Below are 57,671 nucleotides of genomic sequence, written 5' to 3'. Positions count from 1 at the left end.
AACTATTGGTGTTTTACTTAGAGATACAGTCATGGCCAAAGATTTAAAAGCAACCATCCACAACCTGAGAGTTACCAGTGAAAAAACGAGTCAAACCATGGACCATTTGAACAAACAAATTGCAGCTTTAGACAATAAAGACAACGTGATTGGCGTTTTAAAAGACACGGTTGTTGGTAATAAAATCAGAAAAGTAGTCACCAATTTGGATGCTTCCAGTCAGGAAATCAATAAAGTTGTCAGCAATCTCAATGCTACAATTTTGAATATCAAAGAAGGAAAAGGTGCTATAAACTATTTGTCAAATGACCCGAAACTGGTAAAAAAAATCGATTCGACTATGACCAATATCAACGAAGCCAGTAAAAAACTCAATGAAAATTTAGAAGCCTTAAAAAGCAATTTCTTGTTTAGAGGTTACTTTAAAAAACAAGCCAAAGCCAAAAAGAAAGCGGAAGCAAAAAAATAAGTCCCAAAAAAAAAATCTGCTTTCGGGCAGATTTTTTTTTTCATTTACCAATATCTATTTCATCAAAAAATTCAGTCCAACGTTAAAACTTGTTCTGCTATTCGTAACTGCTGAATAATTATTCTGCTGAAAAATATCGGTCAAACCGCCTTGTCCGTCAAGCTCAAAAAATAACTTCAATTTATTGGAAACCGGAATTTTAACTCCAATACCCAAATCAAAACCAAAATCATTCCCATTAAAACCATCAGTAATATCTTGACTAAATCTGGTTTCTTCGGCATTCAAAAGAAATCCGAAATAGGGACCAAAATGCAAATACCAATTCCTATTATTCCCAAAATGCCAACTGGCTGTAACAGGAATAGTAATATAATTCAATCTGAAATCAGTTATATAAGAACCCACGCCATTTTCAATGTAGCCGTTATCCCAACCTTTTTGATCATAGATTAATTTTCCCTTAATACTCCAAGTATTAGATACATAATAATCAATAGAACCACCAAGATTAAATCCGCTTCCGGTATCCGAAGATTCATGCGCATCAGAAACCGAAAAATTATTGTATCCTATATTCACTCCAAACTCAACATCACCTTTTTTCTGGGCAGAAATTGGTTGGGTTAATCCTAATGCAATTAACGTTGCTATTACAATCTTTTTCATATTATTTTTTTTGATTACTCAAAATTACTCTTTTTAGAGAAAAATATAAAGCCTTTTAAATTTCTTTTAAAACTTTAACCAAATAGTCAATTTCAGCTTTAGTATTGTAATGACTGAAAGAAATACGCAAACTCGGTTTTAACAAATCTTCATCCGAAAGCATTTCCGCCAAAACATGTGAAGGTTTAATACTGCCGCTTTGACAAGCACTGCCACGAGAAACCGCAATGCCTTTCATATCAAGATTGAATAAAATCATCGTGGTCTTTTCAGGCGACAAAGGGAGCACTACATTCAGTATGTTATAAAGCGTATTTTTACCGTTTTGTTTCAGGGTTGGAAAAGCAAGCTGCAACTCATCAAAGCAATATTGCTTTAAGTTAGCTATATAATTTCTCTCGGTTTCCAAATGGTCATACGATAACTGTAAAGCTTTGGCCATTCCGGCAATTTGATGCACCGATTCCGTTCCGGCACGCCAACCTTTTTCTTGTTCGCCACCAAATAACATGGGTTGCAAAACCAAATTTTTACGAACAAAAGCAAACCCAATTCCTTTCGGGCCATGAAATTTATGCGCAGCGGCTACCAAAAAATCTACAGGTAACTGTTGCAAATCCAATTCGGTTTTGCCTATTGATTGCACAGTGTCACAATGAAATAAAGCTTTATTTTGTTGGCACAACAATCCTATTTTGACAATATCATGAATGACTCCGGTTTCGTTATTGACATGCATTAAAGTGACTAAAGTTTTTACTTCAGTTGAAAGTAAATCGGTTAGCTGTTCGTAATCTAAGCTTCCGTCTTGCAATACTTTTACAAATTCAACAGTGATACCGAATTCAGTTTGTAAAGCTTGCACAGTGTACAAAGTAGCATGGTGTTCAACTTTGGAAGTAATGATTCTTTTGACACCAAAGTCTTTAACCGAACTTCTCAAAATCCAGTTGGTAGCTTCCGTTGCGCTGGAAGTAAAAATGATTTCCTGAGCATTACAATGCAAATATTTGGCTATTGTTTTTCGGGAAGTTTCTATGACGGCTTTAGCACTTCTCCCGATACTGTGAGTGGAAGAAGGATTGCCAAAATCAGTTTGCATAACGTTCACCATTTCGTCGATAACTTCTTGACGAATGGGCGTTGTAGCGGCATTATCTAGATATACTTTTTGCATATTGCAAATATAAAACGACTATCCTAATTAAATGATAAAAGATAAATTTAATAGTATAAAAAACTTATTTTTGCTAAAAATTTCCAAACCAATGAAACGAATTTTAGGGTTATTAGCCGTAGTTTTATTTATCAATGCCTGCGATGATGGTGATTTGACTGTTGACACCATTGACTTCGTCGATGTAGCGGTTCAAAAATGTCCTCAAAAAGACATTCTCTATAAAATCAGCGACAACAAAATGTTAATCTTAGCTATTCCGGCAACGACTTTTGTTAATGATGAAACCCCTGATAACAATCCTATTGAAGTACAAATCAGCGGCAACATCGATGTGGTTTACAGACAATATAACGGAACACCGACCGATGCTAATATTTGTGATATTATAACCGATGCAACGCCCAATCTGACTGAGGAATGGACAGCCACTTCGGGAACCATACAAATTACTTCTACTGCCATAAAGACCGTAAATGCAACCACCGGAATTACCCAAATTACGGGTTACAGACATTACATAGTTTTTGAAGATATCGTCTTTTTAAAACCCGACGGTACGACACAAACTTATGCCGGAAACTCTTTTGTATTTGGAAATTACAACGCTACTCAAAGTCCGTTAGCCTTTGGTTTCAATGATGAAGCAGCCAAAAGCACTTGTGCCGGTGACAACAGAATTTTTAACTTCAGCAGTAGCGAAGCTTTTGTTTTGGATTTAGCCGATTTTGCGACTTTATTCCAAGAGGAAGTAACAACTACGCCCAGAACGGCATTCATCAGTACTAGTAATAAAGTTACCTATAAGCTGTTTTCTTCTACAATAGACAATGACTATTTTTGTACCACTCCGATACCAACAACCCCGGTTTTAAATCAAGAATGGACCGCTAACAACGGTGATTCCGCTTTGGGAACCGGTATTATTGAAGTGACTACAACTACCTCTACCCCCGGATTTTTTCAGCATACTATTCGATTGAAAAAAGTAACAATGAGCCGAGGAAACAGCGATTTTTACTTGGGTGATGATTATTTATACGGAACCATAATCACTCCTTAATTGAAAGTTAAAACACTTTTCAAGGGTTTCAATTTTCTTATTTTTACACAAAAACTACTATGCCAAACGACTGTATCAGTTATCAAAAATCGGGTTATTTCTCTAAGCTAATCGTTGATTATTTAGAGGAAAAATCAGAATTGAAAAACTTGTACAATCGGTTTCCCAGTATTGAAAACTTTCAATTACAAATAGAAGAAAAAGGAAAAAATAACAATAGCAACAGAAAAGTTTTAGTCTCTGCTTTAGAAAAACAATACCAAGGTCTTGAAGCTTCAGAATTTACTAAATCTAATATCTCACTTCTATCTGACGATAAAACCTTTACTGTTACTACCGGTCATCAGTTGAATTTGTTTACAGGACCATTGTATTTTTTGTATAAAATTGTTTCTACTATTAACCTTTGTAACGAACTTAAACAAGCTTATCCTGAATACAATTTCGTTCCAATTTATTGGATGGCAACAGAAGACCACGATTTTGAGGAAATCAATTACTTTCATTTCAAACACACCAAAATCCAATGGAATCATGAAAGTCAAGGACCGGTTGGCCGATTGTCAACAGCTGGTTTGACTGAAGTTTATGAAGTTTTTGCCAAAGAACTAGGCTTGGGTGATAACGCAACATATTTAAAATCTTTATTTGACAACAGCTACCTGAAACATTCCAATTTGGCTGATGCTACAAGATATTTGGCCAACGAATTGTTTGGCAATAAAGGTTTGGTTGTTTTAGATGGTGACGATAAAGCGCTCAAAGACTTGTTTGTTCCCTATGTGAAGCAAGAATTGTTACACCAAACGGCTTTTCAAAAAGTCATGGAAACCAACGAGCTTTTAAAAGATTATACCATACAGGTTAATCCGCGAGAGATTAATTTATTTTATATAGAAGATAATATCCGAGAGCGTATTGTCTTGGAGAACAATATTTACAAAGTTAACCACACCGATTTGGTTTTTACCGAAACCGAAATCTTATCGCTTTTAGCTTCAAATCCTGAAAAATTCAGTCCTAATGTCATTTTGCGACCGCTATATCAAGAAGTTATTTTGCCCAATCTTTGTTACATTGGCGGCGGCGGTGAGATTGCTTATTGGTTACAATTAAAATCAAATTTTGAAGCCAATCAGGTTAGCTTTCCCCTACTTTTGGTTAGAAACTCTGCTGTTTTGGTCACCCAAAAGCAATCGAAAAAAGCGGATAAACTAGGCCTATCTTGGGCTGATTTATTCAGCAACCAACAAGTGTTATTCAATCAGAAAACACAAGAACTGTCGCAATTCAACTTGGATTTTAGTGTACAAAAAGAACACCTCAAACAACAGTTTGCTGCTTTACACAATATGGCGGTGCAAACCGATAAGTCATTTGGCAACGCCGTAAAAGCTCAAGAAGTTAAGCAAATTAAAGGCTTAGAAAATCTTGAGAAGCGTTTGCTAAAAGCCGAAAAACGACAACATGCCGATATATTAGAGCGCATGATTCAATTGCAAAACGAAATCTTTCCAAACCAATCCTTGCAAGAAAGACGCAACAATTTCTCGGAATTTTATTTAGAATACGGTGAGGAACTACTCAACAAAATCTTTAATGAATTAAAACCGCTACAAACCAATTTTACTACTATCTGTCTGTAAATAAGCAGAAGTTTTTAACACGAAAACGTTTTCGTAAACTATCTTTTCTTTTCGTAAACAAACATTGATTAATTTTAGTTTCTAATAACTCTAAAACCTTTAAATATGAAAAGAAAGCTACTCTATTTATTCTGTATGTTTTTGGGATGGCAAACCAACGCGCAAACCATCTCAATTGTAGGAACGGGTGTTAATGGCTGGCCACCTACTAATGGTCCGGAAATAACACTTTCAACCACCGACAATATTACTTACACCATTACAAATTTAACAGTTACGAGTGGTGCGGTGAAGTTTCGTCAAGATTACAATTGGACTACCAATTGGGGTGGCAGCACATTTCCCAACGGTCAAGGGGTGCAAAACGGACCGGATATTCCAACGGTTGCCGGTACTTACGATGTGACTTTTAATCGTCTTAACGGAACTTATACCTTTATTGGCACTGCAGCTTTTCCGAGTATCGGAATTTGGGGACCGGCAGTTGATTCACAAAATGGTTATGCCGGACCCGATGTGGATATGATTACTAGCGATGGGATCACTTATACCCTATCGGGCTTTAATTTTAGCAGCGGTAATGCTTATTTTCGTCAGGACAATGCCACCAACTTTGTTTGGGGAAGTAATGCTTTTCCGAGCGGTGTAGCAGTTTTGAGCGGACCGTCAATTCCGGTGAATGGTGGTGAATTTTTTGTAACTTTTAATCGAAACTCCGGTGCTTATAGTTTTGATTATCCGAGTATCGGTATCTTGGGCGATGCTTTAAATGGTTGGAACGATGATATTGACTTGGCAACTACCAATGGCTTTACTTATGTCATTTCAAATTTAACACTGTCTAACGGTTCGGTAAAATTCAGAAAAGACAACAGTTGGACAGTCAATTGGGGTAGCACCGATTTTCCTACCGGAACAGGAACACAAGGTGGCCCAGATATACCGGTGACTGCCGGAAACTATGATATTACTTTTGAACGCACTTCAGGGAACTATGTTTTTACTTCAACCTTAACCGCACCGGAAAACCGATTGACCAATTTAAAAATATATCCGAATCCAACGTCAAACGATTGGACATTCTCTCACTCTGCACCAATCGAATCGATTGAATTGTTTGATATCAACGGAAAAAAATTGCAAACAATTGTGCCAAACGCTACGGAATTTAAGATGTCGGGCATTGAATTACCAAGCGGAGTGTACTTTGTAAAAGTAAAATCGGGAGCCGATTTTGGTTGGCAGAAAATTATCAAAAATTGATAACAGTTGTTTTTATATAATGATTTAAAAACGTTACTTTTGCACGCGAATTTAAAATCATTTATATCAAAATGGCAACAAACAGAACTTTTACCATGATTAAACCGGATGCTGTGGAAAACGGACACATCGGTGGAATATTAAATATGATTACTGAAGGTGGTTTCAGAATTGTAGCAATGAAATTAACACAGTTGACTGTAGCTGACGCTCAGAAATTCTATGCAGTTCACTCGGCTCGTCCGTTCTTTGGTGAATTGGTTGAATTTATGACTCGCGGACCAATCGTAGCGGCTATCTTAGAAAAAGACAATGCTGTAGAAGATTTCAGAACTTTAATTGGTGCTACCAATCCGGCTGAAGCTGCAGAAGGAACTATCCGTAAAAAATATGCTACTTCTATCGGAGAAAACGCTGTTCACGGTTCAGACTCTGACGAGAATGCCGCTATCGAAGGTGCTTTCCACTTTGCCGGAAGAGAGCAATTCTAGTAGCAAGTACTCAGTGTTCAGTGGGCACTTTATAATATTAAAAATCCCGTTTCTTTTGGAAGCGGGATTTTTTGTTGACAATTGTTTGTTGTCTAACTAAAGACAACAGTAAACATATAACGATGAACTTACAACCAGCTCGAAAACTCCGGAGGATTATAGTTTTACGGATAAGTGGTTTTTGATTGAGTTAAGGGTTATGTAATGAATTTTTATATTTTAGTTAGACAATCAGACTACAGGATATTTTAGCAGTAATTTTTTGAAAAATATTCAAAATAATTTTAATTTTAATGTTATTTTTTTAATATTTTTTATTTTTTATTAAAAATTCAATAATAAAGAGTATCTTTACACTTTATTAATACAATATTTATCATGAACGAAGGAACAATTAAATTTTTCAATGAAGCAAAAGGCTTCGGTTTTATCACACCTAACAACGGTAGTCAAGATGTTTTTGTTCACGTTACTGGCCTAAATGGTCCGGTACGCGAAAATGACGCAGTGACTTTCTCTGTTGAAAATGGTCAGAAAGGCCCACACGCAGTTAATGTAAACGTTATCTAAGATATATTTACCTTTACCAACTAAGCCGGTCTTTTGAAGATCGGCTTTTTTATTGACCAAAAGCTATTGTCATAAAAAAGCCCCAAAACGGGGCTTTTCTTATTTTAAACTAGCTAAACTCTGCTCTATTGTGGCAATCTTCGCCAAAGCATCAGCTTCTTTTTTACGTTCGTTGTCGATGACTTGTGGCGGTGCTCCGGAGACGAATTTTTCGTTAGCCAGCTTGCCTTGTACACTACGCAAGAAACCTTGGGTGTATTTCAACTCTTCGGTCAGCTTAGCAATCTCAGCCTCAATATCAATATTTCCGGAAACAGGAATAAAGTATTCGTTTGACTTTACACGGTAAGTCAGTGCTCCGTCAACTTTATCCGCAATATATTCTAAGGATGTAATATTTCCTAATTTAGTAATCACGCTATCAAAATAAGTCGAAGCTTTTTCGTTGTTTACTACTTTCAAATCGACTGCATCTTTCATAGCGATGTTTTTATCTTTACGAATGGTTCTAACACCGGCAATAACTTCGGCTGCAAAATCAAAATCGACAATTAGTTTTTCATTAAACGAAGTCATTTTCGGATATTCCGCTATAATTAACGCTTGTTCCGGAGTTCTTTCAGCGATGTGCTGCCAAATTTCCTCTGTTAAGAACGGCATAAACGGATGCAACAGCTTTAAGTTGGCTTCTAACATCTCGATGGCTTTGTCAAACGTAGCACGATCGATAGGTTGTTGGTAAGCCGGTTTAATCATTTCTAAGAACCACGAACAGAAATCGTCCCAAACCAATTTATAAATACTCATCAAAGCATCAGATAAACGGTATTTTTCAAAATGGTCTTCAATTTCAACTAAAGTTTGTTGCAACTTGGCTTCGTACCATTCGATGGCCACTTTAGAACTCTCCGGTTGTGCTATATCAACCACTTCCCAACCTTTAATCAATCGGAACGCGTTCCAAATTTTATTGGCAAAGGCTTTACCGTTGTTGCACAATTCTTCGTCAAACAAAATATCATTTCCGGCTGAAGCACTCAACAACAATCCTACCCTAACGCCATCGGCCCCGAATTTTTCAATTAATTCCAAAGGTTCAGGCGAATTTCCTAACGACTTCGACATTTTGCGACGTTGCTTATCACGAACCAATCCCGTTAAATAAACATTGGTGAATGGTTTTTCGCCGGCATATTCGTAACCAGCAATAATCATTCGCGCTACCCAAAAGAACAAAATGTCCGGACCGGTTACCAAGTCGTTAGTTGGATAGTAATATTTGAAGTCTTCATTTTCAGGTTCCATAATCCCCCCAAATACAGCCATTGGCCATAACCATGAGGAGAACCAAGTGTCTAGAGCATCGGCGTCCTGACGCAAGTGTTCAGTGGTCAGAGATGAGTTGGCCGTTTTAACTTTCGCAAGCTCTAGTGCCGTTTCAATATTTTCCGCTACCACAAAATCCTCTTTTCCATCCCCGTAATAATAAGCCGGAATTTGTTGTCCCCACCACAATTGACGTGAAATATTCCAGTCACGGATGTTTTCCAACCAATGACGGTATGTATTGTTGAAACGCGACGGATACAATTTTATTTCTTCGGTTTCCAATACCGCTTTGATGGCCGGTTTTACCAATTCTTCCATGCTTAGGAACCATTGGTCAGACAAGCGTGGTTCAATTACGGCTTTGGTACGTTCTGATGTACCTACTTTATTCAAGTGGTTTTCTGTTTTGGCCAAAGCGCCTATTTTCTCTAACTCAACTGCGATTTCTTCACGTACTACGAAACGGTCTTTGCCTTGATAGTGCAAGCCATAAGAATTCAACGTGGCATCTTCATTAAAGATATCGATGATTTCCAGATTGTGTTTTTCGCCAAGAGTTTTATCGTTTATATCGTGTGCCGGTGTTACTTTTAAACAACCGGTTCCGAATTCCATATCAACATATTCGTCGAAAATAATCGGAATCACTCGGTTGCATATTGGCACGATGGCTTTTTTGCCTTTTAAGTGTGAATAACGCTCATCTTCGGGGTGAATACAAATGGCAGTATCTCCCAAAATAGTTTCCGGACGCGTGGTCGCTATGGTTACAAATTCATTAGAACCCTCGATAGCGTATTTTAAATGATAGAGTTTACCCTGTCTTTCTTCATAAATTACTTCTTCGTCAGATAAGGTAGTTTTGGCTTCCGGATCCCAGTTGACCATACGGTAACCGCGGTATATAAGTCCCTTATTGTACAAATCTACAAACGAACGAATTACAGAAGCCGACATGTCCGGATCCATGGTAAACTTAGTTCGGTCCCAATCACAAGAACAGCCTAATTGTTTTAACTGTTCTAAGATAGTACCGCCATATTTGTTAGTCCAATCCCAAGCGTGTTTGAGGAATTCTTCTCGGGTTAAGTCGTTTTTATTGATGCCTTCGCTTTTCAACTTAGCCACGACCTTTGCTTCAGTTGCTATCGAGGCGTGGTCAGTTCCCGGTACCCAACAAGCATTAAAACCTTTTAAACGCGCACGACGGATTAATACATCTTGAATAGTGTTGTTCAACATGTGTCCCATGTGCAACACTCCGGTCACGTTGGGTGGCGGAATGGTTATCGTATAAGGCGTTCTATGATCGGGTTTGGAATGAAAATAGTTGTTTTTCATCCAGTAGTCGTACCATTTTTTTTCTACTTCTTTGGCGTTGAATTGAGCTGGAATCATATATTAGGTAATTCGTTGATTTGTTAATTTGGTTATTTGTTTACAAATGTGCAGTACGAAACCCTTTTAGCCCCGATTGAAGAAGTTACCTCCGACACTTCGGAGTAACTCGTAAAGCGGGAATATGGATGGCTGATAATCACTGACCATCCGCTCCTACACATAATGGCACGCCTTTTGTAAACTGAACTGCAAAAGTAATTAATAAAGACTTTAGAAAAAATTAAGAATTAAATTTTTGTGTATTAATTTAAACGAAGTATTTTTACTAACCAAATATCAAATTTTGACCTATGAAAAAATTTATACTTATCGCGACTATCCTTGTAAATGCTGTGATTTTTGCCCAAACGGGTCCAAAAATTGAGTTCAAGGACAAAGACAATACTATAGACTACGGTAAAGTAAACAAGGAGGATGACAATGGAATTCGCGTTTTTGAATTTACCAATACGGGCGATGCGCCGTTAATCATTACCAATGTTCAATCGAGCTGCGGTTGTACGGTGCCGTCAAAGCCAACTGAGCCGATTGCGCCAGGAAAAACCGGTAAAATTGAGGTAAAGTACAATATGAATACCGGTCCTATTCGAAAAACCATTACGGTTGAAACCAATGCAGTAAATGCGGAAGAAGGTCGAGTGGTATTAAAAATTAAAGGAGAAGTGGTTGTAAAACCGGTAGAAAATCTCTTAGAAAAGAAAATTAAAAGTCCAATGATGCAATAAAAAAAACGTCCCGAAATTTCGGGACGTTTTTTTATAAAATACTTTTGAGTTTGAATTTATAGGTATGAAGTACGCCTTTGCGTTCTATCTCTATTTCAATAGTTCTTCCTTCTTCCGACTTAAGCAGTTCATTAATCCTTTCGATAGTCAAATTGTGCGCATTTCTGCCGTTGATACTAATAATACGGTCGTCTTTTTGTAGTCCGGCATCAGCTGCGGTTGATCCTTCTCTTACATTGAATATTCTGAACACCGGTTTTAGTTCAAACTTCACTTTCATATTGTCTTGTACTCTGCCGTCGCTACCTTGTGTAGCTTTGAAAACAGCTGCTGTACTACTTCGGTCTTGGTAGGTTTGGGTTACCCATTCTAAACCATCGTGTTGGACTTCGAGTCCGCTCATATTAAAATTAAAAGGATTATCTATTTTAGAACCGGGTTTTGAATAAAGACAATTGTTTGGGTAATCAAAAAAAACGGAAAACCTGGAAAGCACTTCTCCTCCTAAGGAACCTACTCGGTCTTTGACAAAGTTGACACTTTTTATGGAAGTTGAATCAGGGAAAGTACTGATGGGATTTTGAAATGTTTTTTCGCCAAAAGTGAAGCTGATAATTCGGGCTCTTTTTCCATAAACATTACCACTGAAACCCCTTCCTAAAAAACATTGAATAGTTTTAGAGGGTAATTTTATATCTTCCGCTTCGGTCAAAAATAACCAAATAGCATCGCTGTTACCGGTATCTATGAGCATTTTGGACGGACGTGGTTCTTCTGCCGTTAGAACATTGGTGAAATAATAGGGTTTATTATTTTCAATAGTTATGGGCGATTTATGATAATTTTTGCGGAGACGCTTTCTTATTTTTTGATAGGTACTATCATAAACAATGACCTTTTTTCGGTCGTAGTCAATCTCCACCAAATGATCCTTAAAAAAATGATACCCTATAATACCGTTTACCGGTATACCAACTTGAGAAGAAAAATTAAACTCTTGGTCGAGAACCAAATAGATTTCATGTTCTAAATCAACAAAACCATTAGCATTCAACTTATTTTTAGACGACTTATAAGCGGCTACCGCTTCGTTGCTGCCCAAACCTTTAAGCATAATTTTTTCTAAATGAAAAAATTCCACTTGTTCCTTTTCGTCTAAACTAAAAAGTACGGTTTCCTCGACACCGGTATCCAATAAAAAAGTCAGTGTTTCTCCATTAACATCAATGGGAATAAAAATCAAATTATTAATCAATTGGAAAGGAATTACCGCTTTTTTTTTAAGCTTTTCAAATTGAAAACCCGACTGGCAAAAACAAGGGACAACGGTAGTGAAAAAAAATAGTAAAGTGCAAAGAAATCGCATCAAGCATGAATTTTTATAAATTTAGTAAAATTAGGTTGTCAAAAAATATTTTTTAACAATTTTTAATGCAAAAAATGAATTGTTTTCAAGCTAAAAAAGTCGCAAATTTGCACCACTAAATTCAACAACATGCCTAAGATATCTTTAAAAGGTCAGCAAATGCCTGAATCGCCCATCAGAAAGTTGGTGCCGTATTCCGAAATTGCTAAGAAAAAAGGACATAAAGTATACCATTTAAATATTGGTCAACCCGACATCAAAACTCCGGAGGTAGCACTCAATGCCGTAAAAAATGCCGACATCAGCGTACTGGAATACAGCCACTCTGCCGGATTTGAAAGCTACAGAACCAAGTTATCCGCTTACTACAAATCACACGGCTTGCCCATTGAAGTAGCCGATATCATTATCACCACCGGTGGTTCAGAAGCTTTGCTTTTTGCTATGGGAAGTACTATGGATTCGGGTGATGAAATTATTATTCCCGAACCGTTTTATGCTAACTACAATGGGTTTTCAACTGCATCAGGTGTAAAAGTGGTTCCTGTAATCTCAACCATCGATGAAGGTTTTGCCTTACCGCCGATTGCCGCTTTTGAAAAACTGATTACGCCAAAAACCAAAGCCATTTTGATTTGTAATCCTGGTAATCCAACTGGTTATTTATATTCTAAAGAAGAAATCATGCAATTGGCGGAAATCGTTAAAAAACATGATTTGTTCCTAATTGCCGATGAAGTTTACAGAGAGTTTATTTATGATGAAAACGAAAAACACTTCTCTGTAATGAACGTTCCGGGCTTGGAAGAACACGCCATCATGATTGATTCGGTTTCTAAAAGATACAGTATGTGTGGCGCTCGCATCGGTTGTATCGTGTCCAAAAACAAAGAAGTGATGGCCACAGCTATGAAGTTTGCCCAAGCGCGTTTGAGTCCACCAACTTATGCCCAAATCGCCAGCGAAGCCGCTTTAGAAACCCCGCAAAGCTATTTCAATGATGTGATTTCTGAGTACAAAGACCGTAGAGATACATTAATCGCAGAACTCCAAAAAATTGATGGCGTAAAGGTGGCTACCCCAAAAGGTGCTTTCTATTGCATCGCCCAATTGCCGGTAAAAAATGCCGACGATTTTGCCCAATGGTTGTTAGAATCCTATGACAACAACGGCGAAACAGTCATGGTCGCTCCGGCCGCAGGTTTCTACTCAACTCCGGGTGTTGGTTTAAATGAAGTGCGCATTGCTTACGTACTCAAAAAAGAAGATTTAGTCCGCTCTGTAGCCATCCTAAAAGAGGCTTTAAAAGTGTATAACTCATAAATTACAACTTCGCAATCAATACAAACGCTTCAATTTATTGAGGCGTTTTTTTTTATTATCAGGAGCACACCTATACTGCTTTCTTACACTCCTGCTCCCGCTTTCCGCTCTACAAGGTGCCACTGCAATCGGGGCTAATTAGACGCATTGATTTTCTATCATAAAAAAAGCCACTCGTTTAAGTGGCTTATATATCTGTTGGTCTATCGTTTCAATGTGAAATGCGCTTTAAACTGCTTCATCTTGCCTTGTTCAGGGAAATCTACCGTGAACCAATAATCATCCGAAGGCAATAACTTTCCATTGTAAGTTCCGTCCCATCCTTCGCTTTGGTCACTCGCACTCAATTGTTTCAACAACTTACCGTAACGGTCAAAGATGTATATCGTGGTTTGTTCCGCAAAATTAGACAACCCAACAATATTCCATGTATCATGGAATCCATCCGCGTTTGGTGTAAAGTAACGAGGATAATCTATCACCATCACTTCATATATTGTTAATTCTTCACAACTAAACGCTACGCCGCCTTCGGTATCCCAAACATGAATTGTGTGTGTTCCCAGTGACACTCCTTCAAAAATGTTACTCGCTTGTCTTGGTCCGTCATCCAAACTGTATTCATACGTTCCCCATCCTTCTACAGTCACCGTAATAATTTGACTATCCGTAAAGGCATTGGTTACTGTATAACCTGCTGTGCCTGCTGCTATAACCGCCTGACCTGATTGTATCACCGCAAAATCTGCCGAGGTAGTCTCACACAACAAATCACTATTGCTTATCACTCTTACATGGTAGTTTCTGGTTGCACCCGTTGGTGATGAAGTGTTCACCGTATACGTTGAACCCGTTGCATCTGTTATTAAGTTGCCGTCTTCATACCACTCAAAGGTATAATCCGAAGCATTGGTGATGCCACTATCTAAAACTAATGGTCTAACTACTTCTCCTGTTGCAAAGTTAACACATATCGTTGTGACATCATTCTGGGTATCAATAACCGGATTAGGATAACGCTCTATCTCTATATCAATAGTCGTCAGCGCATAACAGAATGGTACAATGCTGTTGCTGCTGTTCTCTACCTTAACCCAAATCTGATCTGTATCGGGTTGGGTAATGTAAGCTTGTGCTTCCGCTAGTGGAATAGCATTAATCCCTGCCTCTGCATCTGCCTGACTGTGGTAGTAACTAATCAAGAAAACATTAGGGTCTTGTCCGTTTAAAATGTCCGTGTTGAACTGCGTTAAATCCAATTGGAATACCCCATCATACGGGTCATTGTAATCATCACAACTTGAAAACTCTTGCGCTCCTGTTGCCGTAGCATATTCCTCTACTGCCAAAGTCAGTACTCCCGTTGCATTAACACAACCTGTAGCATTGTTCACTACTCTGATGTAAATATCCTGTGCATCAGGGGTAACATTAGTATACGGAGATACCAGTGGTGTCTCGCCTGTATTGGTAAACGGATTGGCTCCTGCTGCCGTTAAGTAATACGTAATGGTAAAATCAGCAGGGCTTTGGTTTGCGCCCAAGATAGCAGTGGCCAAGATTGGATTGTTCAAATCAAACTGGGCAATACCATCGGTATTGTCATCACACATTCTGTATGGCGCCAAAGGTTGGATAACTTCCGGTAGCGGATTAACCGTTAAGGGTTGTTCCACCAGTACATAACAGTTATTACCCAAATAATCCACTTGGTTGTTCTCTACTCTAATCCATACATTATCTCCTACCAAAGCCTGTGTCGGGTCGGCTATCGGGAACTGAGCAGCATGGGCATCGGCCTCATTGGTATAGTAAGTCAAGGTAACATTCGTGGCGCCGTTAATGATATAAGCCGCATTGACCGTTACATCAAAAACTTCAACCATGTCTCCCGGATTGTTGTCATCACATAGTGGTGCTAACGGGCTTGGATTAGTGTTTGGTGTTGGTACCGGCAATACTCTAATATCTAAAGTCGTAATACTTTGACATCCCGCTGCGCTGGTTACCACAACCCCTAAGGTTTGAACCGCCGGATATATATTGGTATAAGCCGTAAAATCAGTTATGGTGGTTGCGCCTCCGGCTTGGGCTTCTGATAATGATGGGTAATAAGTCACTGTATAACCTGCTAGGTTTTGAGTAATCTCGGCATCTTTTACCGTTAAATCAAAACTGTGGTATTGATTATTCGGAGTGGTATCATTATCACAAACACTTAGTGGTGCCGGTGTGATTAGTAACAATGGGATATTGATGATAACATCAAATGAACCTATATTGAAACAACCTGTGGTATTATCTTCGACTCTAACCCAAATCGTTTGGTTGTTCATAGCCGTATAATTGGTCACATTGATAATCGGAGCAATGCCGTCTTGAGCAGCCGTTTGAGAGGTGTAATACTCAACGGTATAATTACTTGCAGCCAAGGGTTGTTGCGCCAAGACACTAGCTGTGTTGACTGTCAAATCAATGCTGGTAATGGCATTTTGGGTGTTGTTATCATCATCACAAACCACGATATCATCTAAATCAATCGGTGCTATTGGGCTTGGATTAACGTTTAGTTCTATCGGAATAACGCTCCAACATCCCGTTAATGGGTCAACGGCTCTTACGTACAATATTTGTACAAAAGGATTGATGTTGTAATAAAGAACACTCGTATCAATTGGGGTATTACCTTGTTGCGCATCGGTTAAGGTCTCATGGAAACTCAAAATATAAGGTGCGCCTTGTAAAATGTCCGTTGTTAAGCTCGTTAAATCAAATCCGGAAAAGCCATCTTGGTTCTCATCACAAATCGTGAAAGGCTCTGTTGGTGGAATTGGTGAAGGTAATGGAACTACTCTGATATCCATCGTTGAGATGCTGTAACATCCCGTTATGCTATTGGTGATTCGAATTCCTAAAGTCTGTACATAAATAATTTGGTTCGGATACTGTAAATCAGCATGAGAAACATTAATGGCATTAGTATCATTCTGCGCATCTGTCAAACTCGGATAGAAAGTTACCGCCATTCCGGTCTGACCTAATAAAACAGAAGCTACTTGCGAGGCTAAATCAAAGGTCTCAAATCCTACGGCACCATTGTAATCACACAAAGTGTATTGAGCATAATTAGGCTGGGTAGCATTCGGTAGCGGATTCACTATCAAGTCTAACTCCACTATGTCATAACAACCTGTGGTATTAAATTCTACTCTAACATACACTGTTTGGTTCCACTGCGTTTGGTTGATGTAATTCGTCACACCGCCAATAGCATTAGCATCGTCTTGCGCATTGGCAAAAGTCGTATGGAAAGTAACCGTAACCGTAGTAGGATCAATAGACCCTAAAACCTGTGGTATCGTTGTAGTTAAATCAAAACTCTCAAAACCAGTCTGGCCTGTGTAATCACAAAGCGCATAATCATCCGGCTCAGTCGCCTCAGGGGTTGGGTCAACTATTAATTGAAGAGGGACTATTTCAAAACAACTTGACATATTTGATTCAACTCTAATATAAATAAGTTGCGTCCACGGATTAATGTTATCATAATTAACAATATCCGGAATAGCAGTTCCACCAATATTGGCATCGGTTAAAGTCTCATGAAAAGTAACCGAATACAAATTACCGCCGGTTACCGAATTGATAATTTGTGACAAATTAAAAGTAACAAACCCATCATTACTTGGGTCACAATAATGCAAAGGTTGGGGAATAGTAACAACTACATCATTAGTAATTGTGTTAATTGTAAAGCTAGTTGCATTAGAAATACAATTAGCTAAAGTCTGCTGGGCAACTATGGAGTGATTTCCTGCCGATAAATTATAAAAAATAGGATTTGATTGAAAGGCACCTCCGTCTAATGAATATTGGTAATTAAGTCCGATTGGATTGGTTACCGTAACCGAATTTGAATTACAAGATTCAACTATCGAAACAACAGGGTCAAACTGAGGAACAACTTGAATTTGAAAAGTCACTGAAACCGGACAAGGAACAGCAACACCGGCCACAGGTGTGAAAGTATAAGTTGTAGTTGCGGTGTTATTCAAAGCAGGCGACCAAGATCCCGAAATTCCATTTAAGGAAGTTGTTGGTAAAGGTGCAATGGTTGCCCCTGAACAAACAACTGATTGAGATATATTGAATGTTGGTGTTACCGTTGGGTTTATAGTTACCGTTACCGGCTCAATGTCAGAACAGGAACCAAGCGTACTTTTGATATAGTAAGTTCCACTGGTTGCTACCGCTGTAGGATTTGCCAATGCAATGGTAGCTGCGGAATTGGTCCAATAACTTAAAGTTCCTCCTCCTGTACTTCCGGCTGTAACTGCTGGCAAAGTTAAATTTACTGTAGCAGGAGCACAAACCGCTGCTGGATTGGTAATACTTAAAACCGGTGATGGATTTATGGTGACCGTTACCGGCTCAATGTCAATACACGAACCGAGCGTGATTTTGATATAATAAGTTCCACTGGTTGCTACCGCTGTTGGATTTGCTAATGCTGTGGTAGCTGCGGCATTGGTCCAATAAGTTAATATTCCTCCGCCCGTACTTCCCGCTGTGACTGCCGGTAAAGTTAAATTTACTGTAGCAGGAGCGCAAACCGCTGCTGGATTGGTAATACTTAAAACCGGTGATGGATTTATGGTGACCGTTACCGGCTCTATGTCAGAACACGAACCGAGCGTACTTTTGATATAATAAGTTCCACTGGTTGCTACCGCTGTTGGATTTGCCAATGCTGTAGTAGCTGCGGCATTGGTCCAATAACTTAAAGTTCCTCCACCTGTACTTCCGGCTGTGACTGCTGGCAAAGTCAAATTTACCGTGGAAGGGGAACAAACCGCTGCTGGATTGGTAATACTTAAAACCGGTGATGGATTTATGGTGACTGTTACCGGCTCAATGTCAGTACACGAACCGACGGTACTTTTGATATAATAAGTTCCGCTAACTGCTACTGCTGTTGGATTTGCTAATGCTGTGGTAGCTGCGGCATTGGTCCAATAAGTTAAAGTTCCTCCGCCCGTACTTCCCGCAGTGACCGCCGGTAAAGTTAAATTTACTGTAGCAGGAGCACATGCTGCCGGAGGATTGGTAATACTTAAAACCGGTGATGGATTTATGGTGACCGTTACCGGCTCTATGTCAGAACACGAACCGAGCGTACTTTTGATATAGTAAGTTCCACTCGTTGCTACCGCTGTTGGATTTGCCAATGCTGTAGTAGCTGCGGCATTGGTCCAATAACTTAAAGTTCCTCCACCTGTACTTCCGGCTGTGACTGCTGGCAAAGTTAAATTTACTGTAGCAGGAGCACAAACCGCTGCTGGATTGGTAATACTTAAAACCGGTGATGGATTTATGGTGACTGTTACCGGCTCAATGTCAGTACACGAACCGACGGTACTTTTGATATAATAAGTTCCGCTAACTGACACTGCTGTAGGATTTGCTAATGCTGTGGTAGCTGAAGCATCAGTCCAATAAGTTAAAGTTCCTCCGCCCGTACTTCCGGCTGTGACTGCCGGTAAAGTTAAATTTACTGTAGCAGGAGCACATGCTGCCGGAGGATTGGTTATATTTAAAACCGGAGCATTAACTACGATGGTCATTGTGGTGGTGGTGCCACACTCACCCGGATCTATTGGAGTAAAAGTGTAAGTTGTAGTGGCGGTGTTATTTAAAGCCGGAGACCAAGTACCCGTCACGCCGTTTAACGAGGTTGTTGGCAAAGCAGCTAAGGAAGCTCCTGAACAAATAGGTGCAACTTGGGTAAATGTTGGCGTTACCGGTGTTACACAATCCGGATAACAAGTAAGAGTCATTGGAGGTGTACAAACCCCATTCCAATTTATTGTTAAAGTAACAGCCTGTCCTTGGGTAACACCTGTTACAAAATAACTGGAAGGAGAGAATGGAATTGTCCCGCTTACCGGTGTTCCTCCATCAATGGTGTAAGTAAAATCAAAACTATTTTGCCCGATACTATTGAAATCAAAACCTACTTGAGTGGGAGTGGTATTAGCCGCATCACAAAATAAAATGGAAGGCGAAGATGGTGGAACCTGAACCGGATTTACTGTTAAAGTAATTGGTGTTGAAATACAACCTGATACTAAATCTCTGATAGTAACATTATATGTTCCCGGTGCCAAACCAGTAAAAACAGGACTCGATTGGTAATTCACTCCATTAACACTATACTGATAATTAGTCGACGCATAAGAATAAGAACCAATGTTGGTATAATCTTGTGGATCCAAAGCTGTCCAATCTGTAGGATTCCAAGTCATTGTCGGATGTGGTGCAGTGGCAAGTCTTCTATAGGTATATCCCGGTTGATTTAAGGGTGTAAAAGGAACTCCATTTGTTCCCCATAAATCAAACTCAACATCTCCGCTTGTGGCCAAGCGTACGGTATCATCAATATTAAAACCGGCACACGAAGCAACAACAAGATTTGGCACTACACTACCCTGATTGGTAACACTTCCTAAAGAGACCACATAGACCGAATTATTATTCAATATTCCTGAGAGTGGTATATCACAATTTGGAGAGGTGAATGTATTTCCGTTATTATAGATCTTCAATTTATAATTGGCTAAATTCTTAGGTGCTCCTGTTCCATTAAAGATTTCTACATATGATAGAGCACCTGTACTCTCATCAGTTACTTCAGAAATAAATAAATCTGAAGGAATTGGTAATGGTCCTGTATTTAATGGGCTTGTAAAAACTATCGTTCCGGTATTGATTGTACAAGTTGGTTGTTGCGTTACAGAAACTGTAGGTGTCGGACAGACAACCGCTGCTGTGGCAACACAAGTTTGAGTGGAAGCTGTAAAACAAGCACTACCACTAGCGCCTCCGGGAATAACATTTATACTAACAGAGTCACCCGGACTTAATGCGTTTACAGTAAAAGAAGTTAAATTTATAGTACCCGCATTAACATTTGGACCACTATTAATGGAGTATAATATTGAATAATTTGTTGCTCCTGTTACCGCACCCCAATTAAAAGTAACCGAACTCGAAGTCGGAGTACCACAAGAAATAGTTGGTGCAAGTGATGGATTAACAGTTATTGTAACACTAGACGATAAATTACAAACATTGGTAGTTGTGAAGGCAATATCATCTAAAGCAAAATCATTTCCGCCGGCATTAGTATTAGTATCAAATAACTCTATTTGAGCCAGAGTACTTGCCCCTGAATTCCATACATAAGTGTATTGTGTCCAACCACAAACTGTAGCAGAAGCTGTAGCAGTTCCAATTAAAACACCATTGATTAACGTTCTCAAAACGGCAGGGCTACCAGCTGACACCGTTTGTAACCAATAAGAAAATGTATAATTCTGCCCCGGGTTTACAACTATATTTTGTCCCCAAACTAAATCGTTCCCTGCGTTGTATATTGATCCGTCAACTACCATCATAAGACCGGTGCCTGTTGTATGATCAACACAAGCAGCTGAAAATCCTACTTCCCAAGTATTTGGATTAGTCACTATACCATATGCCCGCTGAACAAACGTTGTATTGGCAGGAGAATAATAAGTATAGTCAGTTAAGAACCCAACATTCCCCGAAGAGAAACTTCCGTTAGTAACTAAATTAATGGAAGAAGTACTGGTTGAATTGACGGTATATGTTGTTGTTTGAGTTGGACTCACAACAGGATTTGGAATATTTGGTGTGGTCAAACTTGTATCGGCCGGACTGGCTGTCCAAGTGTAACCGGATGAACTTCCCGAAACTGATAAGGTAGTTGTGGCTCCTGAACAGATAGAGGTATTGGCACTGGTAATCAAACCGGTTGGATTAGTAAGAACAATATTTGTTTGTGTTGCGGTAGCACCACTACTATCTGTAACGCTTACCGAATAGGTTCCTGCCGGAAGCCCGGTGAAAACTCCGGTAGTATTCGTTTGAGTTATCGCTCCGGTCAAATTATAGATTGTGTAGGGAACAACACCATCATTACCGGTGGCTACTATTGATCCGGTTGCTGTATTCGGGCAATTAGGATTACTAGCTGAGTAACTTATGGTCAAAGCCAATGGTGCTGCTGTAACCGAAAGATCATCAATGGCAAAATCATTACCCACTGCATTAGTGTTATTGTTAGATAACTTAATGTTAACACAAGCGCTTGTCGGAACAAAGGTATAAACCACTTGTTGCCATCCGTTGGCAGTAAGAGGTGCAACGGTATTTCCCGAAACCAAAGTTACAGCAGTTGCATTTAAGATTTGAGTATTAATGTTCGCTGGAGTTGGTGAACCGGCTACAGCACCATAAACTGATCTAATCCAATAACTGAAAGTATAAGTGGCACCAATGGTTAAGCTACATACACCTCCTCCTCCATTTCCGGCTTCCCAAAAATTTTGTTGTCCTCCGGTTGTATTACCATCAATTATCATCATAAAGCCTGACCCCGTGGTGTGATCTCCGGACGTTACAAAAGATGCCGTATTCATCGGCTGCGGATTGGTGGTTAATGCCCAATTCCCGGTGTTTGTGGTACCAGAAAATGGCGGGAATATTCTAACATATCCGGCACCGTTACAAAAAAAGCCTACTACACTTCCTGTCTCAAAATCTCCATTATTGAGTAAATTTTGAGAAAATCCCTGAAACGTAAATAAAGCTAGGACAACTAATAATGTATTTTTAATACGAGTAATAATCTTCATACACAACAACTTTAAAGTAGATTTGGCTTATTTATTGCTTATAAACAATATTCAAATATATTGATTTTTAATCTTTTAATAAAAAAACCTCACGCTAATGAGGTGTTTTTTCTATTTTTCAATCTTTCTTCGATCTCTTTCAGTCTTTAACAAATTCAGTTCCCTACTGGTTTGACCGGCTACTGAGGTATTCTCTTCCGCTCTGCGAATTAAATAAGGCATCACGTCTCGAACAGGTCCGAAAGGCAAATATTTGGCTACATTATAACCGTGTTCGGCCAAATTATAGCTGATATTATCACTCATTCCATATAACTGACCGAACCAAATTCTGGGATCACTTTTCAAAACGCCTTTAGCCTCCATCAATTCGATCAACTTGTATGAACTTAATTCATTGTGCGTTCCTGCAAATATGGACATTCTGTCTAGATGTTCCATCATGTAAACTACCGTTGTATCGTAATTGATATCGGTTGCCTCTTTACTTTCACAAATAGGCGTTGGATAACCCTTTTCTTCCGCTCGTTTGTTTTCTTTTTCCATGTAAGCGCCGCGAACCAATTTCATTCCGATATAAAACCCTTCAGCATTGGCTTGCTGGTGCAATTTTTTCAAATAATCCAATCGATCGTGACGGTACAATTGTAATGTATTAAAAACAATCGCTTTCTCCTTGTTGTATTTGCGCATCATATCAGTCACAATTGCATCTGCGGCGTCTTGCATCCAGCTTTCTTCACCGTCAATCAACAAAGCCACATCTTTTTCATGGGCTGCTTTGCAAACCAGATCAAAACGTTCTACAACTCTATCCCATTCCTTTTGTTCTTCAGCAGTTAAAGGTTGCTTTTCCCCTATTTTTTCATATAAATAAAAACGCCCAAAACCTGTTGGCTTAAAAACTGCAAACGGAATGGCCGCTCTTTCTTTAGCAAATTCAATGGTTTTTAAAGTCATCTCCAAAGCGGCATCAAATTGTTCTTCTTCTTCTTTGCCTTCTACTGAATAATCCAAAACCGAAGAAACACCTTTAGTAAACATTTTATCCACAACTGTCAAGCAATCATCTTCTGTGGTTCCGCCGCAAAAATGGTCAAAAACTGTGGCTCTGATTAATCCTTCAACGGGCAAATGAGCCTTTAAAGCAAAATTAGTAACCGCTGTTCCAATGCGAACTAATGGTTCGCTGTCAATCATTTTAAATAAAAAATAAGCCCTGTCTAATTCAGTATCTGTCTTTAGGGCGAAAGCCACTTTAGTGTTGTTGAAAATTTTTTCCATTGTATTGTATTAATGCCACAAATATAAATAGTCTTAAGCGATTATATATTAATTTTTACCTTATTTTTGGGGCACAATTTGACAAAAAAATGCAAACCATTCAAGCCAACGGTTACCCGGTTTTATTCGGAGAAAAAGAATACGAAACCCTCAATGCTTTCATTAAAAATAACAACTATTCCAACTTGTTTATTTTAGTGGACAGCCACACTAACGAATTGTGTTTATTGCGCTTTTTATCCTTTTTAGTCACCGACAAAACCATCGAAATCATTGAAATTGAATCGGGCGAAGCCGAAAAAAACATCCATACTTGTGTTGAGATTTGGAATATCCTGACCGAATTAGGTGCCGACAGAAAAACCCTTTTGATCAACATTGGTGGCGGCGTAATTACCGATATCGGTGGATTTGTAGCTTCAACTTTTAAAAGAGGTATCGATTTTATCAATATTCCTACTACATTATTGGCCATGGTTGATGCTTCTATAGGAGGTAAAAACGGAGTAGATTTAGGCAATTTGAAAAACCAAATCGGTGTCATTAATGTTCCTAAAATGGTTTTAATCGATACAGAATTCTTATCCACTTTACCACAAAACGAAATGCGTTCAGGCTTGGCTGAAATGCTCAAACACGGATTGATTTTTGACGCGAGTTATTGGTCACAATTTAGCGATTTGAGCCAAACCGATTTTGCCGATTTCGATGAATTAATTCACCGCTCTATTGAAATCAAAAATGAAATCGTAATGCAAGACCCAACCGAGAACGGGATTCGCAAAGCCCTGAATTTCGGACATACTTTAGGCCATGCCATTGAGAGCTATTTTCTTGAAAACCAAAATAAAAAAACTTTGTTGCATGGTGAAGCCATTGCTGTTGGAATGATATTAGAGAGTTTTATTTCCAGGCAAAAAGGACTACTTTCTGCTGCAGAATACCAAGAAATAAAAACGGCCATTACGGCCATTTTTGACCCTATTATTTTTGAAGAAAATGACCTTCAACCCATACTTGATTTATTGATTCACGACAAAAAAAATGAGTACGGCAAAATACAATTTGCTTTGCTTGAAGGTATCGGCAAAATTAAAATCAATCAAGAAGTTGATAATGAATTAATTATAGAATCTTTCAAAGATTATAAAAACTAATATTTTTTTCACAACAATAGTTGTATTTCGAGAATATAATTTTTTACATTTGCCCTAATGAAAAAAAGTGTCAACACTACTAACTACAGTATTTACAGTCAAGAAATTACCCATCATTTCTTAGCTTTTGATTCCCATTTTTTAAATCAAAAAAATGACCCTACTGCTTTGTGTTCCCCGATTACTTTTTTATTCCAAGAAAAATTACCTATTATTTATGCCAACATCAGGGTTTGAATCGGAGATTATTTTGTCTTTAAAAATAATTTAATCTGAAATTCTGTATCCTAAATGAACACTAAATATTACGACTTAATTAACCAAACTTTCTACTTCCCGCAAGAAGAATTTACCTTAAACAAAGACAACCTTCAGTTTCACAATATCGATTTGATGAAACTGGTTGAGCAATACGGTACACCGTTAAAATTTACTTATCTGCCGGCTATCTCTAATAATATTAATAAAGCCAAAGGTTGGTTTAGAAAAGCGATGGAAAAAAACGGTTACGAAGGCAAATACTATTATTGCTATTGCACCAAAAGCTCTCACTTCAAGTTTATCATGAACGAAGCTTTTAAAAACAATATCCATATCGAAACTTCGTCTGCTTATGACATCAATATTGTAGAAAAATTGATGGAAGAAGGCAAAATCAACAAAAATACTTATGTAGTGTGCAATGGCTTCAAACGCGATGAATATGTTTCGAATATTGCCCGTTTGATGAACAATGGTCATAACAAGACCATCCCGGTTATAGACAACTATGAAGAATTGGATTTGCTTCAGGAACAAATTAAAGGAAAATTCAAAATCGGTATTCGTATTGCCGCTGAGGAAGAACCCAAATTTGAGTTTTATACTTCTCGTTTGGGCATTGGTTACAAAGACATAGTACCGTTTTACAGAAAACAAATTCAGGAGAACAAACAAGTGGAGCTTAAAATGTTGCACTTCTTTATCAATACCGGTATTCGCGACACAGCTTACTATTGGAATGAGTTGTTAAAATGTATGAAAGTTTACATTGCCTTGAAAAGAGAATGCCCTACGCTCGACAGTTTGAATATTGGCGGTGGTTTTCCCATCAAAAACTCCTTGGCTTTTGAATACGATTATCAATACATGATTGATGAAATACTCAACCAAATCAAAATAGCTTGTGACGAAGCAGAAGTAGACGTACCACACATTTTCACCGAATTCGGCTCGTTTACCGTAGGAGAATCAGGCGGTGCCATCTACCAAGTTTTGTACCAAAAGAAACAAAATGACCGTGAAAACTGGAATATGATTGATTCCTCTTTCATCACCACTTTACCGGATACTTGGGCGATTAACAAACGCTTCGTAATGTTGGCCGTTAACCGTTGGAATGACACTTATGAAAGAGTTCTTTTAGGTGGGATGACTTGCGACAGCGATGACTATTACAATTCCGAACAACACATGAATGCGGTGTATTTGCCTAAATACAACAAAGAAAAACCCCTTTACATAGGATTCTTTAACACCGGAGCATACCAAGAAACTATTGGTGGTTTTGGCGGACTACACCACTGTTTGATTCCACAACCAAAACACATTTTGATTGACCGTGATGAAAACGGTATTTTGGCTACCGAAGTATTCTCGGAACAACAAAGTTCAGAGGATGTCTTAAAAATATTAGGCTACGATAAAAAATAAACGCCTGATAATCAGATTAAAAAAGCAATTTTATATTTATAATAATTTTTTAAAAAAGTGTTTGCCGTCAGAGAAAAAAAGTTTTTCTTTGACAGGTAAACTACAAACAAACAACAAACAACAATGAGTAAAGGACCAATTAGTCAGTTTATAGAAAAAAACTACCTTCACTTCAATGCAGCCGCTTTAGTTGATGCTGCAAAAGGTTACGAAGAACACTTACTTGACAACGGAAAAATGATGATAACCTTGGCCGGTGCGATGAGTACAGCCGAATTAGGAAAATCATTAGCCGAAATGATTCGTCAAGACAAAGTGCATATTATTTCTTGTACCGGCGCCAATTTGGAAGAAGACATTATGAATTTGGTAGCGCACAACTCTTATAAAAGAGTACCAAACTACCGCGATTTATCACCACAAGAAGAGTGGGATTTATTAGAAAACCATTTCAACAGAGTAACCGATACTTGTATTCCTGAAGAAGAAGCTTTCCGCAGATTACAATCACACTTATACGACATTTGGCACAATGCCGATTCAAAAGGAGAACGTTATTTTCCGCATGAATTTATGTACCAAATGATCAATTCAGGCGTTTTAAAACAATACTACGAAATTGACCCGAAAGATTCTTGGATGGTAGCAGCGGCTGAGAAAAACTTACCGATTGTAGTACCGGGTTGGGAAGACAGTACCATGGGAAACATTTTTGCTTCCTATTGTATCAAAGGCACCTTCAAACCTACTACCATGAAAAGCGGCATCGAATATATGATGTGGTTAGCCGATTGGTATCCTAAAAACTCTTCGGGCAGAGGCGTTGGCTTCTTCCAAATTGGCGGCGGAATTGCAGGTGACTTCCCTATTTGTGTGGTACCGATGTTATACCAAGACATGGAAATGCACGACGTTCCGTTTTGGAGTTATTTCTGCCAAATTTCAGATTCCACTACAAGTTACGGTTCTTATTCAGGAGCTGTCCCAAATGAGAAAATCACTTGGGGAAAACTTGACATTAATACCCCAAAATTTATTATTGAATCGGATGCAACTATCGTTGCTCCACTAATTTTTGCTTACTTACTGGATTTATAAAAGATTTTTTTATGAGAAGAATTATTGTAGACTATGCCAAACTAACCGGAGACATCCTAAACCTTTTAGTAGAGAAGTTTCCTGAAGGCTATGATGATACCGACATTATTCGTTTCAGAAATGCTCAAAACGAGTTGATTGAAGCAGTGGAAGTACGAACTGAAGATACCATTTATTTGGTTAAAGTAAGTACCAAATTAGCTAGCCGCATGGAAAAGTATGATGAAGAAGACGACATCGATGCTGTAGTTGAACCAATTGAACCAATCAAAGGTTTAGATCTTGATGATGATGATTTACCATCCGAAGATGACGATGTAGAAATCGATCCTCTAAAAGACAAAGGCGGTTCTGATGACGACGATGACGATGATATTGATGATGATGATTTTGCCGATTCAGACAACTTTGAAGAAGATGATGATGAAGAGTAATAGAATTATGAATTAGAAATTACGAATTACGAAATAAAAAAAATCCCAAGTTCAAATGTGAATTTGGGATTTTGCTTTTAATCTAAATATCGCTCTTGAAATATACGCTGATGGTGATTTTGATGCCCAATAATCGTAAAGCCTAAAGCTCTTACCGACATAGGATTATTTGAAGCGATGCCTTTACGCAATAACTGTTCTTCTGAAAAAGATTTGTATAATGCTAATGTCGATTGTCTTACTACCAGCATTTCACTCAATAAATCTTGAATGCTTCTATTGTTAGCATTTGCTTCGTCTACATAAGTATTTTCATCAAAACTGGCCAAAGGTGTTTCGTCCTTTCGGGCAAAACGCAACGCTCTGTAAGCAAAAATTCTTTCGGCATCAATAAGGTGTAACAAAATATCTTTAATCGTCCATTTGCCCTCGGCGTAGCGGTAATCAAATTTATCCAGTGGAATGTTTTGCACAAATTTCACTAGGCGATGAACCGAAATTTCCAGTTCTTCGATTAAGTTGTATTCTTCGGTAACTGTATCGATATAAGTGCCGTAATAAGGAGCATATTCATCGGTATGGAGTTGTGATTTTCTCATGATGATTTTTTAAGTATATTACTATTTAATTGATTTAAGCCGAATTCCGACTCGCATTTGTATTCCCAAACAACGATCGTGTGACTAATTTTTCATAAGTTGCTACCAATTTCTCATCAAACGTCGTTTGCTTTTTCAACGCATTGATTTGTGAGGAAGCATATTGTTGGATGGTCAATAACGGCAACACTATCTGTTCACGCATAGCGATTGAAGCTTTACCATCGGGATAATTTTGCATCAGTTCTGTATGTCCGGCGATTTTTAAAAGCAAGCGTTTGGTTTCTTGAAATTCGTCGAAAATGATTTGCCAAAAAGCACCAAACTCCGCGTCATTCTTCATATAAGCTGTCAACGGAAAATAACATTTGGCCAACGACATCATACTGTTTTCCAGCAATGTTCTAAAGAATAAAGAGTTGTTGTATAAGTCTTGTACTTCTTCCCAACGATGGTTAGTTTCAAAATATTTCAAAGCAGTTCCGACACCAAAAAATCCGGGAACGTTTTGTTTTAATTGGCTCCACGAACTTACAAACGGAATCGCACGCAAATCGGCGAAATTTAATTTATCATCTGTATTGCGTTTAGAAGGTCGGCTACCAATATTGGCTTTGGAATAATATTTCAACGTACTCATTTGTTCCAAATACGGAATAAACTTCGGATGGTTTTTAAAGTCGATGTATTTTTGGTAACCCAATTCCGCCAAAGAATCTATAATCGCTTTTTCAGATTCAGACAAATTGTTTTCGTCTTTATTAAATATCTGATTGGCGACTCCGGCACTTAAAAGGTTTTCTAAATTGTACCGACAAGAATCTAAGGTGCCAAAATTGGAACTTATCGTTTGTCCTTGTACTGTAACTTGTATCGCTTGATTTTCAATGGTTGAACCCAATGATGCATAAAACTTATGCGTTTTGCCACCGCCACGCGCCGGCGGTCCGCCACGACCATCAAAGAAAATCACCTTGATTCCGTATTCGCGAGATATTTTGGTAATCATTTCTTTGGCTTTGAAAATACTCCAATTCGCCATCAAATAACCGCCATCTTTCGTTCCGTCAGAGAAACCCAACATTACGGTTTGCTTGTCTTTTCGTTCTTTTAAATGATTTCTATAGATGGTATTTTGATACAGTTGCTCCATAATTTCATGAGCATTTTGCAAATCATCAACCGATTCAAATAACGGAATAATATCTACCGTTGGATTTTCCCAATTCAAAAGTCGGAACATCGCAAAGGTTTCCATCACATTTAAGGCACTTTCATTATTGCTGATGATGTATCGATTACACCCTTTTTCACCATTGTCATTTTGGATTTCACGCATCAATTTAATAGTGTCTAAAGTAGAACGCGTCAACTCATTTTCAAAGAAATGATTGCTAAAATCAAACTTTAATTTAGACACCACTTCCATTTTATCCGCTTCAGTCATGGTCTCAAAATCATCCGGAAAATACAATTCCTTCTCTTTTTTTAACACCGAAACTATATCATCAAAAACCTGATTGTGAATTTTACTGTTTTGGCGAATGTCTAACGACGCAAAGTGAAAACCAAACTGCGTGATTTTTTGCAACAGCAAATTGATTTCATCCAAATACAACGATTGGTGTTTTTCGATAATGATTTGCTTGATAATATTTAATTCGTTTTTCAATTCTTCCAGAGAAATAAACACTTCACCTTGTGAATAAAATACGGAGCGGTAAAGTTTGTATTCTAAACTCGCTATAATTTTATCAACTTCGTTAAACGTCAGTTTTCTTTTTAAATTTCGAATATCAAAATAGTAACATTTTAAGATTGAGGTGCGCAAACGCTTGGCAACTTTCTCAGTAATTTCCGGAGTTACAAACGGATTTCCGTCTCGGTCGCCACCAGGCCAAAAGCCTAAGTTGACAATTGGATTCTCAATAATATTGCCTTCAAAGATGTTCTTTTGCAAATACTGCATCATCTCGCCTATCGTTTGGTAAAATACATTTTCGAGGTACCAAATCAGGCTCACCGCTTCATCAAAAGGCGTCGGTTTTTCTTTTTTAATAAATGGCGTTTTCCCGAGTTGGGCCAACAATTGCTTGATTTTAATCAAATCATTAACGCGAACGGCTTCGGTCAAATCGGTGATAATACCCAATACCGAACCCGGATAAAACTGTGTTGGATGGGCTGTTAAAACAGTACGCACATTAAAACTTTCCAAAAAATCAATCAGTTCTTTGCGCTTGTCTTTGGCTTCAGTCTTTTCTTTGATATCGCGCAATGAACCTCGACCTTCCAAATTATTCACTATCGGAAATGCGGCATCTTCTATGGCATCAAACAGTACAATCTGACGCTCAACATACTGAATAAAGCGAAACATCAAATCTATTTTTTGGTCTTCGGTCGCTTGGTCCAAATACTTGTCGGCAAAGAAATCGACAATTTGTTTAGGCGACCAATTGTTTTTAAAACCGCTATCGCAGACCTCAGAAAACAAAGGCAATAAAACACCGGTATTGTCAATGGCATCAAATGGTAACGTAATAAACACACTGTTGTAAATGTGGTACTTTGACAATACATTTTGGTTGAAACGCTCAATTTTGGGTAAGGTGTACATGGCGCGGGAATTTTGGCTTAAATTAATAAAAAAACCTCAAGCTTTCACTTGAGGTCTTAAATTTATTTTGGTTCTGACTAGTCTAACTCTTGGAAGATAGTGTGCATCAAACGTTTTTTATCATTGATACTTTCTTCCAGTGAAATCATCGTTTCTGTTCTGTAAACGCCTTCGATGTCATCAATCATAAAGATTACGTCTTTCGCGTGTTTGGTATCTTTAGCTCTGATTTTACAGAAGATATTGAATTTACCTGTAGTTACGTGAGCCACAGTTACATATGGGATTTCGTTGATTCTTTCTAAAACGAATTTAGTTTGTGAAGTGTTGTTTAAGAATACTCCAACATAAGCGATGAAAGAATACCCTAATTTTTCATAATCCAAAGACAATGACGAACCCATAATGATTCCTGAATCTTCCATTTTCTTCACTCTTACGTGAACGGTTCCGGCAGAAATCAATAATTTTTTGGCGATATCTGTAAATGGAATTCTGGTGTTGTCAATCAACATATCCAAGATTTGGTGGTCTACTTCATCTAAGCGAAACTTACTCATAAAACTATTTATTGGTTTATTTAAAAAACTACACAAAAAAAATACATTTTTTTCAATAAAAAAAGTTAATTGTTAATTATTTATCAAGCCATTAACGATTTTTATATTCTTTCCTAAATAAAAGTCAGCATTTTGTTCGATATTCGGAAAATCAGCATCGTTATCATGATATACTTCGCCTTTTGCGTCTAGTATCTTGTGACCGAAATAATTATCTAAATTGTCTATTTGAGCTATTCTTGCTTCAAAAGTAACTTTACCTTTATTCAGAACTTCATTGTATTGCGCTGCAAAATTGATAATTTTTTCTTTATCATCATAATTTATTTTAACATTTTTATAAACAAAATCGTAAAAAATGACTTTATTTTGCGGAATTTTTAAATAATCCTCGTTTTTATTGTCAACTATATCGTTTTCGTATAAATATTGAATTCCGGATAGTAAGGCTATAAAAATGTATTTTCTAGTCTCTTCGCGTTCATAATCTTCAGGAAAATGCCCGGCTTCAAATAAAATGGTCGGTACTTTTAAAAACTGAAACGTATCTCCAACACAATTAAAATTGAAGGAATCATCAAATCTTCCGACTTGATTGGGAATCAAAGTTTGCAAAGTTTGATTCATAGCAACAATAACGCTCATGGCTTTGGTTCGAACAACATTAATGTCTCTATTCTCATTATAAGCCGGTGCCAAAAACGAAACTGTGGCAGGCTTGCCCGAATCCGCAACTCCGTATATAGTACGTTGATCGTGCAAATTATAGCAAAAATCAGGTTGGAAATTTTCAAAAACTTGTCGCAAGACTTGGCTTTCCGGTTGGGATAAATCTTGGGCATCACGGTTTAAGTCAATACCATTGGCGTTTTCACGAGTATATAATTCGGATCCATCCGGGTTTAGCATGGGTAACAAACAAAAAGTAAACGAATTTAAAATCTCCCGACTTTCTTTAGTATCAGAATGGAGAAAATTAATAAAATCGAATAAAGCTTTGGTCGTAGTGCTTTCATTACCGTGCATTTGCGACCACATCAAAACTTTGGTTTTACCCGAACCTAAAAGCAGCTGGTAAATAGGTTTTCCCAAAACAGAATGACCTACTATGGACGTTGGATGTTTTGCTAATAGCGGTTCAATATGTTTTAATGTAATATATCTTCCGAAAAGACTTTCGGCTTTGTATTGCTGATGCAGGTGTAAATAATTCATGTGCCAAATTTAAGCAAAAAGAAAACTCCAAATTCAACCCTATAAAAAAACCTTCGATACTTGAGTACCGAAGGTTTTTAACCAATTATAACCTAAACAACATTATTCTCTGAAAAGGTAAACACTACTCACGCCCGGTTCAGGTCTTGAACCGGTTGGCATAGCATTTACATTGGAATTCGGTAAATCAAAAGTAAGTAGTTTGCCGCCGCCGTTTAACCTTTCGGCTACGTAAATGGTTTTGGTGAAATTGTCATAAGCCACATCCACCGGATTGCCTAAAGAAGTATTAGAACCGTAAATTCTGATTTGTTTGTTCATAGCAATCGTTCCCATATTTGGCGTAGCCGCAAACAACTCGGTAAACCCTTTAAGTACAATAACACCACCATCTGAATCAGAAGCTGCTAAACCAACATCAGTTAAAACCATAGTGTTACTTCTTTTTGAATAAGTAATCCCGTGAGTTCTTACCAATCCTTCGACAGTTACTCTTTTGGTCGGCAAAATGGTGCCATCAACATTGGCAAAGAAATTTTCAAACGACAACAAATCACCGGTCAAATCAGCAACAGCGTATAAAGTGTCACCTTCTAAATGGATTCCCCAAGTTTTAAAATTCACGGTGTAGCTGTTTAACAACATAAAACCGGAAGCTGTTTTTTGGTAAACGATTAACTTGTTGGTGTTGTTATTAGCGGCACTTTGGTCTTGAGTAACCACCACTTTATCACCGGAAACAGCAATTTCTCTGGCATTGGTAAAGTCGGAAGTACTCATAGCTGTTAATGATAACGTCGTAGAGTTCATGGCCACAGCATTCATAACATCACTGTAAGCTTCAACTCTGTTGTTGGTTCTTGAAGCCAAAATAAGTTCATCGCTGTCATCAAAATAATAAGCACCATCAGCATCTGTAGACGCTACAGTAAAGCTGTTAATCCCGTTTGTGTTTAAATCGGTAACCGAAACTTTACCTGTGGTGTTACTGGTGGTAAAAAGGATGAACTCTTTGTTGGCTGAACGTTCTTGGTTCATAGCATTGTTAGTATCGTCTGAACATGACACCATCACGACAGACAATAAGGCAAGGGTAAAAATTGTTTTTTTCATTGTAAATAGTTTTTGTTGATTATTGACTAAAACTACCTACGAGAAAAAAAACAGTTTGGTTTTAAACTTGGAATTGTCTTTCCGGAAATTTGCCTTGAACGCCTTTAAAATGGGATAAAATTATCTTCATATCTTCCTCATAATTGCCGGTAAGTGTCACCGGTTGCCCGATTTTCACTTCTTTTTTAGCATAATCAAAAGCGATGGGGATTATCGGAACATTTGCTTTTAAGGCAATATAATAAAAACCGGTTCTGAGTTGGGTTACTTTCTTACGCGTACCTTCCGGAGCAATAGCCATTCTGAAAACTTCGCGGGAATTGAACACTTCTACTGTGGCATCAACATTGTTTTTCCCACCACTTCGGTCTAACGGCGCGCCGCCAATGCTTCTGAAATAATACCCAAAAGGAAAAGTGAACAATTCTTTTTTGCCCACAAAATTCATTTCTAATCCAATAATCCCTCGGCAAAACAACCCTATAAAGAAGTCAAAATTACAAGTATGCGGCATAACCATCATGACACATTTCTTTAAACCAGCATCAATAGTTCCGGTTATTTTCCAGCCCATCAATCGGAAGAAAATAAATTTATACAGCCGCTTTTTCATGACCTTTATTTTTCGTAAATTTAACATTAATCTCTTATTTTTGAGAAAAATATTTAGCAATGCTTCGAAGACTGTTCAGCTATTTTGTTCCAATTAATATATACACGAAAAATTCGCCTGTAAGCAAAACCCTTGAAGTGACTTGGAACAATGGTCAGTTGGTACTCGACAGTAAGAACACTAATTATTCTTTTGGCAGTTTGCAGCGAATTTTACGCAAAGGGCTTAAATACATAGGTTACAGCCGTATCCAAAAGTTTGAGAGCATACTGGTTCTTGGAGTTGCCGGCGGAAGCGTTATCCGAACTTTGACCGATGAAATCAAGTTTAAAGGTAAAATCACGGGAGTTGAAATTGATCAAAACATTGTGGACATTGCCAATCAATATTTCAAACTGAATGAAATTCCGAATTTGGAAATCGTGATTGATGATGCTTTTGAGTATGTATTGAAAACGAAATTGAAATACGATTTGATAATTATTGATATTTTTCAGGATACCATTATGCCTAACTTTTTATTTGAAGATTTTTTTATCAACCGAATTAATGATTTACTTAATACTAATGGGTTTATATTGTTTAACACCATGGTGATTACTAAAAAAGACGAAGAACGAAATTTACTTTATAAAAATAAATTCGGCGGTAATTTTTCACTTCGTATGTATCCGAAAGTGGAGACTCACAACGAACTATTTACCATCAAAAAACTAAACTAATGGGATTCTTAAAAAAATTATTAATCGGTAAAGTTTCCCAAAGAGACAAACCCAAATACAATCCCATAGTTCGCAGAATCTTGAACATTCGCGCCATTTGGAACAATGATCATCAGGACGACAACGGCCTTGAAAAAATAGTGCGGTTATTGCTTTCTTCTTCACAATTGCTCTTTCCCGGTTTGTACATTAAATACATTGCCAATAAATTAGGTCACGAATACCAAGACTTAGCACTCGATTTTTATGTATTGGCCAAATTTGTTTTCCCAATAGTAATTTTAGTCAACCATTGGCAATACGACCAATTCATTATGGGAATTATGGTTTATTTGTTATTGGAAACCGTGCTTTACATTCCGACCTTAATTTTTGCTTCAGATTTATTCAACAAACCTCGTTCTTACAAACGTTCAATGCTGTTGCTTTTTTTCAATTATATGGAAATCGTGATTTCGTTTGCCGTTTTGTATACGCATGGTAATAATATGAACAAGCCTTTCGAACATTGGTTTGACGCCATTTACTTTAGTATCGTAAGCTCAAACTCAATTGGTTTTGGCGATTATTATCCGATTACAACATTTGGAAAAGTTTTGGTGAGTTTACAAGCGTTGTTCTTCTTGTCGTTTGTGGTACTTTTTCTGAATTTCTTTTCTAACAAAGTAAAAAACAAAGGCTATTTTGACAATGATGAAGTTGAATAAAATTAAAGCATCTTTCTGGCTTTTTCTAAATCCTCGGGCGTATCAATTCCGATACCAACGTGCGTGGTTTCTACCATTTTGATTCTTTTGCCGAATTCTAAATAGCGCAATTGTTCCAACTTTTCGGAAGCTTCTAAAGATTTCATAGGCAAATGATAGAATGCCAAAAGTGCTTCTTTGCGGAAGGCGTAAATCCCAATGTGTTTCATATAACGAACGCCTACATTTACTTCACGCGGATACGGAATTACCGAGCGCGAAAAGTATAAGGCAAAACCATTTTGGTCGGTTACCACTTTTACGTTATTCGGATTGTTAATTTCATCTTGATCCGTAATTTCAAACATTAAAGAAGCCAAATCGACTTTCTGCTCAAAATCATTTCTGAAAACTTCAATCACTTTGGCTAAAGGTTCTTTGTTAATGAACGGTTCATCTCCTTGAACATTCACTACTATATCAACATCTAAATGTTCGACCGCTTCTGCTATTCGGTCACTACCACTTTCGTGCTCTTTAACACTCATAATGGCTTTACCCCCGTGGTTGATGATTTCGTCATAAATCAAAATCGAATCCGTCACCACAAAAACATCCTGAAACAAACCGGTACCAACTGCCGCTTCATAAGTGCGAAGAATAACGGTTTTCCCTCCTAAATCCTGCATCAACTTGGCAGGAAAACGGGTGGAGGCATAACGGGCTGGAATAACGGCGATGATTTTCATATAAGGTTCTGAGATACTAAGGTTCTGAGGTGCTAAGGTACTAAGTTTTGAAAAATATTATTCTACATTTATTTTATATATTTTTATACCAAATCTAAAATCATTATGAGGTCAATAGGTGTCATTGTTCTAATCATTTTTTGTTCGTGTAATCCTGTCAAAATTAAAGATTTTGAGAAAGATTATACGCAGGTTTTGGTTGGTAAGGTTAAAACGATGACAATCAAAAACTATGAATACAAATTCATCAAAAAAGACACAACTATTTTAGCAAAAACTACTGTCTTACAATTTGATAGTCATAACAATATTATTTATGAAAAAATAGTGACTGAATTTGACCAAAATGAGCACAATTATAAATATGATAATGGTTTATTGGTTGAAACAGAGACTGTTTCCAACAGCAAAACATCGTTTACAACTTATAAGTATGATGAAAATAAAAATCGGATAGAAGAAAAATCATTTGATAACAAAAGAGTTTTTGCCTTGAAATCACTTCGTTTTGATAAATTCAAGAATCCTATTGAAAAAAGGGTTTCCTATTTTGGCAAAGAAAAAGGAATCACAAAAATTGAATACGATTACAAAAATGGGGTTTTGACCTCAAAAACTATTGTAGATACTTTTGGGATCGAAATGATAGGAATAAAACACTTCAACAAAAAGGGTTATATCATACGTCAGCCTTTAAGTAATTTGAATAAAAATGAATATTTTGCTCTGGAAATTGACAAAAAAGGGAACTTGACCCAAAAAACTTTTTACCGAAACGATGATAGCGTCATTGAAACGGCAACCTATAAAAACACTTATGACAAAACCGGAAATATCTTGGTAAGAGACCGTTATTTGAATGGAAAACTAATCGAAAAGACTACATATGAGATTACCTATTATTAATTTTCCAGAAAACTCTCCTCTTTAAACCCAATCAAATACAACTTATCTTTCGCACGAGTAACGGCAGTGTATAACCAACGTACATAATCAACATCAATGCCGTTGGGCAAATAAGGTTGTTCGATAAAAACCGTATTCCATTGTCCGCCTTGCGACTTGTGACACGTTATGGCATAAGAGAATTTCACTTGCAGTGCGTTGAAATACTCGTTGTTTTTGACTTTCAAGAATTTGCGGTATTGGGCTTCGCCTTCGTAATCTTTCATTACTTCTTGGTACAAACGATTGCTTTCTTCGTATGTCAATGATGGCGATTCGCTGGTGATGGTATCTAACAATAAGATGGTTTCAATAGGCCTTTGGTTCGGATAATCAACCATTCGGAGTTTGACTTTGGCAAATTTAAATCCGTACAACTCTTTGAAATTGAAAATCTCCAACACTTCTACTATATCGCCATTGGCAATAAATCCGGCTTCATCAGTTTCTTTGAGCCAAAAATAATTGTTCTTCACCACCATCAAATAATCGCCTACCGAAAGTTCGCTTTCTTTATCGAGTATTTTGGTTCGAATTTGCTGGTTGTATTGGTTTGCTCTTTTATTGGAACGCACTATAAAACAAGTGTCTTCAATACTGTAATTACTGTAGGCGCTTTGAATGGCGTCTTGAATATCAAAACCATCGCTCAAACGAACAATGTCTTTGAAACCTTTTAGATTGAACTGAAAAGTGTCTACAAAACTGCTTTTCAAAATTTCTCGCAGTTCGGTAGCATTGAATAAAATTCCCGATTTTTCTTCCTGACGCATTACTTCGTCCAACTCAATTGAATAAACTTCCTTATTGTAATGCATGGAAAGTGCATCGGTATTGAGTGCCGGACTGACCTCTAACTGTACCGGTGGCAACTGAGCGGTATCGCCCAGAAGAATTAATTTACAATTGTTGCCGTTATAAACATAGGCCATTAAATCATCAAGCAACGAACCGTTTTCATACAATTTGGCTTCGGTATTCACATCAGAAATCATCGAAGATTCATCGACTATAAAAATAGTATTGGTGTGTTTATTCTCCTTTAATGTGAAAGACATTCCGCCATTTTTCCCTTTTTTAGGATAATAAATTTTCTTGTGAATGGTAAAAGCTGCCTTGTTCGAATAATTAGCGATGACTTTAGCGGCGCGGCCGGTTGGTGCCAACAATACATATTTTCTGTTGGCTGCACCCAAATTATTAACTATAGCTGAAATGACTGTAGTTTTTCCGGTTCCGGCGTAACCTTTTAAAACAAACAATTCGTTTTTATTACTGTTGGTCACAAAATTAGCAATCTGCTGAAAGAAAATATCCTGTTTTACAGTCGGCTGAAACGGAAACTGTTGGCGTAAAAGGCTGTAAAACTGGCTGGAAGTCATAAACAATTGGGAGTCAAATTTGAAGGTCAAATATAGTGATTTAGAGCAAAGAAAATAGAGAAAAGAAAATAGACTGCTAGTTGTAAAATGTTACAGATACTGAAACAAGTTCAGTATAAATTTGTAAGTTTGCCAAGTTCGTTTGAACGGAATTATTATGTATCAAAACACCAGCGTTACCGACAAAACTTACCGAAAACTGGCGATTCAAGTTTCCTTGAATGGCTTGTCGTTTGCGACTTTTGATACTATTCTCCATAAACCTTTGACGCTGAAAACCATTTCAATGGGAAAGGTTAATGTGACTTCTAAAATTGAAGATTTATTGGGTGAAGCTTTTCAAACGCATGCCGAACTCAAAGCCGGTTATGACGAGATTGTCGTTGTACACAGTAACAATCTGTCTACTTTTGTACCAACGGCTTTGTTTGACGAAGACTATTTAGGCAGTTATTTGCAATTCAACACCAAAGTTTTTGAAACCGATTTTTTTGCGTTTGACGAATTGGCGAACTTTGAAATGAATAACGTTTACATTCCGTATGTGAATATGAACAACTATTTTATTGATCAATTTGGGACTTTTGATTACAAACATGCCAACAGTATTCTGGTTCAAAAATTATTGGAAGTTTCGAAAAACAATGAAGAGCGCAAGATGTTTGTGCATGTCAGCGACAACCATTTTGAAATTGTGATTGTACAAAATCAGAAGCTGCAGCTTTTCAATACGTTTGATTATAAAACGCCTGAAGATTTTATTTACTACATCTTATTCGCTGCGGAACAACTGCATTTGAATCCGGAACATTTTAAAATGGAATTGTTAGGCAAAATTACCGAAGGCGATGCGCTTTACGATATCGTTTATAAATATGTGCGCAACGTTGCTTTGTTTGAGGTGAGTTCGATGCAAAATCAATTCACCGAAGCTGAAAACCGCGAGCACTTTATCCTATTACACTCATGAGAATCATCTCGGGCAAATACAAAGGTCGCAGAATAGCACCGCCGAAAAACCTTCCGGTTCGTCCGACTACAGATATGAGTAAGGAAGCGTTGTTTAATGTGCTCAACAATCATTTCAACTTTTCTGAACTAAAAATATTAGAACTTTTTGCCGGTACGGGAAGTATCAGTTATGAGTTTGCTTCGCGAGGTTGTTCCCCAATATTGTGTGTTGACGGCGATATGGGTTGTGTGACTTTCATCAAAAAAACCGCTAAGGAATTTGACTTTGATATTACCGCTATTAAAAGCGATGTGTTTAAGTTTTTAGAAAAACACAAAGGCAACTATGACATCATTTTTGCCGATCCGCCTTATGGCATGTCTCAAAAAGAATTTGAAACAATCATCGAACTGATTTTTGAAAGAGAATTACTGGATGAAGAAGGCATGTTAGTCGTTGAACATTCAAAATACACCAAACTAGATCACATGGCAAATTATTCGTTCCAAAAAAACTATGGCGGTTCGGTGTTTACTTTCTTTGAGTTTGAAAGCAATGACGAGGAGTCAGACGATATGGAAACTGAAGAAGAGTAAAGAACTACTCGACGTTTTTTATAGCCCCGATAGGAATGGAAATCCTTTGGCCTGAACTTATTTCAGGACAAAGATTGCAATGTATAGCGGGACGACTAGTGAAAGAAAACCTATTGGTGTGCTCCTGAAAACTCAGCCACTTAGCAACTTAAAAAAAAGCAGACCTATAAGCCGGATTCTGTATTCATCGAAACGAACCCTTATCATTTATCTGGGCCAACAATTGCTCATTGGCTCGAGCTTCCTACCCTTCGACAACGGGCGAGTAACCCTTAAATGCCGATATACTTGGAATTTCACCGCATAGAGTTTACCTGGTTTCACTACAGCCTTACCTGTACATACTTTCTGTTGCACTTGTCCTCATCTCTCGACGGACGGGCGTTACCCGCTATGCTACTCTGTGGTGTCCGGACTTTCCTTCCCGATAAATCGGAACGATAAGGCGGTCTGCGGCGCAAAGGTAACAATTACGAATTAAGAATTACGAATTAAAAATTGATACATTTATCGTAATTCGTAATTTGGAATTCGTAATTATTAATCTATATTTGTGAACACTATTTTTCTATGGAACAATTTGTAGTATCAGCCCGAAAGTATCGTCCGCAAACGTTTAAAGACGTTGTTGGACAACAGGCTATTACCAATACTTTGCTCAATGCCATAGAAAACAATCACTTGGCTTCTGCCCTATTGTTTACCGGTCCGCGTGGTGTTGGTAAAACCACTTGTGCGCGTATTTTGGCCCGAAAGATAAACCAACCCGGTTATGATGATCCGTTTGAGGATTTTGCTTTTAATGTCTTCGAATTGGATGCTGCTTCTAACAACTCGGTGGATGATATTCGAAACCTGATTGACCAAGTTAGAATCCCGCCACAAACCGGACAATACAAAGTGTATATCATTGACGAGGTGCATATGTTGTCTTCGGCTGCTTTCAATGCGTTTTTGAAAACCTTGGAAGAACCGCCTAAGCATGCCATATTCATTTTGGCCACGACCGAAAAACACAAAATCATTCCGACTATCTTATCGCGTTGTCAAATTTTCGATTTCAAGCGCATAACCGTTAAAGATGCTAAAGAACATTTGGCGGAAGTGGCGACCAGTCAAGGCGTAGTTTTTGAAGACGATGCTTTGCACATTATTGCGCAAAAAGCCGATGGTGCGATGCGTGATGCGTTATCGATTTTTGACCGTGTGGTTTCTTTTTGCGGAAATAATTTGACAAGACAAGCCGTTACGGAGAACTTGAACGTTCTGGATTACGAGACTTATATTAATATGACCGATTTGATTTTGGAAAATAAAATTCCCGAAGTTTTATTGGCGTATAATGATATTTTATCCAAAGGTTTTGACGGACATCATTTTATTGCCGGATTGGCTTCGCATTTCAGGGATTTATTGGTAGCCAAAAATCCGGCGACACTTTCTTTATTAGAAATGGGTGAAGCGGCACAACAACTCTACGGACAACAATCGCAAAAAGCTTCACAAGAATTTCTTTTGAAAGGAATTGACTTGGCGAATGATTGTGATTTAAAATACAAAGTTTCCCAAAACCAACGCCTGTTGGTTGAACTCACGCTGATGCAAATAAGCTCTATCACTTTTGATGGAGAAAAAAAAAAGCTGAGTTTATAATTCCACCCACATATTATCGCAAGAATGATTATTCTATAGCCGAAGTGCAAAGTACGAAGTTGGAAGTACGAAGTGTGGAGACTACTAAAATAATTGAGAAAGCAGAAAGCACAACGCAGCATACAGAAGAAGTTGTAGTTCAACCGACAACTGACAACCAACAACCGACAACCGACAACCAACAACCGACAACCGAGAACGTAGAACCTACAACCCGGAATTCTCAACCTACAACCAAAGTTTCCGCCTTATCCCTTGCCAGTATTCGTGCGAAGAAAGAAATGGCTGAAGCGCAAAAATCGGTGGTGAAAGACACGGTGCATTTGCCTAGCGAACCATTTACAGAAACCGAAATGCTCGAGCAATGGTTGAAATATGCACAGCGCATGGAAGATAAAGGGTATCGCATTGTGGCTTCACTTTTGACCATCAATGATCCGATATTGGACGGAACCACTATCATTCACGAGTTGCCGAATGAGAGTTCGAAAATAGATTTTGAAAAAGAAAAACCGGAACTTTTAGGTTATTTGCGGGGTAAACTGCATAACCATGACATTACTATTAATGTGAAAGTCAACGAAACTTTAGTGGTAAAAAGGGCTTTTACCAACCAAGACAAATACAATCGTTTGGTAGAAATCAACCCGAATTTAGAGTTGTTGAAAAAGATGTTTGATTTGGATGTTTAGTTAGTTGGGTAACGAAAATTTACTACAATCTGTTTAATTTTTGAATTATTTAGAACATAATCTATTCTTCCTTTATGATTTGCAATCATAACTGTAATTGAATAATCTCCGTTTTTTTCTTTAAAATACTCTTTTTGAACAGATAGTATTTTGTCCATACTTGGAAACTTTTCATTAAATTTTATTTCGTCATCTCCCACAAATAATCCAACTACATCATATAATTCCAAATCTTTAATTTCATCTTCATCCATTTGCAAAAACTCTACAGAAAAACAATTAATTGGATCATTATCATTAAAATAAAACTCATTTCCTGAGTTAAATCCAAACAATGTACATTTTATGTTCTTACTCCAATGATTGAATTTTTCTTCCTCAGTATATATACCATCAAAACCTCCTATTAGCTTTTCAACTTCCTCTCTATGCAAGCCATATATTGGAACATTCTTGATTTTAATACTTTCAACAGCTATTGAGTCTTTTTTTGAGTTAAAATAAATTTGATTAAAAAGTTTATTAATATCAGTCTGATAAAAAACCTTAAATTCTTCACTCTTAAAAAGAATATCAAGTAATTTGCTTTCATCATCAGTGTAAGCATTTTGCTGATATGAATCAATAATAATTTTTTCATAATCATTATTGATATAATAAATTGTATCAATAAGTTTATTGTATTGATAGACTATCATATTCTCTATATCTGAACAACCAATACAACCTTTACTACAAGGAACTCCAATTCTTTTGGAAGATTTTTGGCTATGTTTTAAATTAATTAATTCCATAACCAAATCATCACAGTCTTTAATAGTCCTTGACATAATTTGAGCAAATTGTTCATCTTTAAAAGCATTACAAGGACCATCATCCGATTCGTTGTAAGTCTTGTATAGCGTTATAGAAGTTAAATTAGGAATCTTTTGCTGAGAAAAAGCAAATGTAGAGAACAATAAAATACTAACAAGTAAGATTCTCATAGTTAAATCGTTTCCTGATACATTGCTTTTACAATGCCGTCGGCCAAACCAATTTTCGGTACAAACAATTGACGCGCTCCGCTCCATTTCATAGCATTCAAATACACACGTGTTGCCGGAATAATTACGTCGGCACGGTCGGTGTTTAAAGCTAACTCGGCGATTCTTTGCTCGTAGGTCAATGAGTTTAAATATTGGTACTGAGAATTCAGGTATAAATAAGACAGCGGTTTGTCTTGCATCTTGCCTGACAATTTGAACAACTTATTGATGTTGCCACCGGAACCAATTAGAATAACATTTTCGTATTCGGCAGTATTTGTTTTAATCCATTTTTCTATTTCTTCCCAAACGATGTCGCTTACCATATTATTTAACAAACGAACGGTTCCGATTTTAAAAGATTTAGAAACGATCATTTTTCCGTCACTGAAAAGAGAGAATTCGGTGCTTCCGCCGCCAACATCTACATATAAATAAGTTTGGTCTGTTTTCAGGAAACTGTGTAAATCAGAAGAAGCGATAATGGTAGCTTCGATTTTACCGTCGATGATGTCAATATCGATATCGCATTTTTCACGAATGGTATTGGCAACTTCTTTTCCATTATAGGCTTCACGCATGGCCGATGTGGCACAAGCTTTGTATTTTTCCACTTTGTAAACTTTCATCAAGAGTTTAAAAGCCTTCATGGCATCTACCATTCGATCTATATTTTCCTCTGAGATTTCGCCTACGGTGAAAGCATCTTGCCCGAGACGAATTGGCACCCGAATCAAGGCACTTTTATTGAATTGGGTTTCTTTGTCTTTTTGTTCTACAATATTGGTAATGAGCAATCGCATGGCATTGGAACCAATATCAATTGCGGCATATTTTTTAATGGATATCATTCTTGGTACTACTTTTTACTGGGCTTTATTGAATTTAATTCACAAAAATCTAATCGGTCACGATAATAATTATAGGTTTCAAATTGGGCACGGAAAATGGCTTCTCCTTCTTTTCTGACTCTGTATTTGTTTTCAAATTTCTCAGAATGGAATCGGGCTTTCACGTTGCCTTTCCAGCCTACATTAAAGGTGTCAATAATTTGTTTTTTGATGTCTTCATCGTAAATCGGGCAAGTCACTTCTACTCGACCGTCTAAGTTTCTCGTCATAAAATCGGCGGAAGAAATAAATACTTCCGGATTGTCATCATTGCAGAAAATATAGGAGCGCGTGTGTTCCAAAAGATAATCTACTATACTAATCGCTTCAATATTTTCACTCATGCCTTTTACCCCGGGAATCAACGAACAAATACCGCGAACCTGCAATTTGATTTTCACACCGGCATTGCTGGCTTCGTATAGTTTGTCAATAATCGGGTAATCCGAAAGGCTGTTCATTTTTAAATTAATGTAAGCAGGTCGACCGGCAATGGCGTTATTAATCTCACGGTCAATCAGTTTGTAAAACTTAGAACGCGTGTAATGTGGCGATACGATTAAGTGTTTGTAACGGTGAATTCGATAATTAACATCAAAGAAATCAAAGATTTTAGCCACGTCTTTCAGGATTTGTTGGTGACTGGTAAACAACGTCAAATCGGTATAAATTTTGGCCGTCGTTTCGTTGAAATTTCCGGTTGAAATAAAGCCGTATCGTTTTACTTTTCCTTCTTCTACTCTATCAATGACACAAATTTTGCTGTGTACTTTTAAGCCTTTGATTCCAAAAATCAACTCGATGCCTTCTTGTTGCATTTGTTCGGCATAAGAGATATTGCTGGCTTCATCGAATCGGGCTTGGAGTTCAATTTGAACCGTAACTTTCTTTCCGTTTTTAGCGGCATTGATTAATGAACTGATGATTTGCGAGTTTTTAGCCAAGCGGTATAAAGTGATTTTTATGGTGGTCACTTTGGGATCTAAAGCGGCTTCTCTTAAGAATTTAATCAAGTAGGAAAATGACTGAAAGGGTGCATTAATAAGATAGTCTTTTTGGGCAATTCTATTCAAAATACTACCTTCAAGTGACAGTCCATCAACAGGAAGCGGTGCTTTGGGTTGGTATAACAAATCAAATCTACCGAGGTTTGGAAAATTCATATAATCACGGCGATTGTGGTATCTGCCACCGGGTATGATTCCGTCTGATTTTTCAATTTCGAGTTTGTTAAGGAAGAAATTCAGCGTATCTTTTTCAATAGATTGGTCGTAGACAAAACGCACCGGTTCGCCAATTCTTCGATCTTTTACAGAAGAAGCAATCTTTTCGAGCATACTTTTACTCATGTCACTATCAATGTCCAACTGCGCGTCACGGGTAATTTTAATCATGTGCGCTGAGATACTTTCGTAGTCAAAAATATTGAAGATACTACTCAAATTATAGCGAATAACATCATCCAAAAGCATCAAATATTGCTTACCGTCTTTCACGGGAAGTTCAACTATTCTATTGGTATTCTTTGGAATTTCTATGATGGCATATCTTATTTCGGGCTTGGGCTTGACTAGTCCTAACATTTTGGCTTTGAGTTCTGTTTTCATTACCAATTTTATGGCCAAATAACCGGAAGTATCTTTTAACAAAGGGAATTCGGCTAAATCATTTAAGATAATGGTAACCAATTCAGGGCTTACTTTTTGGATAAAAAAATCTTTGACAAAGTTTTCATGCTCACCGGAGACTTCGGTTTCATCAATAATAATGATATTTTGTTTGACCAATTCTTTTTCTATACTGTGAAGGACACGAAGGCTTTCCGCTTGTTGTTTGATTACAATTTCGGTGATTTCTTTAACCAACTTTTGTGCCGAAATACCGCCTAATATTTTTTCACCGGAAACTCCGGACAAACTTAAACGACGAACGGCGGCAAATCTGACGCGAAAAAATTCGTCTAAATTATTAGAAAAAATACCTATAAATCTTAGTCTTTCTAGTAAAGGAACTGATTCATCAGCTGCTTCTTGTAAAACTCTGGCATTGAATGCTAGCCAACTTTTTTCTCTATCTATGTATCGAAAACTTGTTTCTGTACTCATAATTATTTTAAATCTCTGGGGAAAATAACTTTTTGGGTTGTGCCTCTTTGAATGTTAATCCAACTCGAACTATCCAAAAAAAGGTTAACAAAACCGGATGTAGACACATTATCAATCATAACATTTCCAAATTTATTGACAAAATTTGTAATAGCCTCGTTATGTCCGAAAACAATTAAATGATCGCAATCCTCGGAGCAAGATTTAATCACCTGCTCCAATTTTCTTTCATCAAAAGTGTACAAATCGTCTTTAAAAACAATGCTTTCAATTGGGAATGATAAATTTTGGGCAAAAATCATAGCCGTTTCTGCAGCTCTTTTGGCTGAACTACTCCAAACCAAAAACGTCTTAGGAATTTGATCAGCAATATGAGAAGATACCAAATGAGCATCTTGTATTCCACGTCCGGTTAAAGGCCTGTCAAAATCATGAAGAGGCGCATCCCAACTGGATTTTGCATGTCTGACCAATATTAATTGTTTCATGATTGATTACTGATAAACATTTGAATGTATAAATTTAAGTTTTTAATGTTTATGGCAAACTTTTATTTTGAGTGTTTTTAAAAACAAATTGAATACAACGAATAATTATCTCATTATCGACTATTTAGACCTATAAAATATTTATTATCATTTTATAAATAAATGTTAATTCTGAAAATTAATTATAAACAATCTGTTGTTAATTATAATTGTAATCTTTTACTTTCTAAATATGTTAATAATTGCACTTTATCTATTATTTTATGCATTTTGTCGATGTTTTTTTTGGTGGATTAAAAAAAACCTCCTACTTTCGAATTGTTAAATAGTGAATTAATTAAAAATATAAACCCAAAAACCCTAAATCTTATGTCAAAAATTAATCAAAAAAAGCAAGTAACATCGAATGTTTATCGAAAAAAATGAAAGAAAAGTGTCATTTAATCGAGTTTTCAAGTTGTTTGTAGAGAAAATTGAGTCTGTTGGTGCATTGTATATAATTTAGCAAGCAATAGTATAACCCAAGATATTATAATCCTCAATATGCCTACACTCTTACTTCAAGCCCGAAATGCAAATTTTTCAATAATTTATTCTACTAAATTTAATTGTATGAAATCAAAAATTACATTATTATTACTGACACTCTTCATGTGCGTTAGTAATTCGTATTCACAATTCACATCAAATTTCCCTGATTTGAGGTTGTGTGGTAACTCACCCAACTACTACTTGGATGTGTTCAATTGTGATTCCAATAATTTTGAGTTAGACAATGTTTTCTTGAGTCTGACCAATGTTAACGGACAGCCGTTAAGTAATACGACTTGTACTATTGGGGTAACCCAACAAGTATATGTAATGCTAAACTATACCTCTAACGCCAGCAATACGCCTAACAACTGTAGGTTATTTGCGGATTTATCCATTGATGGAAACGTTACAGGTATTAATGCTTACTTAGGAAGTATTGCGCCGGGCGCCGGGCAAAGACAAATTTACGGACCATTCAACTGGACTTGTGGGCAAGAACTCGTCTTAGACAGAATCCTTGTGGTATGGAGAACCGGTGGAAGTTCAACTCAATTATCTTCTTACAGCTGCAGTACTTATAATTCTGCTCAATGTGAGATGCCGGGTTTGACTGTAATCTCAAAACCTTTGGCAGTACAATTTACTTATAAAGCTTGTAAAGTAGGAAATAATACAACTGTATATTTTACTTCAACAACCAATGGTGGTATTGCTCCGTATACGTTTGCTTGGGATTTTGATAATAATGGAACAACTGATTCTACTGTTGTCAATCCGACGCACACTTACACTACGGCAAATAACACTGCTAAACTGACAGTAACTGATTCACAAGGATTAACTAACACTTACACTTTACCTATTGTTAGTCCAACTGAATTAATGTTGAGTGAAACTCATGTCAATGTAAGTTGTGGTGGTGGTGGCACCGGTTCAATCGACTTAAGTGTTTCTGGTGGTACACCGGGATATACTTATTCTTGGTCAAACGGTTCAACTTCTCAAGACTTGAGTGGTTTAGCTGCCGGAACATATACCGTAACAGTAACTGATGCTAATGGTTGTCAAAAAATATTACCGGTAACTATCAGTGGTGGAGATGCTACTAATCCGGTAGTTAATGCTCCGGCTAATACAACTATACAAGGTTGCGGAACAAGTTCAGTAGCAACTGCCGGTTTACTTGCTTATTCTAGTTCGCAAACTACTATTACTATTGCTCAATTCAATCAAGCAGGCGGATCTTTTACAGATGCTTCTGCTATTTCAAGTATAACTTATCAAGATACCCAAAGTGGTACTTGTCCAACTATAGTAACCAGAACTTTCAGAGTTACTGATTCTTGTAATAATGTAGGAACTGCTGTTCAAACCATTACAATTCAGGACACAACTGCTCCGGTTATCGCAGCTTTACCTGCTGTTTCATCTGTTTCTTGTCCGGCAGCACCTTTGTTTACTCAAGCAACTGCAACTGATAATTGTGGTGGTCAAGTTACTCTTGTTTTCAATGATGTAACCACTAATGGTGCTTGTGCCGGTTCGTATTCTGTAACCAGAACTTGGACCGCTACTGATGCTTGTGGAAACTCTTCTACTGCAACCCAAACCATTAATGTAACTGATACAACTGCTCCGGTTATCGCAGCTTTACCTGCGCCTTCAACTATCTCTTGTCCGGCAACGCCTGAGTTCGCTCAAGCAACTGCTACTGATGCTTGTGGTTCTGGTGCTACTTTAACTTTCGTTGACAATACTACTAATGGTGCTTGTGCCGGTTCGTATTCTGTAACCAGAACTTGGACCGCTACTGATGCTTGTGGAAACTCTTCTACTGCAACTCAAACCATTAATGTAACTGATACAACTGCTCCGGTTATCGCAGCTTTACCTGCGCCTTCAACTATCTCTTGTCCGGCAACGCCTGAGTTCGCTCAAGCAACTGCTACCGATGCTTGTGGTTCTGGTGCTACTTTAACTTTCGTTGACAATACTACTAATGGTGCTTGTGCCGGTTCGTATTCTGTAACCAGAACTTGGACCGCTACTGATGCTTGTGGAAACTCTTCTACTGCAACTCAAACCATTAATGTAACTGATACAACTGCTCCGGTTATCGCAGCTTTACCTGCGCCTTCAACCATCTCTTGTCCGGCAACGCCTGAGTTCGCTCAAGCAACTGCTACCGATGCTTGTGGTTCTGGTGCTACTTTAACTTTCGTTGACAATACTACTAATGGTGCTTGTGCCGGTTCGTATTCTGTAACCAGAACTTGGACCGCTACTGATGCTTGTGGAAACTCTTCTACTGCAACTCAAACCATTAATGTAACTGATACAACTGCTCCGGTTATCGCAGCTTTACCTGCGCCTTCAACCATCTCTTGTCCGGCAACGCCTGAGTTCGCTCAAGCAACTGCTACCGATGCTTGTGGTTCTGGTGCTACTTTAACTTTCGTTGACAATACTACTAATGGTGCTTGTGCCGGTTCGTATTCTGTAACCAGAACTTGGACCGCTACTGATGCTTGTGGAAACTCTTCTACTGCAACTCAAACCATTAATGTAACTGATACAACTGCTCCGGTTATCGCAGCTTTACCTGCGCCTTCAACCATCTCTTGTCCGGCAACGCCTGAGTTCGCTCAAGCAACTGCTACCGATGCTTGTGGTTCTGGTGCTACTTTAACTTTCGTTGACAATACTACTAATGGTGCTTGTGCCGGTTCGTATTCTGTAACCAGAACTTGGACCGCTACTGATGCTTGTGGAAACTCTTCTACTGCAACTCAAACCATTAATGTAACTGATACAACTGCTCCGGTTATCGCAGCTTTACCTGCGCCTTCAACCATCTCTTGTCCGGCAACGCCTGAGTTCGCTCAAGCAACTGCTACCGATGCTTGTGGTTCTGGTGCTACTTTAACTTTCGTTGACAATACTACTAATGGTGCTTGTGCCGGTTCGTATTCTGTAACCAGAACTTGGACCGCTACTGATGCTTGTGGAAACTCTTCTACTGCAACTCAAACCATTAATGTAACTGATACAACTGCTCCGGTTATCGCAGCTTTACCTGCGCCTTCAACCATCTCTTGTCCGGCAACGCCTGAGTTCGCTCAAGCAACTGCTACCGATGCTTGTGGTTCTGGTGCTACTTTAACTTTCGTTGACAATACTACTAATGGTGCTTGTGCCGGTTCGTATTCTGTAACCAGAACTTGGACCGCTACTGATGCTTGTGGAAACTCTTCTACTGCAACTCAAACCATTAATGTAACTGATACAACTGCTCCGGTTATCGCAGCTTTACCTGCGCCTTCAACCATCTCTTGTCCGGCAACGCCTGAGTTCGCTCAAGCAACTGCTACCGATGCTTGTGGTTCTGGTGCTACTTTAACTTTCGTTGACAATACTACTAATGGTGCTTGTGCCGGTTCGTATTCTGTAACCAGAACTTGGACCGCTACTGATGCTTGTGGAAACTCTTCTACTGCAACTCAAACCATTAATGTAACTGATACAACTGCTCCGGTTATCGCAGCTTTACCTGCGGCTTCAACTATCTCTTGTCCGGCAACGCCTGAGTTCGCTCAAGCAACTGCTACCGATGCTTGTGGTTCTGGTGCTACTTTAACTTTCGTTGACAATACTACTAATGGTGCTTGTGCCGGTTCGTATTCTGTAACCAGAACTTGGACCGCTACTGATGCTTGTGGAAATGCTTCTACAGCTACTCAAACCATTACTGTTCAAGACAACTCTGCTCCTGTTTTTGCAGCCTTACCGGCTACTTCAACTATAGAGTGTCCTGCTACACCTTCATTTGCTACGGCTACTGCAACAGATGCTTGTGGTTCAGGTGTTACCTTGACTTTTGCTGACACTACCGCAAATGGTAACTGTGCCGGTAATTATTCTGTAACCAGAACTTGGACGGCTACCGATGCTTGTGGAAATACTGCTACAGTATCTCAAACTATTAATGTACAAGATAATACGGCTCCTACATTTACCGTTCCAGCCAATGTAACAATCAACGCAGGTGCAAACTGTGCTATTGATACTAATCCGGGAACAACAGGAACAGTGACTAATATTTCTGATGCTTGTGATGCTACTCCAACAGTAACTTATACTGACTCAGATTGCTTCGGAAACGATAATGAAGCATCTATTAATGCAGGAAATGGTAATTATTTCTACTTTGATGTAACAGGATTTGATAATCTAACTGCAAAAGACATCCAAAAAGTGGCTTTGGCTTTCGAAACCAATCAAGGAAAAGGAAGAGCTGAATTTACTTTAGTAGCGCCAAATGGTAGTGCTGTAGTTTTAGTTGGACCTTATTGTACCGGTGGTGCTTGTGATGATCCAACACCTAGTGATCAGGAATTATATTTACCTGTTTTCTATCCAAATAGCTCAGGATATACTCAATGGAACAACAATAATGTTGTAACTCAAGATATACCGCAAAACTTTACACCAAATGGTGCTCTATCATCACCAAATACAATCACTGGATTAACATCTTATGTTTCTAGTTTTGAAAATTTAACAGGTCCAATGAATGGTACTTGGTTTATTTTCTCAAGAAAACAAGCTAGTGTTAATGGAAGTATCAACTTCAACAGTGTTTGTTTGACTCCATTAGATATTTGTGAAAGCAACAGAGTGATTACAAGAACTTGGACTGTAACTGACGAATGTGGTAACGCTGCTTCAGCAACTCAAACAATCAGAGTTCAAGATGTAACAGCTCCTGTTATTGCAACATTACCTGCTACTTCAACTATCAACTGTCCGGCTACGCCTGAGTTCGCTCAAGCTACTGCTACTGACAATTGTGATACTGATGTTAGTTTGACTTTTGTTGACACTACTACGAATGGTAATTGTGCAGGTTCTTATTCTGTAACCAGAACTTGGACGGCTACTGACGCTTGTGGAAATTCTTCTACTGCTTCTCAAACTATTAACGTACAAGACGTAACGGCTCCGGTTATCGCAGCGTTACCTGCTACTTCAACTATCTCTTGTCCGGCTGCGCCTGAGTTCGCTCAAGCTATTGCTACGGACGAATGTGGTTCAGCTTTCGAATTGACTTTCGCTGATGTAACTACTAATGGTAATTGTGCAGGTTCATACTCTGTAACCAGAACTTGGACGGCTACTGATGCGTGTGGAAATTCTTCTACTGCTTCTCAAACTATTAACGTACAAGACGTAACAGCTCCGGTTATCGCAGCGTTACCTGCTACTTCAACTATCTCTTGTCCGGCTGCGCCTGAGTTCGCTCAAGCTACTGCTACTGACGAATGTGGTTCAGCTTTCGAATTGACTTTCGCTGATGTAACTACTAATGGTAATTGTGCAGGTTCTTATTCTGTAACCAGAACTTGGACGGCTACTGACGCTTGTGGAAATTCTTCTACTGCTTCTCAAACTATAAATGTACAAGACGTAACGGCTCCGGTTATCGCAGCGTTACCTGCTACTTCAACTATCTCTTGTCCGGCTGCGCCTGAGTTCGCTCAAGCTACTGCTACTGACGAATGTGGTTCAGCTTTCGAATTGACTTTCGCTGATGTAACTACTAATGGTAATTGTGCAGGTTCATACTCTGTAACCAGAACTTGGACGGCTACTGACGCTTGTGGAAATTCTTCTACTGCTTCTCAAACTATAAACGTACAAGACGTAACAGCTCCGGTTATCGCAGCGTTACCTGCTACTTCAACTATCTCTTGTCCGGCTACGCCTGAGTTCGCTCAAGCTACTGCTACGGACGAATGTGGTTCAGCTTTCGAATTGACTTTCGCTGATGTAACTACTAATGGTAATTGTGCAGGTTCTTATTCTGTAACCAGAACTTGGACGGCTACTGATGCGTGTGGAAATTCTTCTACTGCTTCTCAAACTATTAACGTACAAGACGTAACGGCTCCGGTTATCGCAGCGTTACCTGCTACTTCAACTATCTCTTGTCCGGCTGCGCCTGAGTTCGCTCAAGCTACTGCTACGGACGAATGTGGTTCAGCTTTCGAATTGACTTTCGCTGATGTAACTACTAATGGTAATTGTGCAGGTTCATACTCTGTAACCAGAACTTGGACGGCTACTGATGCGTGTGGAAATTCTTCTACTGCTTCTCAAACTATTAACGTACAAGACGTAACGGCTCCGGTTATCGCAGCGTTACCTGCAACTTCAACTATCTCTTGTCCGGCTGTGCCTGAGTTCGCTCAAGCTACTGCTACTGACGAATGTGGTTCAGCTTTCGAATTGACTTTCGCTGATGTAACTACTAATGGTAATTGTGCAGGTTCATACTCTGTAACCAGAACTTGGACGGCTACTGATGCGTGTGGAAATTCTTCTACTGCTTCTCAAACTATAAATGTACAAGACGTAACGGCTCCGGTTATCGCAGCGTTACCTGCTACTTCAACTATCTCTTGTCCGGCTGCGCCTGAGTTCGCTCAAGCTACTGCTACTGACGAATGTGGTTCAGCTTTCGAATTGACTTTCGCTGATGTAACTACTAATGGTAATTGTGCAGGTTCATACTCTGTAACCAGAACTTGGACGGCTACTGATGCGTGTGGAAATTCTTCTACTGCTTCTCAAACTATAAATGTACAAGACGTAACGGCTCCGGTTATCGCAGCGTTACCTGCAACTTCAACTATCTCTTGTCCGGCTGCGCCTGAGTTCGCTCAAGCTACTGCTAATGACGAATGTGGTTCAGCTTTCGAATTGACTTTCGCTGATGTAACTACTAATGGTAATTGTGCAGGTTCATACTCTGTAACCAGAACTTGGACGGCTACTGATGCGTGTGGAAATTCTTCTACTGCTTCTCAAACTATAAATGTACAAGACGTAACGGCTCCGGTTATCGCAGCGTTACCTGCAACTTCAACTATCTCTTGTCCGGCTGCGCCTGAGTTCGCTCAAGCTACTGCTACTGACGAATGTGGTTCAGCTTTCGAATTGACTTTCGCTGATGTAACTACTAATGGTAATTGTGCAGGTTCATATTCTGTAACCAGAACTTGGACGGCTACTGACGCTTGTGGAAATTCTTCTACTGCTTCTCAAACTATAAATGTACAAGACGTAACGGCTCCGGTTATCGCAGCGTTACCTGCTACTTCAACTATCTCTTGTCCGGCTGCGCCTGAGTTCGCTCAAGCTACTGCTACGGACGAATGTGGTTCAGCTTTCGAATTGACTTTCGCTGATGTAACTACTAATGGTAATTGTGCAGGTTCATACTCTGTAACCAGAACTTGGACGGCTACTGATGCGTGTGGAAATTCTTCTACTGCTTCTCAAACTATAAATGTACAAGACGTAACGGCTCCGGTTATTACTACTCAAGCTTCTAACATTATTGCTGAGTGTGATGGAAATGGTAACGAACTTGCTTTGTACACTTGGTTAACTAATAATGGTGGTGCCACAGCAACAGATGAATGTTCACCTGTAACTTGGTCTAACAACTTTAGTGAAATTGCTAATGATTGTTCAGCTGCTGTAACTGTTGTATTTACTGCAACTGACGAATGTGGAAATACCGCTTCATCATCAGCTACCTTTACTATTAATGATACTCAAAATCCAGTTGCTCCGGAAGCACCTGCTAACGTAACTGTGGCTTGTGCGACTGACATACCGGCTAATGTTTCATTAACTGCAACTGATAACTGTTCTAATGAAATTACTGTTCAAGGTGTAGATACTACAACTCAAGGTAACTGTCCGAACTCGTTCTCTGTAACCAGAACTTGGACTTTCACCGATGCTTGTGGTAACTCATCTTCTGTATCTCAAACTATTACTGTAAGTGATACTATTGCTCCGGTAGCTCCTGAAGCACCTGCTGACGTAACTGTGGCTTGTGCCGGTGATGTTCCTGCAATGATTTCGCTTACCGCTATTGATAACTGTTCAGGTGAAATAACTGCTCAAGGTGTTGATACTACAACTCAAGGTAACTGTCCGAACTCGTTCTCTGTAACCAGAACTTGGACTTTCACCGATGCTTGTGGTAACTCATCTTCTGTATCTCAAACTATTACTGTAAGTGATACTATTGCTCCGGTAGCTCCTGAAGCACCTGCTGACGTAACTGTAGCTTGTGCCGATGATGTTCCTGCAATGATTTCACTTACCGCTATTGATAACTGTTCAGGTGAGATAACTGCTCAAGGTGTTGATACTGTAACGCAAGGTAACTGTCCGAACTCGTTCTCTGTAACCAGAACTTGGACTTTCACCGATGCTTGTGGTAACTCATCTTCTGTATCTCAAACTATTACTGTAAGTGATACTATTGCTCCGGTAGCTCCTGAAGCACCTGCTGACGTAACTGTAGCTTGTGCCGATGATGTTCCTGCAATGATTTCACTTACCGCTATTGATAACTGTTCAGGTGAGATAACTGCTCAAGGTGTTGATACTGTAACGCAAGGTAACTGTCCGAACTCGTTCTCTGTAATCAGAACTTGGACTTTCACCGATGCTTGTGGTAACTCATCTTCTGTATCTCAAACTATTACTGTAAGTGATACTATTGCTCCGGTAGCTCCTGAAGCACCTGCTGACGTAACTGTAGCTTGTGCCGGTGATGTTCCTGCAATGATTTCACTTACCGCTATTGATAACTGTTCAGGTGAAATAACTGCTCAAGGTGTTGATACTGTAACGCAAGGTAACTGTCCGAACTCGTTCTCTGTAACCAGAACTTGGACTTTCACTGATGCTTGTGGTAACTCATCTTCTGTATCTCAAACTATTACTGTAAGTGATACTATTGCTCCGGTAGCTCCTGAAGCACCTGCTGACGTAACTGTGGCTTGTGCGGGTGATGTTCCTGCAATGATTTCGCTTACCGCTATTGATAACTGTTCAGGTGAGATAACTGCTCAAGGTGTTGATACTGTAACACAAGGTAACTGTCCGAACTCGTTCTCTGTAACCAGAACTTGGACTTTCACCGATGCTTGTGGTAACTCATCTTCTGTATCTCAAACTATTACTGTAATTGATACTATTGCTCCGGTAGCTCCTGAAGCACCTGCTGACGTAACTGTAGCTTGTGCCGGTGATGTTCCTGCAATGATTTCGCTTACCGCTATTGATAACTGTTCGGAAGAAATTACCGTTCAAGGTGTTGACAGTACCGTTCAAGGAGATTGTCCTAATTCATTCGTGGTAACCAGAACTTGGACTTTCACCGATGCTTGTGGTAACTCATCTTCTGTATCTCAAACCATCACGGTAAATGATACTATTGCACCTGTTGTTCCTGAAGCTCCGGCTAATGTAACTGTAGCTTGTGCCGGTGAAGTTCCTGCAATGATATCGCTTACGGCGACTGATAACTGTGGAGATTTCATCACAGTAGACGGTGTTGACAGTACTATTCAAGGAGATTGTCCAAACTCTTTCACAGTAACTAGAACTTGGACTTTCACTGATGCTTGTGGCAATACATCTTCTGTATCACAAACCATAAGCGTTGTAGATGAAACTGCTCCTGTAGTTCCTGCAGCACCAGCTGACGTAACTGTAACTTGTGCCGGTGATGTACCTGCAACTATTTCACTAACGGCTACTGATAACTGTGGAGATTCAATAA

The 57,671-nt window shown here is 38.4% G+C and carries 39 protein-coding genes and 1 other RNA gene (2 of these 40 cut by a window edge); 21 read left to right on the top strand and 19 right to left on the bottom strand.

Features of this window, described 5'->3' with window-relative positions:
- Positions 1–469: the end of an MlaD family protein gene (locus P7V56_RS07965; RefSeq protein ID WP_171223165.1), read on the top strand. Its footprint begins 512 nt before the window's first position; 469 of the gene's 981 nt are visible here — the last part of the coding sequence; its start codon lies beyond the left edge, outside the window; its stop codon occupies positions 467–469.
- Positions 470–523: 54 nt separating this feature from the next.
- Here P7V56_RS07965 and P7V56_RS07960 read toward each other — a convergent pair whose 3' ends face one another.
- On the bottom strand, positions 524–1,138 hold the full coding sequence (locus P7V56_RS07960; protein ID WP_171223166.1) for a porin family protein: 615 nt from the start codon (positions 1,136–1,138) through the stop codon (positions 524–526).
- Between the two features lie 55 nt (positions 1,139–1,193).
- Positions 1,194–2,315 carry a cysteine desulfurase family protein gene (locus tag P7V56_RS07955; protein ID WP_171223167.1) on the bottom strand — a complete coding sequence of 374 codons (1,122 nt, stop codon included), beginning with the start codon at positions 2,313–2,315 and terminating at the stop codon, positions 1,194–1,196.
- Between the two features lie 91 nt (positions 2,316–2,406).
- On the opposite strand from P7V56_RS07955, the gene P7V56_RS07950 reads away from it, so the two are divergent.
- From P7V56_RS07950 to P7V56_RS07930, 5 genes are all read left to right on the top strand, one after another.
- Positions 2,407–3,378 carry a hypothetical protein gene (locus P7V56_RS07950; protein ID WP_171223168.1) on the top strand — a complete coding sequence of 324 codons (972 nt, stop codon included), beginning with the start codon at positions 2,407–2,409 and terminating at the stop codon, positions 3,376–3,378.
- 59 nt (positions 3,379–3,437) lie between these two features.
- A complete protein-coding gene (gene bshC, locus P7V56_RS07945) occupies positions 3,438–5,024 on the top strand; it encodes a bacillithiol biosynthesis cysteine-adding enzyme BshC (RefSeq protein ID WP_171223169.1) in 1,587 nt (528 codons plus the stop codon).
- Between the two features lie 105 nt (positions 5,025–5,129).
- Entirely contained in the window at positions 5,130–6,287 is a 1,158-nt protein-coding gene (locus tag P7V56_RS07940; RefSeq protein WP_171223170.1) for a T9SS type A sorting domain-containing protein, read from the top strand.
- 71 nt (positions 6,288–6,358) lie between these two features.
- Complete coding sequence (locus tag P7V56_RS07935; RefSeq protein WP_171223171.1) at positions 6,359–6,778, top strand: nucleoside-diphosphate kinase; 420 nt, start codon at positions 6,359–6,361, stop codon at positions 6,776–6,778.
- Between the two features lie 378 nt (positions 6,779–7,156).
- Positions 7,157–7,348, top strand: coding sequence for a cold-shock protein (locus P7V56_RS07930; protein WP_171223172.1), 192 nt, complete (start codon positions 7,157–7,159; stop codon positions 7,346–7,348).
- 99 nt (positions 7,349–7,447) lie between these two features.
- Here the strand turns inward: P7V56_RS07930 and P7V56_RS07925 are convergent, their stop codons facing one another.
- On the bottom strand, positions 7,448–10,075 hold the full coding sequence (locus P7V56_RS07925; protein WP_171223173.1) for a valine--tRNA ligase: 2,628 nt from the start codon (positions 10,073–10,075) through the stop codon (positions 7,448–7,450).
- A gap of 293 nt (positions 10,076–10,368) precedes the next feature.
- On the opposite strand from P7V56_RS07925, the gene P7V56_RS07920 reads away from it, so the two are divergent.
- A complete protein-coding gene (locus tag P7V56_RS07920; RefSeq protein ID WP_171223174.1) occupies positions 10,369–10,803 on the top strand; it encodes a DUF1573 domain-containing protein in 435 nt (144 codons plus the stop codon).
- A gap of 31 nt (positions 10,804–10,834) precedes the next feature.
- Here the strand turns inward: P7V56_RS07920 and P7V56_RS07915 are convergent, their stop codons facing one another.
- On the bottom strand, positions 10,835–12,046 hold the full coding sequence (locus tag P7V56_RS07915) for a PDZ domain-containing protein (RefSeq protein WP_171223175.1): 1,212 nt from the start codon (positions 12,044–12,046) through the stop codon (positions 10,835–10,837).
- Positions 12,047–12,298: 252 nt separating this feature from the next.
- On the opposite strand from P7V56_RS07915, the gene P7V56_RS07910 reads away from it, so the two are divergent.
- Positions 12,299–13,492, top strand: a complete 1,194-nt coding sequence (locus P7V56_RS07910; protein ID WP_171223176.1) for a pyridoxal phosphate-dependent aminotransferase — start codon at positions 12,299–12,301, stop codon at positions 13,490–13,492.
- Positions 13,493–13,695: 203 nt separating this feature from the next.
- Here P7V56_RS07910 and P7V56_RS07905 read toward each other — a convergent pair whose 3' ends face one another.
- Entirely contained in the window at positions 13,696–22,212 is an 8,517-nt protein-coding gene (locus tag P7V56_RS07905; RefSeq protein WP_171223177.1) for an FIDD domain-containing protein, read from the bottom strand.
- A 111-nt stretch (positions 22,213–22,323) separates the two neighbouring features.
- Positions 22,324–23,496 (bottom strand): proline dehydrogenase family protein, encoded by a 1,173-nt coding sequence (locus tag P7V56_RS07900; protein ID WP_171223178.1) that lies wholly within the window; start codon positions 23,494–23,496, stop codon positions 22,324–22,326.
- Positions 23,497–23,585: 89 nt separating this feature from the next.
- On the opposite strand from P7V56_RS07900, the gene aroB reads away from it, so the two are divergent.
- The 5 genes from aroB (at position 23,586) to P7V56_RS07875 (ending at position 27,877) form a co-directional block, all read left to right on the top strand.
- Complete coding sequence (gene aroB / locus P7V56_RS07895) at positions 23,586–24,653, top strand: 3-dehydroquinate synthase (RefSeq protein ID WP_171223179.1); 1,068 nt, start codon at positions 23,586–23,588, stop codon at positions 24,651–24,653.
- Positions 24,654–24,710: 57 nt separating this feature from the next.
- Entirely contained in the window at positions 24,711–24,890 is a 180-nt protein-coding gene (locus tag P7V56_RS07890; protein ID WP_171223180.1) for a hypothetical protein, read from the top strand.
- Between the two features lie 54 nt (positions 24,891–24,944).
- Entirely contained in the window at positions 24,945–26,345 is a 1,401-nt protein-coding gene (locus P7V56_RS07885; RefSeq protein ID WP_171223181.1) for an arginine decarboxylase, read from the top strand.
- Positions 26,346–26,468: 123 nt separating this feature from the next.
- Entirely contained in the window at positions 26,469–27,443 is a 975-nt protein-coding gene (locus tag P7V56_RS07880; protein WP_171223182.1) for a deoxyhypusine synthase family protein, read from the top strand.
- Positions 27,444–27,454: 11 nt separating this feature from the next.
- Positions 27,455–27,877 carry a DNA primase gene (locus P7V56_RS07875; RefSeq protein ID WP_171223183.1) on the top strand — a complete coding sequence of 141 codons (423 nt, stop codon included), beginning with the start codon at positions 27,455–27,457 and terminating at the stop codon, positions 27,875–27,877.
- A 77-nt stretch (positions 27,878–27,954) separates the two neighbouring features.
- Here P7V56_RS07875 and P7V56_RS07870 read toward each other — a convergent pair whose 3' ends face one another.
- The 6 genes from P7V56_RS07870 to P7V56_RS07845 form a co-directional block, all read right to left on the bottom strand.
- Positions 27,955–28,476: a DinB family protein gene (locus tag P7V56_RS07870; RefSeq protein ID WP_171223184.1), complete on the bottom strand. Its 522-nt coding sequence runs from the start codon at positions 28,474–28,476 to the stop codon at positions 27,955–27,957.
- Between the two features lie 34 nt (positions 28,477–28,510).
- Complete coding sequence (locus tag P7V56_RS07865) at positions 28,511–31,096, bottom strand: phosphoenolpyruvate carboxylase (protein ID WP_171223185.1); 2,586 nt, start codon at positions 31,094–31,096, stop codon at positions 28,511–28,513.
- Positions 31,097–31,173: 77 nt separating this feature from the next.
- A complete protein-coding gene (locus P7V56_RS07860) occupies positions 31,174–31,656 on the bottom strand; it encodes an Lrp/AsnC family transcriptional regulator (RefSeq protein WP_121313528.1) in 483 nt (160 codons plus the stop codon).
- A 72-nt stretch (positions 31,657–31,728) separates the two neighbouring features.
- Positions 31,729–32,871, bottom strand: coding sequence for a M14 family metallopeptidase (locus P7V56_RS07855; protein WP_171223186.1), 1,143 nt, complete (start codon positions 32,869–32,871; stop codon positions 31,729–31,731).
- Positions 32,872–32,973: 102 nt separating this feature from the next.
- A complete protein-coding gene (locus tag P7V56_RS07850; RefSeq protein ID WP_171223187.1) occupies positions 32,974–33,984 on the bottom strand; it encodes a hypothetical protein in 1,011 nt (336 codons plus the stop codon).
- 61 nt (positions 33,985–34,045) lie between these two features.
- Entirely contained in the window at positions 34,046–34,597 is a 552-nt protein-coding gene (locus tag P7V56_RS07845) for a 1-acyl-sn-glycerol-3-phosphate acyltransferase (protein WP_171223188.1), read from the bottom strand.
- 59 nt (positions 34,598–34,656) lie between these two features.
- Between P7V56_RS07845 and P7V56_RS07840 the strand changes: the two genes are divergently transcribed.
- Positions 34,657–35,319 (top strand): spermidine synthase, encoded by a 663-nt coding sequence (locus P7V56_RS07840; protein WP_171223189.1) that lies wholly within the window; start codon positions 34,657–34,659, stop codon positions 35,317–35,319.
- Positions 35,319–36,026 (top strand): potassium channel family protein, encoded by a 708-nt coding sequence (locus P7V56_RS07835; protein WP_171223190.1) that lies wholly within the window; start codon positions 35,319–35,321, stop codon positions 36,024–36,026. The genes P7V56_RS07840 and P7V56_RS07835 overlap by 1 nt, the downstream gene beginning before the upstream one ends.
- 2 nt (positions 36,027–36,028) lie before the next feature.
- Here the strand turns inward: P7V56_RS07835 and kdsB are convergent, their stop codons facing one another.
- On the bottom strand, positions 36,029–36,754 hold the full coding sequence (gene kdsB / locus P7V56_RS07830; protein WP_171223191.1) for a 3-deoxy-manno-octulosonate cytidylyltransferase: 726 nt from the start codon (positions 36,752–36,754) through the stop codon (positions 36,029–36,031).
- A gap of 105 nt (positions 36,755–36,859) precedes the next feature.
- On the opposite strand from kdsB, the gene P7V56_RS07825 reads away from it, so the two are divergent.
- Positions 36,860–37,660 (top strand): hypothetical protein, encoded by an 801-nt coding sequence (locus P7V56_RS07825; protein WP_171223192.1) that lies wholly within the window; start codon positions 36,860–36,862, stop codon positions 37,658–37,660.
- Here the strand turns inward: P7V56_RS07825 and P7V56_RS07820 are convergent.
- Positions 37,657–39,081 carry an ATP-dependent DNA helicase gene (locus tag P7V56_RS07820; protein ID WP_171223203.1) on the bottom strand — a complete coding sequence of 475 codons (1,425 nt, stop codon included), beginning with the start codon at positions 39,079–39,081 and terminating at the stop codon, positions 37,657–37,659. The genes P7V56_RS07825 and P7V56_RS07820 overlap by 4 nt on opposite strands.
- A 157-nt stretch (positions 39,082–39,238) precedes the next feature.
- Here P7V56_RS07820 and P7V56_RS07815 point away from each other — a divergent pair, with 157 nt between their 5' ends.
- Complete coding sequence (locus P7V56_RS07815) at positions 39,239–40,051, top strand: DUF3822 family protein (protein WP_205959399.1); 813 nt, start codon at positions 39,239–39,241, stop codon at positions 40,049–40,051.
- Complete coding sequence (gene rsmD / locus P7V56_RS07810; protein WP_171223193.1) at positions 40,048–40,629, top strand: 16S rRNA (guanine(966)-N(2))-methyltransferase RsmD; 582 nt, start codon at positions 40,048–40,050, stop codon at positions 40,627–40,629. Before P7V56_RS07815 ends, rsmD begins: the two co-directional genes overlap by 4 nt.
- Before the next feature lie 151 nt (positions 40,630–40,780).
- Here the strand turns inward: rsmD and rnpB are convergent.
- Positions 40,781–41,086: RNase P RNA component class A (rnpB, locus tag P7V56_RS07805), an RNA gene on the bottom strand.
- A 113-nt stretch (positions 41,087–41,199) separates the two neighbouring features.
- Here rnpB and dnaX point away from each other — a divergent pair.
- Both dnaX and P7V56_RS07795 read left to right on the top strand, forming a co-directional pair.
- Positions 41,200–42,282 (top strand): DNA polymerase III subunit gamma/tau, encoded by a 1,083-nt coding sequence (gene dnaX, locus P7V56_RS07800; protein WP_171223194.1) that lies wholly within the window; start codon positions 41,200–41,202, stop codon positions 42,280–42,282.
- A gap of 59 nt (positions 42,283–42,341) precedes the next feature.
- Entirely contained in the window at positions 42,342–42,974 is a 633-nt protein-coding gene (locus tag P7V56_RS07795; RefSeq protein ID WP_240976701.1) for a DUF8439 domain-containing protein, read from the top strand.
- Here the strand turns inward: P7V56_RS07795 and P7V56_RS07790 are convergent.
- From P7V56_RS07790 to P7V56_RS07775, 4 genes are read right to left on the bottom strand one after another with little or no spacing between them, the layout of a single operon-like run.
- Positions 42,971–43,960 carry a hypothetical protein gene (locus tag P7V56_RS07790; RefSeq protein ID WP_171223195.1) on the bottom strand — a complete coding sequence of 330 codons (990 nt, stop codon included), beginning with the start codon at positions 43,958–43,960 and terminating at the stop codon, positions 42,971–42,973. The genes P7V56_RS07795 and P7V56_RS07790 overlap by 4 nt on opposite strands.
- 2 nt (positions 43,961–43,962) lie before the next feature.
- Complete coding sequence (locus tag P7V56_RS07785) at positions 43,963–44,853, bottom strand: Ppx/GppA phosphatase family protein (RefSeq protein ID WP_171223196.1); 891 nt, start codon at positions 44,851–44,853, stop codon at positions 43,963–43,965.
- 8 nt (positions 44,854–44,861) lie between these two features.
- The gene (gene ppk1, locus P7V56_RS07780) at positions 44,862–46,997 is read right to left on the bottom strand and encodes a polyphosphate kinase 1 (RefSeq protein WP_171223197.1); all 2,136 of its coding nucleotides are present in this window, start codon (positions 46,995–46,997) and stop codon (positions 44,862–44,864) included.
- A gap of 2 nt (positions 46,998–46,999) precedes the next feature.
- Positions 47,000–47,485, bottom strand: coding sequence for a SixA phosphatase family protein (locus P7V56_RS07775; protein WP_171223198.1), 486 nt, complete (start codon positions 47,483–47,485; stop codon positions 47,000–47,002).
- A gap of 612 nt (positions 47,486–48,097) precedes the next feature.
- Here P7V56_RS07775 and P7V56_RS07770 point away from each other — a divergent pair.
- On the top strand, positions 48,098–57,671 hold the 5' portion of the coding sequence (locus tag P7V56_RS07770) for an HYR-like domain-containing protein (RefSeq protein ID WP_304986209.1). The gene runs 1,187 nt beyond the window's last position; the window shows 9,574 of its 10,761 coding nt (coding positions 1–9,574); it begins with the start codon at positions 48,098–48,100; the stop codon falls past the right edge of the window.

It is taken from the genome of Flavobacterium sp. IMCC34852, from assembly GCF_030643905.1.
In the GTDB taxonomy this organism is placed as follows: Bacteria; Bacteroidota; Bacteroidia; order Flavobacteriales; family Flavobacteriaceae; genus Flavobacterium; species Flavobacterium rivulicola.
This window is presented reverse-complemented; position numbering and strand designations above follow the sequence as displayed.

What these genes read in the sequence shown, in the direction of transcription:
- P7V56_RS07960 (WP_171223166.1), bottom strand. Translation starts at nt 1,138, where the DNA reads ATGAAAAAGATTGTAATAGCAACGTTAATTGCATTAGGATTAACCCAA.
- P7V56_RS07955 (WP_171223167.1), bottom strand. Translation starts at nt 2,315, where the DNA reads ATGCAAAAAGTATATCTAGATAATGCCGCTACAACGCCCATTCGTCAA.
- P7V56_RS07950 (WP_171223168.1), top strand. Translation starts at nt 2,407, where the DNA reads ATGAAACGAATTTTAGGGTTATTAGCCGTAGTTTTATTTATCAATGCC.
- bshC (WP_171223169.1), top strand. Translation starts at nt 3,438, where the DNA reads ATGCCAAACGACTGTATCAGTTATCAAAAATCGGGTTATTTCTCTAAG.
- P7V56_RS07940 (WP_171223170.1), top strand. Translation starts at nt 5,130, where the DNA reads ATGAAAAGAAAGCTACTCTATTTATTCTGTATGTTTTTGGGATGGCAA.
- P7V56_RS07935 (WP_171223171.1), top strand. Translation starts at nt 6,359, where the DNA reads ATGGCAACAAACAGAACTTTTACCATGATTAAACCGGATGCTGTGGAA.
- P7V56_RS07930 (WP_171223172.1), top strand. Translation starts at nt 7,157, where the DNA reads ATGAACGAAGGAACAATTAAATTTTTCAATGAAGCAAAAGGCTTCGGT.
- P7V56_RS07925 (WP_171223173.1), bottom strand. Translation starts at nt 10,075, where the DNA reads ATGATTCCAGCTCAATTCAACGCCAAAGAAGTAGAAAAAAAATGGTAC.
- P7V56_RS07920 (WP_171223174.1), top strand. Translation starts at nt 10,369, where the DNA reads ATGAAAAAATTTATACTTATCGCGACTATCCTTGTAAATGCTGTGATT.
- P7V56_RS07910 (WP_171223176.1), top strand. Translation starts at nt 12,299, where the DNA reads ATGCCTAAGATATCTTTAAAAGGTCAGCAAATGCCTGAATCGCCCATC.
- P7V56_RS07905 (WP_171223177.1), bottom strand. Translation starts at nt 22,212, where the DNA reads ATGAAGATTATTACTCGTATTAAAAATACATTATTAGTTGTCCTAGCT.
- P7V56_RS07900 (WP_171223178.1), bottom strand. Translation starts at nt 23,496, where the DNA reads ATGGAAAAAATTTTCAACAACACTAAAGTGGCTTTCGCCCTAAAGACA.
- aroB (WP_171223179.1), top strand. Translation starts at nt 23,586, where the DNA reads ATGCAAACCATTCAAGCCAACGGTTACCCGGTTTTATTCGGAGAAAAA.
- P7V56_RS07890 (WP_171223180.1), top strand. Translation starts at nt 24,711, where the DNA reads ATGAAAAAAAGTGTCAACACTACTAACTACAGTATTTACAGTCAAGAA.
- P7V56_RS07885 (WP_171223181.1), top strand. Translation starts at nt 24,945, where the DNA reads ATGAACACTAAATATTACGACTTAATTAACCAAACTTTCTACTTCCCG.
- P7V56_RS07880 (WP_171223182.1), top strand. Translation starts at nt 26,469, where the DNA reads ATGAGTAAAGGACCAATTAGTCAGTTTATAGAAAAAAACTACCTTCAC.
- P7V56_RS07875 (WP_171223183.1), top strand. Translation starts at nt 27,455, where the DNA reads ATGAGAAGAATTATTGTAGACTATGCCAAACTAACCGGAGACATCCTA.
- P7V56_RS07870 (WP_171223184.1), bottom strand. Translation starts at nt 28,476, where the DNA reads ATGAGAAAATCACAACTCCATACCGATGAATATGCTCCTTATTACGGC.
- P7V56_RS07865 (WP_171223185.1), bottom strand. Translation starts at nt 31,096, where the DNA reads ATGTACACCTTACCCAAAATTGAGCGTTTCAACCAAAATGTATTGTCA.
- P7V56_RS07860 (WP_121313528.1), bottom strand. Translation starts at nt 31,656, where the DNA reads ATGAGTAAGTTTCGCTTAGATGAAGTAGACCACCAAATCTTGGATATG.
- P7V56_RS07855 (WP_171223186.1), bottom strand. Translation starts at nt 32,871, where the DNA reads ATGAATTATTTACACCTGCATCAGCAATACAAAGCCGAAAGTCTTTTC.
- P7V56_RS07850 (WP_171223187.1), bottom strand. Translation starts at nt 33,984, where the DNA reads ATGAAAAAAACAATTTTTACCCTTGCCTTATTGTCTGTCGTGATGGTG.
- P7V56_RS07845 (WP_171223188.1), bottom strand. Translation starts at nt 34,597, where the DNA reads ATGAAAAAGCGGCTGTATAAATTTATTTTCTTCCGATTGATGGGCTGG.
- P7V56_RS07840 (WP_171223189.1), top strand. Translation starts at nt 34,657, where the DNA reads ATGCTTCGAAGACTGTTCAGCTATTTTGTTCCAATTAATATATACACG.
- P7V56_RS07835 (WP_171223190.1), top strand. Translation starts at nt 35,319, where the DNA reads ATGGGATTCTTAAAAAAATTATTAATCGGTAAAGTTTCCCAAAGAGAC.
- kdsB (WP_171223191.1), bottom strand. Translation starts at nt 36,754, where the DNA reads ATGAAAATCATCGCCGTTATTCCAGCCCGTTATGCCTCCACCCGTTTT.
- P7V56_RS07825 (WP_171223192.1), top strand. Translation starts at nt 36,860, where the DNA reads ATGAGGTCAATAGGTGTCATTGTTCTAATCATTTTTTGTTCGTGTAAT.
- P7V56_RS07820 (WP_171223203.1), bottom strand. Translation starts at nt 39,081, where the DNA reads ATGACTTCCAGCCAGTTTTACAGCCTTTTACGCCAACAGTTTCCGTTT.
- P7V56_RS07815 (WP_205959399.1), top strand. Translation starts at nt 39,239, where the DNA reads ATGTATCAAAACACCAGCGTTACCGACAAAACTTACCGAAAACTGGCG.
- rsmD (WP_171223193.1), top strand. Translation starts at nt 40,048, where the DNA reads ATGAGAATCATCTCGGGCAAATACAAAGGTCGCAGAATAGCACCGCCG.
- dnaX (WP_171223194.1), top strand. Translation starts at nt 41,200, where the DNA reads ATGGAACAATTTGTAGTATCAGCCCGAAAGTATCGTCCGCAAACGTTT.
- P7V56_RS07790 (WP_171223195.1), bottom strand. Translation starts at nt 43,960, where the DNA reads ATGAGAATCTTACTTGTTAGTATTTTATTGTTCTCTACATTTGCTTTT.
- P7V56_RS07785 (WP_171223196.1), bottom strand. Translation starts at nt 44,853, where the DNA reads ATGATATCCATTAAAAAATATGCCGCAATTGATATTGGTTCCAATGCC.
- ppk1 (WP_171223197.1), bottom strand. Translation starts at nt 46,997, where the DNA reads ATGAGTACAGAAACAAGTTTTCGATACATAGATAGAGAAAAAAGTTGG.
- P7V56_RS07775 (WP_171223198.1), bottom strand. Translation starts at nt 47,485, where the DNA reads ATGAAACAATTAATATTGGTCAGACATGCAAAATCCAGTTGGGATGCG.